Origin of the sequence: Pseudomonas moorei (assembly GCF_008801475.1) — a bacterium.
GTDB lineage: Bacteria > Pseudomonadota > Gammaproteobacteria > Pseudomonadales > Pseudomonadaceae > Aquipseudomonas > Aquipseudomonas moorei.
Map to the genome: position 1 here is coordinate 1 of NZ_VZPP01000014.1, position 55976 is coordinate 55976.

Below are 55976 nucleotides of genomic sequence, written 5' to 3' on the forward strand. Positions count from 1 at the left end.
CGTTGGTTACATCTTTGATTTCTCGCGGAGTAACTTGTGATGCTGATAATCTGTTGACTAGCAGTCTGACTCCACAAGCACCCACACGAATTGCTTGATTCAGTTGTTAAAGAGCGGTTGGTTAAGAGCTTTGTCTCAACCGAGGCGCGCATTCTACAGCAGCCTCATTTGCTGTCAAGTGATTATTTTCAGAAGTTTTCAAGGAATCCTTAACAACTTCAACCACTTGCGCTTTCGATCTCTCGTCAGCGGGAGGCGAATTCTACAGCGTTACTCGCTGCTGTCAACACCTCTTTTTCAACTTCCTTTCGACTTCGATGACCTGAAGCAACCCGCTGCCGAAAACTGCGTAACTCATTGTTTATCAAGGAGTTTTCCGTTTCGACTGCGCCGGAAGTGGGGCGAATTATAGGCCTCCAGAATCTGCCGTCAAGCACTGATTTGGTTTTTCTATCAGATTGGCAAAATCACTGCTTATATATAGACGCGCCTGGAACGATTGCGCAGTATATTGCCCAACACCAGGACCAACAGCCAAGCTCTCTACTTCGGACGATGCCACTCAAATGAATGATCAGCCTCGCAGCCTTGCCTCGACCTTGTTTTCGGTCGGCCTGCTATTAATAGCCATGGCATCGATCCAGTCCGGAGCCTCCCTGGCCAAAAGCATGTTTCCTGTCATTGGCGCACAGGGAACCACCACCCTGCGCCTGACCTTTGCCAGCGTGATCATGCTGCTGTTGCTTCGCCCGTGGAGAGCGAAGCTCACGACAAAATCCCTGCGTACCGTTATCGTCTACGGGATGGCGCTGGGCGGCATGAACTTTCTCTTCTATATGTCGTTACGCACAGTCCCCCTGGGGATCGCCGTTGCGCTGGAGTTCACCGGGCCATTGGCCGTGGCCATCTACGCTTCACGCCGCGCCGTCGACTTCTTATGGATTGCCCTGGCGGCTGTCGGCCTGCTGCTGTTGATACCCACGGGAGCAACGACGGCAAGCATTGATCTGATAGGTGCCGGTTATGCACTGGGTGCTGGCGTCTGCTGGGCGCTGTACATTCTTTTCGGTCAGAAGGCCGGCGCTGACAATGGCGTGCAGACAGCCGCGCTGGGGGTAATGATTGCCGCGCTGTTCGTGGCACCTATCGGTATCATTCATGCGGGCGCCGCACTGCTGACGCCATCGCTGATCCCGATTGCCATTGGCGTTGCCATCCTTTCGACTGCACTTCCCTATACGCTCGAAATGGTCGCCCTCACCCGCATTCCGGCCAGAACATTCGGAACATTGATGAGCATTGAACCCGCCATTGGTGCGCTGTCAGGCTTGCTGTTCCTCAATGAGTACCTGTCCCTGTCACAGTGGATGGCCATTCTGTGCATCATTCTGGCCTCCGTCGGCGCCACCATGACGATGGGCAGTGCTACCAAGCCTGCTGTTGCGGCGGATTGATACAGGATTTGACGTAACTCTGGCATTTACCGCTCAATTAGGCCATGTTTAGCCCCGCAACCCAGTACCAGATATGGACTTTTCAGGATTGGGATATATGAACGCTTCATGCGAAAGCGAATACGGCCAAACCCGGGCACAAGACCCGGGATGCAACAAGGACAGCAATGAAACGAATTTTGATACTGATCGCCGTACTCGCAGTGGCGGGCTGTGCGGCGACATCCCAGACCCAAACTAAACACGGCAAGAAAGGACTGCACATCAACTGTTCAGGGCTATCGTCCTCCTGGGACAAGTGTTACGCCAGCGCAGCGGACTCATGCGCACCCAAGGGCTACAAGGTCATCGCCAAGTCGGGTGATGTCGTGGAGGAGCCAGGGGATTATCCGTTTGGCCTCAACCCTGCGGGATACACCAGCCGCAGCATGATCGTGATCTGCAAATAGCCAAGTGCCGCCGTGTCAGGTTCTCGGACCTGCAATCTGGCGGCCGATCTCATCGTAACTGGACTTCAGCACCATGCGTTGCTTTTCCGGAGTCGCAAGCATCCGTGCCACCAGCAATGCCCCGACGCATTGCGACAGAATCGCCCAGGCCAGGCTGTCACTCTCCAATATCTGCGCCCAACTCTCCTGAAGCTGACAAATCCAGTGTTCCGCCTGCTGCCGCACCATCACGTCGGACCGGGCAATCTCGGCCCCCAGCGCCGGTAACGCACAACCCGTTTCCGGATGGTCGACGTGGGACATGCTCAAGTACTGCTTCAAGCAGCGCTCAAGCTTATCGCGATCCTTCTCTGCCCCCAGCCGCTCCAGGCTCTGGCGTAACTCTCGTTCGACAATCGAAGTGAACAGCTCGTCCTTCGACGAAAAATGGCTGTAGAACGCCCCCCCACTCAAACCGATCGCCTTCATCAAGCCGTCGACACCGACCGTGGAAAACCCGGACTTCTTGGCCGACACCGAACTGCTCTGCAGCAGCTTCTCTCTGGTTTCCAGCTTGTGATTGGCCGAGTAGCGCATTGCCTTCCCCTTGAATTGATCACCTTGACGCTGGTCGAATCGTAGCATAACGTTCGTTCAGTTAACGATCGTTTAGTAAAGGACTCCAGCCATGAATAACAAGAAGGTCGTACTGGTTGTCGGCGCAGGTGATGCCACGGGTGGCGCCATCGCCAAACGTTTTGCGAATGAAGGTTTCATAGCCTGCGTCACCCGGCGCAGCGCGGACAAACTCCAGCCACTGGTCGACGCCATCAAGGGCAATGGGGGTGAGGCCCACGGTTTTGCCTGTGATGCTCGAAAGGAAGACGAGGTAATTGCCCTGGTCGAACAGATCGAAAGCGAGATTGGCCCTATTGAAGCTTTCGTGTTCAACATCGGCGCCAATGTGCCCTGCAGCATCCTCGAAGAAACCGCTCGCAAGTATTTCAAGATCTGGGAAATGGCCTGTTTTTCAGGGTTTCTCAATGCCCGCGAGGTGGCCAAACGCATGGCCAGGCGGCAACGGGGCACGATCCTGTTCACCGGCGCCACCGCCGGCATGCGCGGTGCCGCGGGCTTCGCGGCATTCGCCGGTGCCAAACACGGGATTCGGGCACTGGCGCAGAGCATGGCCCGAGAACTTGGCCCGATGAACATCCATGTCGCGCACATCATTGTCGATGGCGCCATTGATACCGATTTCATCCGTGACAACTTCCCCGAGAAGTACGCGACCAAGGACCAGGACGGCATCCTCAACCCCGAGCACATTGCCGAGAACTATTGGTACCTGCACAGCCAGCCACGCGACGCCTGGACCTTCGAACTGGACCTTCGCCCCTGGAGCGAACGCTGGTAAGCCCTCCCGAATAACAATAAGCAGAGAGCATCAACCATGAGCAAAACCGTGGAGTTCTATTTTGACCTGGGCAGCCCGGCCACTTACCTGGCGTACACGCAGCTGCCAAAGATCTGTGAGCGGACCGGCAGCCAGCTGACCTATATTCCGATCCTGCTCGGCGGCGTGTTCAAGGCAACCGGCAACGCCTCGCCAGCGACCGTCCCGGCCAAGGGCCGATACATGTTTCAGGACCTCGACCGTTATGCCAGACGCTATGGCGTGCCACTGAAATTCAACCCGCATTTCCCGATCAACACCTTGATGCTCATGCGCGCCGTCACCGGCATACAGTTGCGCCACCCCGAGCGCTTTGCCGCATTCATCGATTGCCTGTTCAAGGCGCTCTGGGTCGACGGTCGCAGCCTCGACGAACCGGCAACCGTTGCGGCGGTGCTGACCGAGAACGGCTTTGACCCCAACGAAGTGCTGGCCCTGACCACCGATGAGCAAGTCAAGGCCGCACTCAAGGACAACACTGAAAAAGCGGTGCAACGCGGTGTTTTCGGTGCACCCAGCATGTTTATCGATAATCAGCTGTTCTTCGGTCAGGATCGCCTGGATTTCGTTCTGGAAGCCCTGAGTTAAATCTCGACGACCAACCGCCCTTGCGCCGCTCCCGACCGGAGCAACTTATGGGCGGCCCCGGCAGTTTCCAGGTTGAACCGGCGCGGATCGAGAATCGGTACCACACTGCCCGCTTCAATCAGTCGCGCCGCCTCCTGAAGGATCTGCCCATGGTGCTCACGCCCCTTCCCTGTCAACAACGGTAACAAGGTGAACACGCCGGAATAGGTTGCTCCGCGAAAGGACAGCGGTGCCAGGCTGTGCTGCCCCCAACCGAGGCAACTCACCACATGACCGTAATAGACCCGCGCCGCCTTGAATGACGCATCCAGGGTTTCACCGCCGACCGTGTCATAGACAATGTCAAAACCTTCACCGCCCGTATGCTCAGCCACATAGGCCTCCACCGACGTCTTTCGGTAATCAATGAAGGTCGCGCCCAAGCCTTCAATAGTGGCTTGCTGTCCTGCCGACCCCGTGGCAAACACCTCGGCGCCAAACGCGCGGGCGATTTGCACCGCAACATGACCGACACCTCCCGCTCCACCGTGAATCAGCACTTTCTGGCCTGCATGCACCCGAGCGCGGTCGACCAACCCTTCCCATGCCGTAATCAGTACCAATGGCAATCCCGCCGCTTCGCGCATGCTCAAATTGCCCGGCTTGCGCGCCAGCAGACGCGCATCGACCACCGCGCACTCCGCCAGCGAACCCTGGGCACCGCCGATTCCTGTTGCCATGGCATACACTTCATCGCCGGGCAACCAATCACTGACGCCCTCGCCCGACGCTTCAACGGTTCCCGCCAGATCCATGCCCAGTACTGAGGGCAGTGGCTGGCGCGCATGGGCGGCCTGGCCCGAACGGATTTTCCCGTCCAACGGGTTGACCCCGCTGGCCGCGATCCGAACCAGTACCTGCCCTGCTCCAGGCACTGGTCGCTGAATCGAAACCAGACGCAGGGGTGCATCAGCTGAATCCACGATCAGCGCGCGCATGTGCAGTGAATCAATCATTTCGGCTACTCCTGTCAGAGGTGGTGTAGACCCATCTTCCCGCAACCCATCCATGCCGATAAGACGCCAAATGGCTATAGTGATCATGCCCATTTGGCATCAATGAGACATCCCGTGGACAAACTCAATGCAATGGCGATTTTCGTCCGGGTGGTCGAACGCGGCAGCTTTTCCGCCGTCGCCCGGGAGATGCAGACCAGCCAGCCGACCATTAGCAAAGTCCTGCGCGCACTGGAAACCGAGCTGGGTGGAAAGCTGATCGCACGCAGTACCCGCCAGTTATCCCTGACCGATGAAGGCCTGCGCTACTACAACGAATGCCGACAAATCCTCGCGGCCGTTGATGCGGCCGAGCACAGTTTCCAATCCGGCAGGGAGACGATCGCCGGTCATCTGCGCATCGGCTCCTCGGTCAGCTTCGGGCGCTTGCAGATTGCTCCGCGGCTACCGGCATTCCTTGCGCGATATCCAGACATTCAAATCGACTTGCAACTCAATGATCAGAACCAGGACCTGGTCAGCGAAGGCCTGGATGTGACGTTCAGGATCGGGCCATTGAATGACAGCGGCCTGATCGCTCGTCACATCGGCACCACCCACCGGGTAACCGTCGCAACTCCCGCCTACCTCAAGCAACACGGTCAACCACAAACACCGCAGCAGTTGAGCGAACACAACTGCCTGCTCTTCAACCTGCTGAACAGTCAGAACCTGTGGATTTACGAGCGCGACGGACAACGTCATGAGGTGCGGATCAAGGGCAATGCCCAAAGCAACAACTCCGAGGCGATCCGCGAGATGGTGCTGGGAGGCTTGGGGATTGCGTTGTCGCCGGTATGGCTGTTCAGCGAGGATCTGAAAGCCGGGAGAGTGACCGCGATTCTGCAGAATTACACTGCGCAATCGCTGCCGATACATGCGGTATCCCCGGCGAATCGTCGCCAATCCGCCAGGGTCAAAGCCTTTGTCGACTACATGAGCCAGGCACTGGAAGCAGCGCCCGAACTGCAGGCGGTCAAATAGCTGCGGTACGCGTGTTCAACCACTCCAGGGCCGCACCGTCGAGCAACGGGCTCAAGCGCTCACGGACTTCGGCGTGATAAGCATTGAACCACTGCTTTTCTTCTTCCGTCAGCAGCGACGGCTCCAGGCAACGGGTGTCGATCGGGCACAGGGTCAGGGTTTCGAATTTCAGGAACTCGCCGAATTCGCTGGTGCCTGCTACGCGGTTCATCGCCAGGTTTTCGATCCGCACTCCCCAGCGGCCCGGACGGTAAGTGCCCGGTTCGATTGAGGTGATCATGCCCGGTTGCATCGCGGTTTGCGGTGCTGGCGCGGCCTGATAGGCAATGACTTGCGGACCTTCGTGAACGTTGAGGAAGTAACCAACGCCGTGACCGGTACCATGACCGTAATCGACGCTTTCCGCCCAGATCGGCGCACGGGCAATCGAGTCCAGCAGCGGCGAGAGGATGCCCTTCGGAAATTGCGCACGGGACAAGGCAATCACGCCTTTGAGCACACGGGTGCAATCGCGCTTCTGCTCGGCCGTCGGCGTACCGACCGGCACCATCCGCGTGATGTCCGTGGTGCCTCCCAGGTACTGGCCGCCGGAATCGATCAGCAACAGACCGTCGCCTTCGATCACCGCGTGTTCTTCTTCGGTGGCGTGGTAATGCGGCATGGCGCCGTTGGCGTTGAACGCGGCGATGGTGTTGAAGCTCAGCGACACATAACCCGGACGGCGCTCACGGGCGGCGGTCAGTTTCTCGTCGATGGTCAGCTCGGTGATGCGCTCGCTGCCCGCGAGTGCCGAGTCCAGCCAGGTGAAGAATTCACAAAGCGCCGCGCCATCTTGCTCCATGGCCTGACGGATGTGCTCGGCGTCAGCCAGGCTTTTTTGCGACTTGGCCAGGGTGGTCGGGTTCAAGCCTTCGATCAATTTGACGCCGCTGTCGAGGTTATCCAGCAGTCCCGCCGTGACCCGCGCCGGGTCGACCAGCAAGCTCGCTCCTTTCGGTACGGCGCGCAGCGCGTCGGCCACTTCGCTGTAATCGCGCAGGGTCACGCCATCCTGTTCAAGGACCGCGCGTAATTCAGCATCGACCTTGCTCAGTGCCACGAACAGGGTGGCCTGCTGCTGGTTGATCAAGGCGAAGGAAACAAACACCGGATTGAACGACACATCGCCGCCGCGCAGGTTGAACAGCCAGGCGATGTCATCGAGGGTGGCGATGAAGTGCCAGTCGGCGCCGCGCGCCTGCAGGGTTTCCCGCAATTTGGCGAGTTTTTCGCCACGGCTGACCGTCGCCTGGGGAGGCAAGTGCTGATAGATCGGTGCATTCGGCAGGCTCGGACGGTCGCTCCAGACTTCACTCAACAGATCGATATCAGTGCGCAGGCGAGCGTTGCGTTCTTCCAGCTTGCCGCTCAACGTGCGGGCCGAGGCCACGGCCATCACCGCACCATCGACCGCGACCACACCGCCTTCCGGGGTTTGTTCGGCCAGCCAGTCCAGCGGCCCCGGCTGACCCGGTTGCAGCTTGACCAGTTCGATGCCGCTGCCCTTGAGTTCCTTGGTCGCCTGCTCCCAGTAACGGCTGTCGGCCCAGACGCCGGCAAAATCGGCGGTCACGATCAGGGTGCCGACCGAGCCATGGAAGCCGGACAACCACTGCCGCCCCTGCCAGTAGCCCGGCAGGTATTCGGACAGGTGCGGGTCGGCCGACGGCACCAGCAGGGCGTGAATGCCCTCGCGGCTCATCAGTTCGCGGGTTTGCGCCAGGCGCTGGGGCACCGATCCATTGATCGAAGACTGCGTACTCATCATGACTCCTGCTAACCACTCATCATTATTGTTTAGCGCCGATCGGTGTCGGCGCTTCGAGACACTACTGCCAGAAAGCCGGGGCGCTGGCGCAGGCCGTTTTAATCAGTTGTACCGCTTGATCGATATCCTGCTCGGTGGTGAAACGTCCCAGGCTCAAGCGAATCGTGCGACTCGCCGAGCGAGCGTCATGCCCCAGGGCGAGCAGCACATGGGACGGAGCATTACTCGCGGAACTGCAGGCCGAGGTCGCGGAAAACGCGATCGAGGCGAGCAACGCCGCCGAATTGAACTCGCCTTCACTGAAGGTCAGGCTCAGGGTATGGGGGATGCGCCGGGTCGGGCTGCCATTGAGGCGCACACCGGGAATGTTTAGCAATTGATCGAGCAGGCGTTCGCGCAGACGCACGATCAAGGCTTTTTCTTCATCGAACGCAGCCGCCGCCAGGGCGAAGGCCGCGCCCATGGCGGCAATCTGGTGGGTGGCCAGGGTCCCGGAACGCAGGCCGCCCTCGTGACCGCCACCATGAATCTGCGCCTGCAAACGCTGGTGCGCGCGCGGCCCGACATACAACGCACCAATGCCTTTGGGGCCGTAGAGTTTGTGTGCCGAGAACGACATCAGATCCACCGGCCATTGCGCCAGATCGATCTGCACTTTGCCTGCCCCCTGCGCCGCGTCGACATGAAACAACGCGTCGCGATCACGCACCACTTGGCCGATGGCCGGGATGTCGTTGACCGTGCCCAACTCGTTGTTGACCAGCATCAGCGACACCAGGAAGGTGTCCTCGCGCATGGCTTCGCTGACGGCTTGCGCGGTAATCAGGCCATCGGCGTCCGGCACCAGATAGGTCACCGCCACGCCCGCATCCTGCAATTGTCTTGCGGTATCGAGGATGGCCTTGTGTTCGATCTGGCTGGTGATGATGTGGCCGCCGGCAACGCCGCGAGCCTGGGATACGCCCTTGAGGGCAAGGTTGTTGGATTCGGTCGCGCCGGAGGTCCAGACGATCTGTTCGGGCGTGGCGCCGACCAGTTCGGCCACCTGGCGCCGTGCCTGCTCGACGGTTTGCCGGGCCTGCTGGCCGAATGCGTGAGAACTGGACGCCGGGTTGCCAAAATTGCCGCTGAAACCCAGACACTCGACCATGACCTTGATGACCCGCTCATCCACCGGCGTGGTGGCGGCGTAGTCGAAATACAACGGACGTTTATTCATAAAAGACTCGCAGAGCGTGTTCCGGGATCAGGAAGCTCGTCACTGGAAACATCAAGACGCAGCCTTGTGAGCTGCGCCCGGTTTTCAGAACGTTACCAATACCTGATCGGATGCCGTTAAAGAAGTACCACTTCATTAATAGTGCGTAGGAACGCTCCTGAACAGCGAGCTTAACAGGCATCGTGCGACCGGTTGAAGCAATGCGTCAGCGAAAGCTTTCGAGCAACAGCGGATACAGCGAAGCCACCAGCAACGCGGCCATGCCCCAGTTGAACAGGCGCAACCAGCGACGGTCCTTCAGAACGTTGCGCAATAGAGTGCCGCAGGCGGCCCAGACACCAACGCTCGGCAGGTTGATCAGGGCGAAGACCGCTGCGATCACGATGACGTTGGTGAAGTAACCCTGCATCGGCGTGTAAGTGCTGATGGCACCAATGGCCATGATCCAGGCCTTGGGGTTGACCCACTGGAACGCGGCGGCCCCCAGGTAGCTGATGGGTTTCCCTTCAACCTGTTCACTGTCCGAGACCGGTCCGGAGTGAGCGATTTTCCACGCCAGATACAGCAAATAAGCGGCGCCGACATAGCGCAGTACGGAGTAAAGCAAGGGATAAGTCTGGAACACCGCGCCCAGGCCAAAGCCCACTGCCACGACCAGCACGAAGAATCCGCAAGTAATGCCGAGCATGTGAGGGATGGTGCGGTTGAAGCCGAAGTTCACCCCGGATGCCAGCAACATCGTGTTGTTCGGGCCGGGCGTGATCGAAGTGACGAGAGCAAACAGGGCAAAGCCCAGCAGCAGATCGAGCGAGAGTGTCATGGGTGGCAGTCCATCAGGGTCGGTCAGGTAGTGACCCTATCGCACCCCCCATGGGAAACCCACGGACAGTTGGGTAAAACTTCCAGCAGTACAGTTTTCGCTTAGCTAGGACGACCGTGCAGCTGTACAGCACGTCCGACGTTCATCTCACCCTGTTTGTCGAAACCAAACGATTTTTGTGGCACACCGAGCAATTCGGCTTTTTTCGCCTGGTATTCGTCGAAGGACAGACCCCGGCGATTCAACGCTTCCAGCGCGAGTTCCCTGGTTTCTTCAGCGGTATAGGGCCTCAGTTCCGGGGAAGTCTGGCTGGCACATCCGGCGAGAACGGAGACGGTCAGCAGCAACAAACTGGCGATTAGCGGTTTCATGTTCAGGCGTCCTGGCATCTGGCTTCGGGGCAATGAACACAGGCTACGCCCGCCTTTGCACGGGTAAAAATCATCGCTCTCGATAGTCGCTATCGAGTTTTGTTGATGTTGCCAGCCTGTAGGTGCCTGTTGCTGGCGAAGGGGTCTTAAGCCCTGTGGTGTTCTGGCGGGCGTCATCGCTGGCAAGCCAGCTTCTCCAGGGGGGCTTTATATTTCTTAATGATCTATAAATATCAATCAACGATCTTTTACGGAATAACAAATAGCCTTTATAACAACTGCATCCGCTGACGCACTGTTGCTCAGACAACTGTTCGCCAGCCAACAGTCAATCAACAAACAGCCCTTAAAAATCAACAGCGCGGTCTGATCAACTCGCTGCAAGCCGCGTAAAACGTGGCTTCGAGGGATTGGTACAGCTCTTGCTCAATGGGGAAAAGCCCAGTGATGACTCACTGCTCCCACAGCAACTGTTTAAAAAGGAACTGATCATGTCGCGTCCATTGAAAGTCGTTGCCGTCTCCGGCGGCACCTGGCGTCCCTCCCGCACCCTGGTGCTGACCCAAGCGCTATTGGCGCAGCTGGCCGAGCAACTGCCGATCGAGAGCAAGTTGATCGAACTGGGGGACATCGCCCGGCCCCTGGGCGCGGCGCTGTCCCGTCAGGAACTGAGTGCGGACGTCGAAGCCGAACTGCAAGCGATTGAAAACGCCGATCTGCTGGTTGTCGCCGCGCCGGTTTATCGCGGTTCCTACCCTGGCCTGCTCAAGCATCTGTTCGACCTGATCGATCTGAATGCACTGATCAACACCCCGGTACTGCTGGCCGCCACCGGTGGCAGCGAACGTCATGCGCTGGTGCTCGATCATCAGCTGCGCCCCCTGTTCAGCTTCTTCCAGGCGTTGACCTTGCCGATTGGCGTGTATGCCACCGAAGCCGATTTCTCCAATTACCAGATCACCAGTGAACCGCTCAGGGCCCGCATTCAACTGGCTGCAGAGCGCGCGGCGCCATTGTTCGGCGTACACCCCAACAATCGGCTGAAAATCGCCTAAGGATTTGTTCATGGATGTTTTCTGGTTTCTGCCGACCCACGGCGACGGGCATTACCTGGGCACCACTCAGGGCGCACGCCCGGTCACCCTCAACTACCTGAAACAAGTGGCCCAGGCCGCAGACAGCCTTGGCTACCACGGCGTATTGATTCCCACCGGGCGTTCCTGCGAAGACTCCTGGGTGATCGCCTCGGCACTGGTGCCGCTGACCGAGCGCTTGCGTTATCTGGTGGCGATCCGTCCTGGCATCATCTCGCCCACGGTGTCGGCACGCATGGCGGCGACCCTGGATCGTCTGTCCGGTGGCCGCTTGTTGATCAACGTCGTGACCGGCGGCGATCCCGACGAAAACCGTGGCGACGGCAGCTTCCTCGATCACAGCGAACGCTACGAAGTCACCGACGAATTCCTGAAAATCTGGCGCCGTGTATTGCAAGGCGAATCGGTCGACTTCGAAGGCAAGCACCTGCGGGTACAGAATGCCAAGGCGCTGTATCCCCCCGTGCAGAAATCTTATCCGCCACTGTACTTCGGCGGTTCGTCCGATGCCGCCCACGACCTGGCCGCCGAGCAGGTCGATGTCTACCTGACCTGGGGCGAACCACCGGCCGCCGTGGCGCAGAAACTCGCCGATGTCCGTGAACGCGCCGCCCGTCACGGGCGCACGGTGAAGTTCGGGATTCGCTTGCATGTGATCGTTCGCGAAAGCGCAGAAGACGCGTGGAAAGCCGCTGGCAAACTGATCGAGCACATCAGCGACGAGACCATTGCCGCCGCGCAGAAGTCGTTCTCGCGCTTCGACTCCGAAGGACAGCGACGCATGGCTGCACTGCACGACGGGCGTCGCGACAACCTGGAGATCTCACCCAATCTGTGGGCCGGTGTCGGCCTGGTGCGTGGCGGCGCCGGGACGGCGCTGGTGGGTGACCCGCAGCAGGTCGCCGCGCGCATCAAGGAGTACGCGGATCTGGGGATCGAGAGTTTCATCTTCTCCGGATACCCGCATCTCGAAGAGGCCTATCGCTTCGCCGAACTGGTCTTCCCGCTGCTGCCCGAGCCCTATGCCAGTCTCGCCGGGCGTGGCGTCACCAACCTGACCGGGCCGTTCGGCGAAATGATCGCCAACGATGTGCTGCCGACCAAAACCACGGCCTGACCCACGCAATACCTGTAGGAGCGAGCCTGCTCGCGATGGTCGCCAACGATGACGCTGTCATTCAGACATCCCGCGTAATCGTTGTTCTCCATCGCGAGCGGGCTCGCTCCTACAGGGGATCTGCGTCGAATTCAAAGAGGAACCCCCGCGTGACTGCCAAGCCGCACAGCGCCCTGATCTCCCCATTGCAGACCGCCCGCCAATTGGCCGCCGGGTTTGCCCTGACCGCCGTCGAGCGCGACGAGCGCGGCGGTACGCCCAAGGCCGAGCGTGATGCGCTGCGCCACAGCGGGCTGCTCGCGTTAAGCATTCCCACCCGGTTCGGCGGCCTCGGCGCCAGCTGGAGCGAAACCCTGAACATCGTGCGTGAGTTCGCCAAGGTCGACAGTTCGATTGCTCATGTGTTCGGCTTCCATCACCTGATGCTCGCCACCGTGCGCCTGTTCGCCCGCCCCGAACAATGGCAGCCGTGGTTTGAACAAACCGCGCGCAAGAACTGGTTCTGGGGCAATGCCCTCAACCCGTTGGACACCCGCACCGTGGTGAAAAAACTCGCTGGCTGGCGTGAATTTTCCGGCAAGAAAAGTTTCTGCTCCGGCGCCAGCGATTCGGAGATGCTGATCGCCTCGGCGGTGGATGAGAGCGCCGGTGGCAAGCTGTTGATCGCCGCCATTCCCAGCGGTCGTAGCGGCATCACCTTGCACAATGACTGGAACAACATGGGCCAGCGCCAGACCGACAGCGGCAGTGCCACCTTCGAACGGGTGCGTGTCGAAGAATCGGAGCTGTTGCTCGATCCGGGGCCATTGAGCACGCCGTTTGCCTGCTTGCGCCCACTGATCGCCCAACTGACGTTCACCCACATGTTCCTCGGCATCGCCGAAGGCGCCTTCGAAGAAGCGCGCCAGTACACGCTGACCGAAACCCGGCCGTGGCACAAATCCAGTGCCCGGGAGGTGAACCAGGACCCTTATGTACTCAGCCACTACGGCGAATTCTGGGTGGCCCTCGAAGGGGTGCGGCTGTTAGTGGAGCGCGCGGCTGACTTGCTCGACAAGGCCTGGGCCAAAGGCCCGAACCTCAGTGCCGAGGAACGCGGACACCTGGCCACCGCCATCGCCACCGCTAAGGTCGCCGCCACGCGCAATGGCCTGGAACTGTGCAGCCGCCTGTTCGAAGTCACCGGCGCGCGCTCGACCCACGCCTCGCTGCGACTGGACCGCCACTGGCGCAACCTGCGCACGCAAACCCTGCACGACCCGGTGGATTACAAACTCCATGAACTGGGTGACTGGGCACTGAACCAGGCCCTGCCGATTCCCACTTTCTATTCATAGCTTGCCCAACAAGGAGCGTGCCCCATGCAACTGCTGACCTTACCGCCCTCGCCCGCTCTGGCCACGTCGATCCGCGCCACGGCCCAGGTGTTCGAAGACCCGAAGTCCCAGGCCTTGCTCGCCCACCTGCAACAAGTCGCCCCCAGTGAAGCCAGTGTGCTGATCATCGGCGAAACCGGCACCGGCAAGGAGCTGGTGGCGCGCCATATCCACAACCTCAGCGCCCGGCGCAACCGGCCATTTGTAGCCGTGAACTGCGGCGCGTTCTCCGAATCATTGGTCGAGGCCGAGCTGTTTGGCCATGAAAAAGGCGCTTTCACCGGCGCCCTCAGTTCCAAGGCCGGCTGGTTCGAGGAGGCCGATGGCGGCACTCTGTTCCTCGATGAAATCGGCGACTTGCCGATGGCCATTCAGGTCAAGTTATTGCGGGTGTTGCAGGAACGCGAAGTGGTGCGCCTGGGTTCACGCAAGAGCATCCCCATCGACGTGCGGGTGCTGGCAGCGACCAACGTGCAACTGGAGAAAGCCATCAACGCCGGGCATTTCCGCGAGGACCTGTACTACCGTCTCGACGTGGTCAGCCTGGAGCTGAGCCCGCTGCGCGACCGTCCTGGCGACATCCTGCCCCTGACCCGTCACTTCATCGACGCCTACAGTCAGCGCCTTGGCTACGGCAGCATCACCATCAGCAAGGAAGCCGAACTGAAACTGCGCAGCTACAGTTGGCCGGGCAACATCCGAGAACTGGAAAACGTCATTCACCACACCCTGCTGATTTGCCGTAACGGCATCATCGAACGCGATGACCTGCGCCTGTCCAACATGCGCATCGAACGCCAGGACGATCACCACGCTCAGGTCGACGATTCTGCCGAAGCCCTGCTCGACCGGGCTTTTCAAAAGCTGTTCGAGGAACAGGCCGGCGCCCTGCACGAAAAAGTCGAGGACGCCTTGCTGCGGGCGGCCTATCGCTTCAGCCACTACAACCAGGTGCACACCGCCGCGCTGCTGGGTCTGAGCCGCAACGTGACCCGCACACGCCTGATCAAGATCGGCGAACTGGCGGTGAACAAGCGGCGACCGACGGAAAACGTACAGGGCGAGCGCTTGATGCAATTGTCCATCTAGCCGGCGCTTGGGCCGCGCTGCGAATTACGCTTGCTGATGTACTCGGGGCGCGGCTATTGGCATCCGAGACAGATCTGAAATTGCGGCGCGGCCATCGCGGGCAAGCCCTGCTCCCACAGGTTTTGTGTCGTTTGCACATTTCGTGAACGATCCAGTACCTGTGGGAGCGTGGCTTGCCCGCGATGGCGTCCTCAAGATCAACCGAAGCTTAGAACCCCGGCGCAATCTGCCCCTTGTAGCGCGTCAAAATGAACTGCCGAACTTCATCGGAGTTCAACGCCTTGGCCAGCTTCTGCAGGCCCGGGTCGTTGATGTTGTCCGGCCGCGCCACCAGGAATTCAACGTACAGGCTCTTGCCCTTCTCGACGATCAACGCACTGTTGGTGTCGATCCCCGCTTCCAGCGCGTAGTTGGCGAATACGAACGCCAGGTCTACCTGACTCACCGAACGCGCCAGCAGCGCACCTTCCAGCTCACGGATTTTCAGGTGCTTGGGGTTTTCGGCGATGTCCCGTTGCGTCGCCAGGGTGTTGCTCGGGTCCTTGAGCTTGATCAGCCCTGCTTCGTGCAGCAGCACCAGGGCGCGACCGGTGTTCACCGGATCGTTGGGGATCGACACGGTAGCGCCGTCCTTGAGCTCGGAAATGTTTTTGATCTTGGTCGAATAAGCTCCGAATGGCTCAATATGCACACCGACCACCGGCACCAGGTCGGTGTGACGGGTCTTGTTGTAGTCATCGAGAAACGGCCGGTACTGGTAGTAGTTGGCGTCAAGGTTCTTCAGTGCAAGTTGCTGGTTGGGCTGGATGAAATCGGTGAAGACCTTGATATCCAGGTCCACGCCTTCCTTGGCCAGGGTGGGTTTGACGAATTCGAGGATCTCCGCGTGCGGCACCGGCGTGGCACCGACAGTGAGTTTTTCGTTGGCGTGTACGCTCAGCGAAATCAAGGCAGCCAGAACGGCCAGGGTATTTTTCATGTTGTGCTCCTAGGCAGATTGAGTGGCCGTCGTGGGGCGGACGTGGGGCCGATTTTTTTGGTTTTGAACTGAATGTCTTATCGATGGCTGTAGCGCGCCACCAGTCGGTCGCCGCTCATTTGCAGGGCCTGGACCAGGATCAACAGCAGCACCACGGTGACCACCATCACGTCGGTCTGGAAACGCTGGTAGCCATAGCGGATCGCCAGGTCACCCAGGCCACCACCGCCGATCACCCCGGCCATCGCCGTGTAATCCACCAGCACGATGGCCGTCACCGTCACCGCCGCCAGCAGCCCTCCTCGCGCCTCGGGGAGCAAGGTGAAGCGGATGATTTGCCAGGTGTTGGCGCCCATGGCCTGGGTCGCCTCCACCACCCCGCGATCGACTTCACGCAACGCGGTTTCCACCAGCCGCGCGAAGAACGGCGTGCACCCGACCACCAGTGGCGGAATGGTCCCCGGTACACCCAACGAGGTGCCGACCAGCAAGGTGGTCAGGGGAATCAGCACGATCAGCAAAATGATGAACGGCAGCGAACGCAGCATGTTGACGATCACCGACAACACCCGGTAAACGCCAACGGCTTCATGCAACTGGCGTTTGCCGGTGAGGAACAGCAGCACCCCCAGCGGCAGCCCCAACAACACGGTGAAACCGAGGGCCGCGCCGAGCATGCTCAGGGTGTCGAGGCAGGCTTGGCCAATGTCGGCCCAATAGATGTTCTTGAACAATTCAGCCATGGTCAGGACCAGTCATGACGCGGCGGTTTCACGCCGTTGAGCAGCCAGTTGCCGACCACGTGGTATTTCCAGCGCACCGGATCGTGCAAGGTATGCACCCGCGCATTGCGCCAGTGACGGTCGAAGTTGTGTTTCTTCAGGGTTGAACGAGTGCCGCCCAGTTCAAACAGCTTATTGCTCGCTTCAATGGCGATTTCGGTGGTCAGCACCTTGGCCCTGGCCACGGCCAGGGATGCGTTGGCAACGCTGCCTTCATCCGGTGCCTGGCGCGCTGCATCCAGCGTCCGCCCAGCCCGTTCCAGCAAGGCTTCGGCCGCCTCCAGGCGAATGTCCAGGCCTCCGACCTGAATGATGGTCAATGGATCTTCGCTGGCTCTTTCCACACCCGCATCGATCCATGGCCGGGCGAATTGCCGGACAAAGGCTATGGTGTCGCGCAAGGCGGCGCGGGCAATGCCGGCGTCGATGGCAGCGGTCGTCAATTGGGCGAACGGACCGGCCAGGGTCGGGCTGTCATAGGAGCGCCAGGTCGGGAACAGATTGAACGCCGAAACGTGCAGATCTTCGGCCAGCACCGTGCCGCTGGAAGTGGTGCGCTGGCCGATGCTGTCCCAGTCGTCGATGATCAACAGCCCTTTGGTGCCGCGCGGGACGAACGCCAACTGACCTTTCTGCTCATCATCCAGCGCCAGCACCGCCAGCCAGTGCGCATACAACGACCCCGTGCAATACCCCTTGCGCCCGTTGATCACATGGCCGTCGCCGTAACGGCGGATGGTCGCCTGAATGTCCTGCACATGCTTGCCCCCGGTTTCCGACAAGGCGTTGGCGAACCGATGCCCCTGCAGTGCCAGTTCGAAGAAATGCGCCTGCTGCTCCGGAGTGCCTTGCAGCCGGATGTCTTCCAGCAAACAGTAGTGGTTTTGCGGGATCTGCCCCAGGGACGGGTCGGCCGCCGAGATGATCGCGATGATCTGCACCAGCACCGCGTAGGACACCTGTGCTCCGCCAAATTCCCTGGGCACCGTAATGCCCCAGAGGCCGCTGTTGGAAAACAGATCGACGATATCGGCGGGCACCTGGCGAGTACGGTCACGTTCGGCATCCTGCTCCAACAGAATCGCGGCCACGCGCTCGGCCACGCGCAGGGCCTCGGCTTCGCTGGCGATCCGGTGGGCCGCTGGCGGGTTGATCGGATAAACGGCAGATTCAGACATACAAGACTCTCGATACCAGTGTTTAGCGAAGGTCATTGTAGCTTCTGTGCCTGACTGCGAGAGCCCGTATTTACGGGTGCTTCAACGGGTTTTGACGGGTTCGACAATGCCGTAGCCAAGGCAATCTGTTGCTTCACTGTTGATTGCCAGACAGTCGCGCTGATGCCGAACGAGGTGATTTTTTTTGTGAACTTGGCGAGTGCTGAAGATCAAAAACCAGACAGCGCCTTTTTCGGCAGGACCTACACTGGGAAGTCCTGCTGAAAAGCGGCGAATGAGATGTTCCATCTACAACAAAATCAGGGAGAACGATCATGAGCGTCAAACCCATTCCAGAGGGCTACCACAGCATCACCCCGTACCTGGGGATCAAAAAAGCAGCCGAAGCCATCGAGTTTTACAAGAAGGCCTTCGGCGCGATCGAAGTCATGCGCCTGTCCATGCCCGACGGCGGTATCGGTCACGCCGAACTGCGCATCGGCGACTGCCCGATCATGCTCGGTACACCGTGCGATCAAGGCCCGTTGAGCAATCCGGACCAGTCGCCGTCCGTGGGGCTGCATCTGTACGTCACCGATGTGGACAAGTCCTATGACCAGGCCATCGCAGCCGGCGGTACGGTGGTGTCGCAGGTCAAGGATCAGTTTTATGGCGACCGTTCAGGAACGTTGAAAGACCCCTATGGCCATCTGTGGTTCCTGGCCACGCGCAAGGAGAATCTGACTCAGGAACAGATCGAGCAGCGGGCGAAGGAGATGTTTCAGCAGGGTTAGTCATTTCATGTGTGGCGAGGGGGCAAGCCCGCTCCCACAGGGGCTCGCTTTGTTTGTCAGACCGGTTGCAACGGCATCGTCAGCTCAACCCGCAGCCCGTCCGCTCGACTGTCGAAACGCAGGGTGCAGCCGCAACGCTGGACGATGGCCTGGACAATCGCCAGGCCAAGGCCGCAACCGGTGCTGTGGCCGTTGCGCCAGAAGCGCTGGGTCAAGTGCTGCAGATCGTCTTCAGCGATGCCCGGCCCGTGATCACGCACCACGAACTGCACGCGATTGCCGGTGGTTTGCAGACTCAACTCCACCGGACCTCCATCGGGGGTATGGCGCAGGGCGTTATCCAGAAGGTTGCGCAACGCCGCGATCGACAACACGGCAGGCATTTGCACCGGGGCATGGGAAAACCTGGCCGGCACTTCGAAGCGAATTCGCTCGCGATCACCGCCGGCCGCGTCCTGAATCGCCAGTTTCGCCACTTGCTCGGCGCTGCACTGCACGCCGTCATCGAACGACAGACTGCCTTCGACCCGCGCCAGCAACAGCAATTGCTCCAGGGTCCGGTGCAGGCGATCGGCGCCCTCTTCGGCCCGGGCCAGGGACTGATCCCGCGCGGCGCCGTCGGTCATGCGCGCCACCTGCAGGTGGGTCTTGATCGCGGTCAAGGGGCTGCGCAGCTCGTGGGCCGCATCGCCGGTCAGACGGCGCTCGCGCTCGATGGTCTTGCCGATCCGCTGGAACAACTGATTCTGTGTATCCAGCAAGGGTTGCAGTTCGCTCGGCAACGGCTGGACCTGCAAGGGTTCCAGCGAATCGGCGCTGCGCCGCATCAGGGCATCGCGCATGCGATTGAGCGGCGCGAGCCCCTGGCCGATGCCCAGCCACAACAGGCACAGGCATCCGAGCAGCGCCACGCCCACCGGCACGGAAGCGGCCAGCAGGATCGACATGTTCAACGCCTCGCGCTCGATCTGCCGGTCGGCGGTGGTGATCCGCAGATCGCCACGGGCCAGGGTGAAACTGCGCCACGGCGCGCCATCGATTATCTGATCGTGGAAGCCCATTTTCTCCGCTTCCAAGGGCTGCCCCGGATCACTGTGGCTACGGGCAAGAATTTCCCCGCGCAAGGAACTGACCTGACAGGCCATGCCACCGGGGATATTCAGTTGTTCGGCACTGAAATGGGTGCCCTCGCCCTTGCTTGGCACGGGCGGCAATTGCTCCATCAAGCCGGCCACCATGCGCGCCGAGGCCACCAGCCGCTGGTCGAGGGAAAACATCATCTGATTGCGCAAGTCGCTGAGCATCCAGGCCGCAGCCAGCGCCCAGATCAGCGCAAACGCGGCGCCGAGCGTCAGGCTCAGGCGCAAACGCAAACTCATCACTTCTGTCGTTCTCCGCCATCAGCCGGCCCCAGGCGATAGCCCAGGCCACGCACGGTCTCGACGATGCCATTGCCGAGCTTGCGCCGCAGGTGATGGATATGGACGTTGAGGGCGTTGCTTTCCAGTTCGTCATTGAACCCGTAGACGCTGTCCTTGAGCTGCTCGGTCGACAATACGCGGCCGCGGTTGTGCAAAAGAGCCTGCAACAGCGACTGTTCGCGACGCGACAGGTCCACCGGCTGGCCGGCGAGCAGGGTTTCGCGGGTGCTCGGGTCGTAGGTCAGCGCACCGTGTTCGATCAGGTTGACGCTGCGCCCCGCCACCCGGCGCAACAGGGTGTGCAGGCGTGCGGCCAGTTCGCGCAGGTCGAACGGTTTGAGCAGGTAGTCGTCGGCACCGGCCTGCAGGCCGTCGACGCGGTCGGTGACCGAGTCCCGGGCCGTGAGGATCAACACCGGCAACTCCAGACCGTTGTGACGCAGTTGCTGCAACAACTTCAGGCCGTCCTCGTCGGGCAAGCCGAGATCAAGCACCATCACGTCGAATTCGGCGACCTTGAGCATTGCCCGGGCGGCGGACGCCGTGGCCACATGCTCCACGGTCAAACCCTGGGCGGTCAGGCCGGCGACGATGCCGCTGGCGATCAACTCATCGTCTTCGCAAACCAGTACGTGCATGGAAAGCCTCGCAGAAATAAAGCGGATTAGGCCGCAGACCGATTAAGCGGACATTATGCCGCAAGCACCGCCGCCACAAGGCTGCCGGGGTTAATCATCGGTTAATCGCCACCGCCCATTGTGCAATGCACTTGCACAGAACCAAGGCTTATTCATGCGTCGACTGTTTTTATTTTTTGTTCTCTTGATCTCGGGTCTGGCCCAGGCGGGAACCAATCCGTTTGAGACCAAACCCGACTTTCTTCCGGTCGGCAAAGCTTTCACGTTCACCTCCGAACGTCTGGAGTCCGGTGAAACCCAGCTGTTCTGGCAAATTGCCGATGGCTACTACCTGTACCAAAAGCGCCTGAAATTTGATGGCTTGCCGACTGAACAGCATCCAGCACTGCCTGAAGGCGAAGCTCACAGCGACGAGTTTTTCGGTGAACAGCAGGTCTATCGCCAGGGCCTGGAACTGAAAATCCCTGCCGGTGCCAGCGGCCAGGTCAAGGTGGGCTTCCAGGGCTGTGCCGATGCCGGTCTGTGTTATCCGCCGCAAACGCAAGTTGTCGACCTGGGTGGCAAAGCCGCCAGCTTCGCGACAGACGAAGCCGCGGATCAAGCCTTGGCCAATGGCCTGCAACAGCGGGCACTCGGCTTAAGTCTTCTGGTGTTTTTCGGCCTGGGCCTGCTGCTGGCCTTTACCCCTTGTTCACTGCCGATGCTGCCGATCCTGGCCGGGCTGATCGTCGGCAGCGGCGCTTCGCCCAAGCGCGGTTTTGCCCTGGCCAGCAGTTATGTCGTGAGTATGGCGCTGGTCTATGCCGCAATGGGCGTGCTGGCAGCGCTGCTCGGTGCGAACCTGCAGGCGTTGTTACAGAACCCGTGGCTGCTCGGCAGCTTCGCGGCGATTTTCGTCCTGCTGGCGTTGCCGATGTTCGGTTTCTTTGAACTGCAACTGCCGGTGGCCGTGCGCGACCGCCTGGAGAACGTCTCGCGCAATCAGCGTGGCGGCAGTCTGGTTGGCGCCGGTGTGCTGGGCGCCTTGTCCGGGCTGCTGGTCGGTCCGTGCATGACCGCGCCGCTGGCCGGCGCCCTGCTCTACATCGCACAAAGCGGTAACGCGTTGCACGGCGGCTTGATCCTGTTTGCCATGGGTATCGGCATCGGTGTGCCACTGTTGTTGCTGGTGACCGTCGGTAATCGCTTCCTGCCCAAACCTGGCGCCTGGATGAACCTGCTCAAGGGCATCTTCGGCTTCCTGTTCCTCGCCACCGCGTTGCTGATGCTGCGCCCGGTGCTGGATGAATCGCTGTGGGTCGGCTTGTGCGGGGCGTTGTTGTTGATCGCCGCGTACAGTGCCTGGAAGCAGTCGGAAGGTTTTGGCCGTGTCGCTCATCTGTTCGGCGCCAGTTCGCTGCTGCTCGGGTTGTGGGGCAGTCTGTTGATGATCGGTGCGGCGGGTGGCGCGGATGACCTGTTCAAGCCATTGCAGGTCTACAACACTGCCAATGCGCGCGGGGCCAGCAGTCCGGTCGGCCACAACGTCTTCACCACCATCAAGGACCCCGCCGCGCTGCAACGGGAACTCGACGCGGCGCAGGCTCAGGGCCAGTGGGTCCTGCTGGATTACTATGCGGACTGGTGCGTGTCGTGCAAGGTCATGGAGAAACAGGTGTTCGGCAAAGCGGATGTGCTCGAAGCCCTCAGCGACGTGCGCTTGCTCCGCCTGGACGTCACCGCCGACAATGCCGCCAGCCGCGAATTGCTCGGCCGCTATAAAGTGCCTGGGCCGCCGAGCCTGCTGTGGATCGGTGCCGATGGCAACGAACGTCGCAGCCAGCGCATCACTGGCGAGGTCGATGCCACCACCTTCCTGCAACGCTGGACCACCACCCGAGACGCCCGTTAATGCTGACATTCACCCTCGGCACCTTTGCCATCGCGCTCAACCACCTGCTGCTGATCAGTGCATTGGCGCTGGCGACATTCATCGGCTGGCGGGTGGCCAAGCGCGGAGGCGAGAACCCCGAGTCGGCGCTGTTCAGTCTGTTCCTGGTCGGCATGCTCGCGTCGCGAATCGGTTTCGTCGCCGTTTACTGGATGCATTATCGCAATGACCCCTGGCAGATCATCGACCTGCGCGACGGCGGTTTCCTCGCCTGGCCGGGAGTGATCGCGCTGGTGCTTGCCACGCTGTACCGCGCCTGGCGTCGGCCCGGCCTGCGCCGTCCGTTAGGCTTCGGCGTGGCAAGTGGCCTGGCCTTCTGGTTGCTGGCGACCTTCTCCTTGAGTCTCTACGAACAAGGCACGCGCCTGCCGGAGATCACCCTGCGCAACGCCGCCGGGGAAACCGTGCAACTGGCCGACTACAAGGGCGGCCCGCTGGTCATCAATCTCTGGGCCACCTGGTGCCCGCCGTGTCGCCGGGAAATGCCGGTGCTCGAAAGCGCCCAGCAACAGCGCCCGGACCTGACCTTCCTGTTCGTCAATCAGGCCGAAAGCATGCAAAGCGTCAGCACCTTTCTGGAAACCCAGGGCCTGAGCCTGTCCAACGTACTGTTCGACGGCAGCGGCCGCCTGGGCCAGGCCGTTGGCTCCATGGCGTTGCCGACTACGCTGTTCTATAGCCCAGATGGTCGCCTGCTGGGCAGCCATCTGGGCGAGTTGTCACAAGCCAGCCTGGCTCGCGCACTGGAAAACTTCGATACCGCTCCTGCCACTTCTTCAAGGAAACTGCCATGCCCCGCCTCCGCCACCTGCTGACCCTTAGCCTGGGTGCCGCCCTGCTGCACCTGCCATCGGTGCAGGCCGAAGAGCTGCCCGAGGCGATCAAGAAGATCGAAGCCAAGGGCGCCAAAATCGTCGGCCAGTTCGACGCCCCCGCCGGCCTGCGCGGTTATGCGGCGCAATACCAGAACCGCGGTATGGCGCTGTACCTGACGCCGGATGGCAAGCACGTGTTGCTGGGCAATCTGTACGACGCGGAGGGCAACGACCTGAGCAGCGCGCCGTTGCAGAAACTGGTCTACGGACCAATGTCCAAGGAAGTCTGGGGCAAGTTCGAGGCCAGCAGCTGGATCGGCGACGGCGACAAGAATGCCCCGCGCATCGTCTACCTGTTCAGCGATCCGAACTGCCCTTACTGCAACATGTTCTGGGAACAGGCGCGGCCATGGGTCAAGGCTGGCAAGGTGCAACTGCGCCACATCATGGTCGGTATCATTCGTGAAGACAGTCCGGGCAAGTCCGCTGCCCTGCTCGCCGCCAAGGATCCGCAAAAAGCCCTGGCGGACCACGAAGCCGCCGGCAAGGGCAGTTCGCTCAAGGCGTTGAAGGATGTGTCACCGGCGATTCAGGCCAAACTGGCGGCGAACATGCAGTTGATGGAAGACCTGGAGCTGCAAGCCACCCCGGCGATCTTCTATATGGATGACAAGGGTGAACTGCAACAGCAGCAAGGGGCGCCGTCGCCGGACACACTGGCGAAGATTCTCGGGCCCAAGTGACCTCATCGGACCCATCGCGAGCAGGTAATCGTATTTCCCTGTGCGAGCGAGTCTGCTCGCAATGGGGCCATTGCAGCCTACTGGTGTCTCTCGGCCAAAAACCCAAGCAACGTCTCGGTGACAAACGCCGGATTTTCCAGATTTGAAATATGCCCCGCCTCCGGCACCAACACATGGGGGCAACCGATCAGCTCGGCCATTTCCCGCGCTTCGCTGGGTGGGCGTGGCTTGTCCTGATCGCCACAGATCACCAGCGTCGTCGCTGCGTTCAATTCGCCCAGGCGCGGCAACAGATCCTCGCGGCCAAAGGTAATCCGCCCCATCGGTACGATGCTTTCGCGCAGGCGTTCAGGCGGCAGCGCGGCGAGACTGGCGCGAAAGTCCTGGTACATCGCCGATTGCGGATCGATGCCAGGACGGAAAAAGATCGGCACCACGATGTCGAGCAGTTGCGGCGAAATCACGCCGGTTTCTTCAATCATTTTCAGCAGTGAAAAATAGTACTGGCGGGTGGGTTCCGGCTCGACGCCCAAAAAAGTGTCCATCAGCACCAGACCGTTCAAGCGTTGCGGCACCGACAACGCCAGCCGCGCGCCCCACATGCCCCCCACCGAAAGGCCCACCAGGGTGAAGCGTTCTATTTCCAGATGATCGAGCAACGCCAGTGCCTGAAGGGCGATATCGTCCAGCGAGCCGGTGCCATCCGGAATCCGCCCGGATTCACCATGGCCCCACAGGTCCAGCGCAATCACCCGATACTGTTGCGACAACGCGGCAATCTGCGGCGCCCACATGCTCTGGTCCCACAGGTAACTGCCGGCCAGCAGCACCGCCGGGCCAGTGCCTTGATCGATAAAGTGAAGGGGTTGTCCGTCGATGGTTACGAAGGGCATTGACTGTCTCCGCTGGAAAAATGGAGCCGGAAGGCTGAGCTGCCGAGGACTGGCAGTCAATCGCGAGAATGCACTCGTTTGTACAGTGCATGATCTGCCGCTATTGCTGGCAAGCCAGTTCACAGGGTGATCTCCTGTGAACCCAATGTTTGTGAACACAAAGGATCGATGTGGGAGATACGCCGTATCGGGGCGGGAAATCGAAGTGAGATCAGTCAATTCGCCAGCTGTGGTGTCGGGACCGGCAACACCGCAATTTTGTACGGATCGAAAATCTTCAGCATCTGGCCGTTATCCCGCAGCCCTTGTAGCAACCTGCCGAATGCTTCGCCGCTGATGGGCGCGGTCGGTCGCAGGATCGCGTAATGGTGATAGACCTGATCGACGCGCTCGGACACCAGAAACTGATCGGCCACCTTGTCGTTGCGCAAAAAATAGTCGCTGAGATAAGAACGCGTGACCAGGGCAATGTCGGCCCGCCCGCGCAGCACCATCAGCAAGTTGCTGTCATGGGAATAGGTCAGGGTGGCGTTGTAGTTCTGCGCGAGGAATTTGGGATCGGCATTGAAGCCGGCAAATTCGTAGTGATAGCCGCTGAACAGCGCCAGACGCTTGCCCGTCAGATCGGCGAAGTAGTTTTGCTGGCGCGCTGGCTGACCTTCGCGCTGGCGTTGCGCGACAAAAATCTCGGCGTCTTCCAGGCCCATGTCGACGCTGGTGTGGGGAATGTCCCTCCAGCCCCAGTCGGGGTTTTCGAAGATCGCCATATCGACCCGGCCCTGCTTGAAATCACCAAAACGCCGGGGGATGGAGGTGGGCACCAGAACGAACTGATAGTCGTTTTGCAGGGCGTTGAGTGCCTCGACCAATTGCGGCAGCAAACCGGTGTCGGCTCCGGACTCGGGGCGCACGGTGTAGGGCGGAAAGTGCGCGGCGCCAATGCGCACCAGTTGTGCAGCCTGGGTCGGCAGCACCCATGACGCCAGAAGCGCCGTGAGCAAAAGCCGCGAAGCCGTCCGAATTGGCGAAGACATCAAAACAACCCACTCCCCAAAAATACCGAACCAATGCATTCAAGCTAGGCGGTTTCGCTCAGTTAGCCAGTTTCCTGCCGACCAGCACAATCTAATTATTTTTCCTCCAGCACCAGAGTCAGCGCCTCGTCGGCCAATTGATCAAGGCTCATGCTGCCATCGGCGCGAAACCAGGTGGTGGTCCAGGACAGCGCCCCGGTGAGAAAGCGTCGCGTGACAAACACATCACCGCGAATGAGACCGGCACTCTTGGCTTCGCCCAGTACCTGCAACCAGATATCTTCGTAAATATCGCGCAACGCCAGGACCCTGGCCTGGCCGTCCTCGGACAGCGAGCGCCATTCGTAGACCAGCACCGCCATGGCCTCGCCGCTGCCACCCATGATCGACTGCAATTCGCAACGGATCAGCGCCAGCACCCGCTCACGCACGTTGCCGGCATCGGCAATGGCAGCACGCATCAACGCGGTGTTGTAGACAATGGTCTCCTCCATCACGGCCCGCAGGATCTCGTCCTTGCTTTTGAAGTGATGAAAAATGCTCCCCGACTGAATGCCCACGGCACCGGCCAGATCGCGCACGGTGGTGCGTTCGTAGCCTTTGTTGCGAAACAGGTGAGCCGCCACTTGCAGGAGCTTGCCGCGGGCACTGTCCGGATCGGTCAATTGGCCGTTTTCAACCAATTCGCGCATGACCCTCAGGGCTTTTTGCTCGTCCACCCGTTTTCTCCTACAGTCGAGATCACCGCTAAAACAGCGGGTTTGCGCGGGCAATTTAAGCTGCTGCCCACGACCAAGCAAGCGCTCGGGCAGAAGTTATTTTAGCCGTTTACAAACCAAGCGCTTGCTTGGTAGTCTCGAAACACTTCTGTCGGAGGTGGTTATGGAGTTGACTGCGCCAAAAACGATCCGCATCGGTTGTGCCAGCGCCTTCTGGGGCGACACCTCGACCGCCGCCGCGCAACTGGTGGAAGGCGGGCGCCTGGACTATCTGGTGTTCGACTACCTGGCGGAAATCACCCTGTCGATCATGGCTGGCGCACGGATGAAAGATCCCCAGGCTGGCTATGCCAGCGACTTCATCGAAGTGCTCAGTCCGTTACTCAGCCAACTGTGCGATCAAAAGATCCGTGTCATCAGCAATGCCGGCGGGGTCAACCCGCAGGCCTGCGCCGCCGCGCTGCAAGAGGCGTGCGACAAGGCTGGCGTCGCATTGAAGATCGCTGTCCTGCTGGGCGATGACCTGCAACCGCAATTCAAACAGCTGAGCACTCGTGGCCTCCGCGAGATGTTCAGCGGCGCGCCCCTGCCCCCCCTGTGCGTCTCGACCAACGCCTACCTTGGCGCACCGGGCATTGTCGAAGCCCTGCGCCTGGGGGCGGACATCGTGATCACCGGGCGCGTGGTCGACAGCGCGGTGGTCAGCGCCGCCCTGGTGCATGAGTTCGGCTGGTCGTGGCATGACTACGACAAACTGGCCCAGGCGGCCCTCGCCGGCCACATCATCGAATGCGGCGCCCAGTGCACCGGCGGCAACTTTACCGATTGGCGCGACGTGCCCGATTACGAACACATCGGCTTTCCCATCGTCGAAGTCAGCGCCGACAGCCAGTTCATCGTCAGCAAACCCGAAGGCTCCGGCGGGCTGGTCACCCCGCTGACGGTGGGCGAGCAAATGCTGTATGAAATCGGCGACCCACGGGCCTATCTGCTGCCCGACGTGGTCTGCGATTTCACCCGGGTCAAACTGCTGCAGCAAGGCAAAAACGCCGTGCAGGTGCACGGCGCGAAGGGATTGCCGCCAACCGATCAGTACAAGGTCAGCGCCACTTACCCGGATGGTTTTCGCTGCACCGCCAGCTGCCTGATCGCCGGCATTGATGCAGTCGACAAGGCTCGGCGGGTCAGCGAAGCGATCATCAACAAGACCTCGGAAATCTTCAGCCAGCGCGGCTGGGCGCCCTATAGCGAGGTCAACGTCGAACTGCTCGGCAGCGAAGCCACTTACGGCCCCCACGGCCAGCGCCGCGACAGCCGCGAAGTGGTGATCAAACTCGCCGTGCGCCACCCGAATAAACAGGCATTGATCGTGTTTTCCCGGGAAATAGCCCAGGCCGCCACCGGCATGGCACCGGGGCTGACCGGGATTGTCGGCGGCCGGCCCACCGTGTATCCGCTGATCCGCCTGTTCTCGTTCCTGATCGACAAAACCGCCTGCACGCTGGAAATTGATCTCATGGGCCAGCGCTACCCGTGCGCCCTGCCCGCCATTGATGTGCTCGACAGCGCCGATTTGCCGGAGCCGTTCGAGCCCCCCAAACCCGCAGGCATGGCCGACGCCAGCGTGGCCCTGGTCAAACTGGCGGTGGCCCGTTCCGGCGACAAGGGTAACCACAGCAACATCGGCGTGATGGCCCGCGATCCCGAGTACCTGCCCTGGATCGCCGAAGCCTTGACGCCGGCGGTGCTCGTCGACTGGATGAGCCATGTGCTGGACCCGATCCACGGCCGTGTCGAGCGCTGGTATCTGCCCGCTACCCACAGCCTGAACTTCCTCCTGGAAAACGCCCTCGGGGGCGGCGGTGTCGCCAGCCTGCGGATCGACCCGCAAGGCAAGGCGTTCGCCCAGCAACTGCTGGAAATCCAGATTCCGGTGCCGCAGCGCATCGCCGACCAGGTCAACTAGAGGGCTGCCACCATGGCCTACGATTCGATTTTCAAAGCCGATTTGTTTGCAGGCAAAACCATCATCGTCACCGGTGGTGGCAGTGGCATTGGCCGTTGCACCGCCCACGAACTGGCAGCCCTTGGCGCGCACGTGCTGCTGGTCGGACGCAAGGCTGACAAATTGAAAGCCGTTGCTGCCGAGATTGCCGAAGACGGTGGCAAGGCCGACTGGAGCACCTGCGATATTCGCGAGGAAGATGCGGTGACGCACCTGGTTGGCGAACTGATTCGCAAGCACGGCCCGATCCATGGCCTGGTCAACAATGCCGGTGGGCAATACCCGTCGCCATTGGCGTCGATCAATCAGAGGGGTTTCGAAACGGTGATGCGCACCAATCTGGTCGGCGGTTTCCTGATGGCCCGGGAAGTGTTCAACCAGTCCATGAGCAAGCACGGCGGCGCCATCGTCAACATGCTTGCCGACATGTGGGGCGGCATGCCGGGCATGGGCCACTCGGGCGCGGCACGCTCGGGCATGGATAACCTGACCAAGACCGCTGCGTTCGAATGGGGTTATGCCGGGGTGCGGGTCAACGCCGTGGCGCCGGGCTGGATCGCGTCCAGTGGCATGGACACCTACGAAGGTGCGTTCAAGGCGGTGATCCCGACCTTGCGCGAACACGTGCCGCTCAAGCGGATCGGTACCGAGTCGGAAGTCAGCGCGGCCATCGTTTTCCTGCTCAGCCCGGCGGCGGCGTTCATCAGTGGCAGCACCCTGCGCATCGATGGCGCCGCCAGCCTCGGCGGCCGCGCGTGGCCGATTCACAAGGCGACCAACAGCGAGTCGTACAACGGCTTCCACCGTGCATACCTTCCTGACGTGCTCAAGGATAAGGAATAACCCATGCCGGAGATTCAGTCGCAACTCGATCCCCACCGCGAACAGTTCGCCCGTAATCGCGCGGCCATGCTGGCGGGTATCGAGCAGGTCCGCGAACTCGAACAGAACCTGTTGAACAAGGCAAACGAGGCCAAGCCCAAATTCGACAAGCGCGGACAATTGCTGCCCCGCGAACGCCTCAATCTGCTGTTGGACCCCGGCGCGCCGTTCCTCGAACTGGCGAGCCTGGCCGGTTACAAACTGCACGATGACAAGGACGGCAGCTCGGCCGGTGGCGGCCTGATCGCCGGCATCGGCTACGTGTCGGGCGTGCGCACCCTGGTGGTGGCGAACAACAGTGCGATCAAGGGCGGGACCATTTCCCCCAGTGGTTTGAAAAAATCCCTGCGCCTGCAACAGATCGCCATGGAAAACAAACTGCCGGTCATCACCCTCGCCGAAAGCGGGGGCGCCAACCTCAACTACGCAGCAGAGATTTTCGTCGAAGGCGCGCGCAGCTTTGCCAATCAGGCGCGGATGTCGGCCATGGGTCTGCCACAGATCACCGTGGTGCACGGCTCGGCCACGGCGGGCGGTGCTTATCAACCGGGATTGTCGGATTACGTGGTGGTGGTGCGCGGCAAAGCCAAACTGTTTCTCGCTGGCCCGCCGCTGCTCAAGGCGGCGACCGGTGAAGTGGCGACCGACGAAGCGCTGGGCGGTGCCGAGATGCACGCGCAAGTGGCCGGCACCGCTGAATACCTGGCGGAAAACGATGCCGACGCGGTGCGTCAGGTGCGCGAAATCGTCAGCCTCTTGCCGTGGAACGACCGGTTGCCTGTGCTACCGGAACGTCACTGGGAAGAGCCGCTCTACCCCGTCGACGAACTGCTCGGCCTGATCCCGGATGACCCGAAAAAACCCTACGACGTCCGCGAGATCATCGCGCGCATCGCCGACGGTTCGAACTTCCTCGAGTTCAAGGGCGAGTTCGACCAGCAAACCGTTTGCGGCCAACTGAAAATCCAGGGCCGCGCCTGTGGTTTCATCGGCAACAACGGCCCGATCACGCCCCAGGGTGCGAGCAAGGCGGCGCAGTTCATCCAGCTGTGCGACCAGAGCCAGACGCCACTGCTGTTTTTCCATAACACCACGGGGTTCATGGTCGGCACCGAATCGGAGCAGCAAGGCGTGATCAAGCATGGCGCCAAGATGATTCAAGCGGTGGCCAATGCCCGGGTGCCGAAACTGACGATCGTCGTCGGCGGTTCCTATGGTGCCGGCAACTATGCGATGTGCGGCCGCGGCCTCGACCCACGCTTTATCTTCGCCTGGCCCAACAGCCGCACGGCGGTGATGGGCGGTGCCCAGGCTGGCAAAGTGCTGCGTATCGTTACCGAGGCCAAACAGGCCAAGGACGGCCTGGTGCCCGATCCGAAAATGCTCGACATGCTGGAACAGGTGACCGCGCAGAAACTCGACAGTCAGTCCACGGCGCTCTATGGCAGCGCCAACCTATGGGACGACGGCCTGATCGATCCACGCGACACCCGGACCTTGCTCGGTTACTTGCTGGATATCTGTCACGAGGCCGAGGTACGGCCGCTGCAGTCCAACAGTTTTGGTGTAGCCCGCTTCTAGGGCGATCAGGAGAACAACAAGAATGATCTTCACCCAGGAACACGAAGCCCTGCGCCGTACCGTCCGCCAATTCGTCGACAACGAAATCAATCCCCACGTCGAAGCTTGGGAAAAGGCCGGACGCTTTCCGATCCACGAAATCTTCCGCAAGGCTGGCGACCTTGGCCTGCTGGGGATTTCCAAACCGGAAAAATTCGGCGGCATGGGCCTGGACTACAGCTACTCGATCGTCGCCGCCGAAGAGTTCGGCACCATTCATTGCGGCGGCATTCCGATGTCCATCGGCGTGCAGACCGACATGTGCACTCCGGCCCTGGCGCGTTTCGGCTCCGATGAATTGCGCGACGAATTCCTCCGCCCGGCGATCAGCGGCGAGCAGGTCGGCTGCATCGGTGTCTCGGAAGTCGGCGCCGGTTCCGACGTGGCCGGGTTGAAGACCACTGCGCGCAAAGACGGCGACGATTACGTGATCAACGGCAGCAAGATGTGGATCACCAATTCGCCGTGCGCCGATTTCATCTGTTTGCTGGCCAACACGTCGGACGACAAACCGCACATCAACAAATCGCTGATCATGGTGCCGATGAACACGCCGGGGATCAGTCTCAGCTCGCACCTGGACAAACTCGGCATGCGCAGCTCGGAAACCGCCCAGGTGTTTTTCGACAACGTGCGCGTGCCGCAACGCAACCGCATCGGCCATGAAGGCGCCGGGTTCATGATGCAGATGCTGCAGTTCCAGGAGGAACGCCTGTTCGGCGCGGCGAACATGATCAAGGGGCTGGAGTACTGCGTCGACAGCACGATCGAGTACTGCAAGGAGCGCAAGACCTTCGGCAGTGCATTGATCGACAACCAGGTCATTCACTTTCGTCTGGCCGAACTGCAAACCGAAATCGAATGCCTGCGAGCGTTGGTCTATCAGGCCACCGAGCAATACATCAAGGGGCATGACGTCACTCGCCTGGCGTCCATGGCCAAGCTCAAGGCCGGCCGGCTGGGCCGCGAAGTCAGCGACAGTTGCCTGCAATACTGGGGTGGCATGGGCTTCATGTGGGACAACCCGGTGGCCCGTGCCTATCGCGATGTGCGGCTGGTGTCGATCGGCGGCGGGGCCGACGAAATCATGCTGGGGATCATCTGCAAACTCATGGGCATCCTGCCGGGGAAAAAGAAATGAACACCTTGCCGGTTTGCCAGACCTTGCTGCTGGAGCCGCATAACGGCGTCCTGCACATCACCCTCAATCGCCCGGACAGCCGCAACGCCATGAGTTTGCAGATGGTCACTGAACTGCGCGCGGTGCTGGCGGCGGTGCACGATGACCGGACGACCCGCGCCCTGGTCATTGCCGGCGCCGGCGGGCATTTCTGCGCAGGCGGCGACATCAAGGACATGGCCAATGCCCGCGCCCGGGGTCCCGACGCTCACCGCGACTTGAACCGGTTGTTCGGTGCCCTTCTGCAAGAGGTGCAACAGGCGCCGCAAGTGGTGATCACGGTGCTGCAAGGCGCCGTGCTGGGCGGTGGTTTCGGTCTGGCCTGCGTCAGTGACATCGCCCTGGCCGATCATCAGGCGCAATTCGGCCTGCCGGAAACCAGCCTCGGTCTGCTGCCGGCGCAGATCGCGCCGTTCGTGGTCCAGCGCATCGGTTTGACTCAGGCCCGGCGGCTGGCCCTGACGGCGGCGCGATTCGATGGGACCCAGGCACGGCGGATGGGGCTGGTGCATTTTGTCGAGCACGATCCGCAGGCGCTCGCCGAACGCCTCGATGAGGTGTTGGCCCATGTGCTGTGTTGTGCGCCGGGGGCGAATGCGGCGACCAAAAAGCTGTTGCTGGCAAGTGCTGCACAGCCCTCGGATGAGCTGCTGAACGAAGCCGCACAGTGGTTCAGCGAGGCGGTGACAGGGGCCGAAGGTATCGAGGGAACGATGGCCTTTGTGCAAAAGCGTAAACCGGGGTGGGCTTCTTGAAAGCATCGCTGGCAAGCCAGCTCCCACAGGTACTGTGAGGGTCATGAATTTGTGATCGACGCTAAACCTGGAGCAAGGCTTGCCCGCGATGAGGCCATCACATTCATCGCAAAAACAGGAAAACACCCCATGCCCGGACTCAAGAAAATCCTCATCGCCAATCGCGGTGAAATCGCCTGCCGCATCCAGCGTACTGCCCAGGCTCTGGGCTACCGCACCGTCGCCGTGTTCAGCGATGCCGACGCCGATGCGCTGCACGTGCGGATGGCCGACGAAGCGGTGAACATCGGCCCGGCTGCGGTGCAACAGTCTTATCTGAACATTCCGGCAATCATTGAGGCCGCCCGGCGCACCGGCGCGGATGCGATCCATCCCGGCTACGGTTTTCTCTCGGAAAACGCCGGCTTCGCCCTCGCCTGCCAGCACGCCGGGATTACCTTCATCGGCCCCAGCCCCGAGGCGATTGAGTTGATGGGCAGCAAACGCCTGTCGAAGCTCGCCATGCTCGAGGCCGGTGTGCCGTGCATCAAAGGCTATCAAGGTGCCGAACAGGACGACGCAAGCCTGAGCCGCGAAGCCGAACGCATCGGCTATCCGCTGATGATCAAGGCCAGTGCGGGCGGTGGCGGACGCGGCATGCGCCTGGTACATAGCGCCAGCGACCTGCTGGAATCGATTCGCACCGCACGCTCCGAAGCGCTGCACGGTTTTGGCAGCGACGAACTGATCCTCGAACAGGCCCTGATCGAACCACGGCATGTCGAGGTTCAACTGTTCGGCGACCAGCACGGCAACCTGATCTACCTGGGCGAACGGGATTGTTCGATCCAGCGCCGCCATCAGAAGGTCATCGAGGAAGCCCCCTGCCCGGTCATGACCGCCGAGCTGCGTCAGGCCATGGGCGAAGCGGCGCTCAAGGCGGGGCGCGCGGTGAACTACGTCGGTGCCGGCACCGTGGAGTTTCTGCTGGATGCGCGTGGGCAGTTTTACTTTCTGGAAATGAACACGCGGCTGCAGGTGGAGCATCCGGTGACGGAGCTGATTACCGGGCTCGATCTGGTGGCCTGGCAACTGACTGTCGCCGAGGGGCAGCCATTGCCACTGCGTCAGGAGCAGGTGCAACTCAACGGCCATGCGATGGAAGTACGACTGTATGCCGAAGATCCGGCCCAGGGATTTCTGCCGCAAACCGGACACGTCGAGGCTTGGGAACCTGCAGTTCAACATGCCGTGCGGATCGACCACGGCCTGCTCGAAGGCCAACAGATCAGCCCTTTCTATGACCCGATGCTGGGCAAGATCATCGCCCATGGCAGCACCCGCGAAGAAGCCCGGCGCAAATTGCTGCGGGCGGTGCAGGACACGGTGCTACTGGGGGTGCAGAGCAATCAGCGCTTGCTCGCCAGCCTGCTGGACCATCAGCAATTCATCAGCGGCGAATTCAGCACCGGCTTCATCGCTCAGTATTTCGCTGACCACGCGAGCCTGCACCCTCATGAGCCCAGCGCCGAAGAACTGGCAATTGCCGCGGCGCTGTTCTATCAGGCTTCGGCACAGTCTCATCGCCCCCCGCTGGCCGGTTGGCGCAACAACGCCAGTGTGCCGCTGCACTATCGAATCGGGCTGGATGATCAGGCGTGGTCGGTGGAGCTCAACGCGTTGCCGGGCGAAGCCTATCGAATCCAGATCGAGACCCGACATCTCGAACTGAAGATCATCGAGTGCGATGGGCGCTGGGCCACGCTGGAAATCGACGGTATTCGCAAACGCCATGCCTACCGTCTGGAGGCCCGGCAACTGTGCCTGTTCACCCGTCCAGGCAGTCTGAGCCTGACAGACCGGACCCAGGCGTTGGTCAGCAGCCAGGCCAGCGTCAGTTCCGGCACCCTCAAGGCCCCGATGGATGGCGCGATTGTCGATGTCCTGGTCAGTGAGGGCAGCCTGGTGAGCAAAGGCCAATTGCTGGTGGTGCTGGAGGCCATGAAGATGGAGCATCCGCTCAAGTCGGGCATCGACGGCGTGCTCAAGCGCTTGCAGGTGCAAGTCGGCGATCAGGTGAAAAACCGGCAGATTCTGTTGGAGGTCGAATAAGCCGCTAGGCGGATCCGCCGGGTTTGGCTACGCTCAAGCCCTATCAGGACGCGGATACCAGGAACCCTTCGATGCCTCACTGGCTGGTCATTGATCTGGAAGCCACCACCGATGAGGGTGGCTGGCCCATCACGGAAATGGAAATCATCGAAATCGGTGCCACCCTGGTGGACCGCAAGGGCCGGGAAGTGGATCACTTCCAGCGCTTCGTCAAGCCGACACGACGTCCATTACTGACGCCGTTTTGCCGGGAGCTGACCCACATAACTCAGGCCAACATCGATGCCGCGCAACCTCTGGGCGAGGTCTGGGCATTCTTCGAGCGTTGGCTGGGTCAGCATCACACACACCTTGAAGGCTGGGTCAGTTGGGGCGATTACGATCGCAAACAGCTGCTTCAGGAATGGCAGCGCCTGCAACTCGACAGCGTGTTGGCCAAGGTGCAACACATGAACCTCAAGCAGCGCTTTGCCAAGGCCCGGCGCCTGGAACGCCCGCTGGGGCTCAATGGCGCCCTGCAACTGGCGGGCTTGCAGTTCACCGGCCAGCAACACCGGGCGCTGGAAGATGCGCGCAATACCGCACGGCTCCTGCCACTGGTTCTTCCGCTTTAGAGAGGTGACTAGGCCTTGGGCCTTGTGCATACTGGCCGGCCCTTTTTAGCCCTTTTCGAGGAATCGCCCATGTTTAAAGTCAACGAGTACTTCGACGGCAGCGTCAAGTCGATCGCCTTTGAAGCCGCTGAAGGTCAGGCGACCATCGGTGTGATGGCTCCGGGCAACTACGACTTCGGCACCAGCCAGCGCGAAATCATGCACGTGATCTCCGGCGCATTGACCATTCAGCTGCCGGACAGCACCGAATGGGAAACCTTCAACGCCGGCGACCAGTTCAACGTTCCGGCCAACAGCAAGTTCAAGGTGAAAGTGGCCGTCGAGACCGCTTACCTGTGCGAATACCGCGGCTAACCCCACGGTTGCACAGCGACAAAAAATGCCCGTGCGTAAAAACACGGGCATTTTTCGTTAGGGTTTTACTCGAGGATGGTCACGGGCATGCCGACTTCCAAACGGCCATTGCCGTCATTGACCAGATTCTGGCCGAACATCGCGCCATCGGCTTCGGACCGGTACTTCTGCAGGGTGGCCAAGGGTTCGCGATCGGCGCTGCGCTCCCCGGTTTGCGGATCGATGGTGGTCAAAATGCAGCGTGAGCACGACTTGACCACCCGGAACTCGACATCGCCGATGCGAATGCGCTTCCAGCCATCCTCGGCATACGCCTCGCTCCCTTCGATCACCAGATTCGGCCGAAAACGCAACATTTCAAGGGTACGCCCGACCTTTTGCGACAGGTCTTCCAGCGATGCCTGGCCGATCAGCAGCAGCGGATACCCATCGGCGAACGCCACCTGATCGTCGTCCTTGCCGTAGCCGGCCTCGGTCATGCGCGCGCGCTCCAGTGGCACTTGCACCAAGCGGGTCGGCTTGCCAATGAATTGGCTGACCCACGCACCCGCCTCGTCGCCGGCATCGGGCACACGCAGGGTGTCGCGCCAGATGGTGACGCCACGCAGTTCGGCGTCGCTTGCGGGCAAGGCGATATCGATCGTTGTGTGGCCGGGGGCGCTGAGGGTCAGGCCGCCTTCAGCATTCCACAACGCAGACAATTGGCTCATCTGCGCCACCGCACGTTGGGTCAGGAAGCGCCCGCTGGCCTCATCCACCAGCATCCAGCGTCGATCTCCATCCAGTCCCAGCTTGTCCAGGCTGACCTGCTGCAGCTTCTCACCCTTGGCGGATTTCAACGGATAACGATAAAGCGCGCTCAGACGCAGCATGACCAGCTCCCTGGGAGGCAAAAACGCCACCCTATACGAGCTTGATTGCTGAATCAAAGGCTGATGAAAGGAGTGCGCGCCCCTTGAGCACGCAACGACTCAACCTGCAGGAACCGGCTGGCCGGCGCCTGCAGGGTGTTTTCCGGGCATGGTCAGGCCGGCACGGCGTCGAGCATCAGGCGCTCACGCACCACGTCGACGAGTTTGTCCGGCTGGAACTTGGAAAGGAAGTTGTCGCAGCCGACCTTCTTGACCATCGAGTCGTTGAAACTGCCGGACAGGGAGGTGTGCAGCACCACATACAGTCCACGCAGGCGAGGATCGCTGCGGATTTCGGTGGTCAGGCGATAACCGTCCATTTCCGGCATTTCTGCGTCGGTGAAGACCATCAGCAGCTTGTCGGTCATGTTGACGCCGGTATCGGCCCAGGCCTTGAGCATGTTCAAGGCCTTCAAGCCATCGCTGGCAATGTGCATTTTCACGCCCAACTGACCCAGGGTGTCGCGCAATTGCGCCAGGGCGACGTTCGAATCATCGACCAACAGCACTTCTCGGCCCCGGGCACGTTCCAGCACTGGATCGTTGAGTTTTTCCCGAGACACCTTGGCGCTGTAAGGGACGATTTCCGCCAGGACTTTTTCAACATCGATGATTTCTACCAACTGGTCGTCGACCTTGCTGATGGCGGTCAGGTAATGCTGACGCCCGGCGCTGGTCGGTGGCGGCAGAATGGCTTCCCAGTTCATGTTGACGATCCGGTCCACTCCCCCTACCAGGAACGCCTGTACCGAACGGTTGTATTCGGTGACGATAATCGTACTGTTCGGGCCGGGCACCAGCGGGCGCATGCCGATCGCCTGGGACAGGTCAATCACCGGCAGGGTCTGGCCACGCAGGTTGACCACACCGCAAACGAACGGGTGACGCTGAGGCATCAGGGTCAGCTTCGGCAGTTGCAGGACTTCCTGCACTTTAAAGACGTTGATGGCAAACAATTGCCGTCCGGCCAGCCGAAACATGAGAATTTCCAGCCGATTCTCACCCACCAGTTGCGTACGTTGGTCTACCGTATCGAGAATGCCGGCCATTCAAAGACTCCTGGTCTTGTTCTGATGAATTCACTAGTAGAGGGTTATCGGCTGTTTCTGCCGGAGCTTGACCCTTGCAAAATGCCACGCTCGGGCATTGATGTCACATTAACATCATGCTTTACTGGCGTTGTCATTTCATTTGCTACACTCCGCGACGCGACAACAGCTTGCGCGTTCGGTTCCGTTGCCTAAGGGATTCCCCGAGCAACAATCAGGTACAACCTGATATTCGCGATATCCAATAGCCATTAATGTGACGCCATTCTCATTGCATGAATGGAGTCAGGCTTTTGTGTGCGATCGCAGGTAAGTGGCCAGCCACCCTTTCGACTTCTACTGCCCGCACCCAAGCCGGCCGTAGCGCGATCCCACGACCAAACGGTTACGTCGGGACACTGACCGTCTTCGTCGACACACGCGACATCCCCTCATTAGTCATGACGTTGTGGAGATAAGCATGCCGAACAATCGCAATGAATGGGCAAAGCGGATCCCTGAGTTTCTCGCCGAAGCTGAAACACTTCTGGCCAAAACCGAGGAATGCCTGAGTCATTTGCAACTGATCAGCAATGACAAGGACGCGATCGACTGCATGCTCAGTACCCTTCTCAAGCTGGCCAACAAGGCCGACGCCCTGGCACTGGCCGCTGTTTCGGAATTTTCGCTGCACATTCACGGCTTGCTGAACCATGCGCAGAATCACATGGATCTGCATGACGAGGCCCTGAATGCGCTGAAAGACTGCCTGACGCTGATTGCCTGGCAACTCGAACTCATCGACCAGAAAACCGGCCAGCTCAGCCTTGATGAAAGTGAACAGACCACCCTGATTGAAGCGTTCGCCTTTCAGGTCGGACAAAGTCAGTTCCGGCCACCGGTTAATACCAAACCATTTACCGTCATTACCTATGCGGAACGACAGGCTTAAACTACAGAACATCCCGTATTTCGTGTTTTATTGCCCATGACTGTTCATTAACTTGAGCAAAGACACGTCGCAATTGGCTGATTCATATCTATTAGCGACAACCCCAAAATAAATAACCCATCCTCTCGACAGCCGATAGCCTGTCCTGCCTAGGGTTTTGCCTGACATTAAATGACAAAAACCTACAGACAAACGGCCTCCTTGCGCCACCAAAAAAGCATACTTTTTGCTGTATGCAACGATCGCCCGGCTCCTTGTTTCCTGACTCCCTGGACATATATCGCGGACGCGACCAACGGTATCTTAAGTGGTATTATGCCGCCCAATAGTTGGCGTCAAATAATGGCAACGTGATTGCAAACGGCGGTAGCCCGATCAAGTTCCAGACTGGATTTTCTGTTCAGAACACGCCCTGTTGAAGTCGATGCCTGAAACTACAAAACATAGGCCTGTCAGCCAGCCTGACCGGTCTGCCCGCAGCGAACATCCATTGGCTCCATCCGCTATGTACGCCAGCCTCAAGTCAATCGCCAAGTGGCCACCCTCCAGAGAAAATGCGAGTCGGTTCACTCTTGTTCTGTGCACCTGCTCGACGTTCGGCAGCCTGTTGATCTACAGCCTGTCCTCTCATCTGCCACTGAGTTTGCTGGTGCTCAACATCGCCGCCCTGAGCTGCGTCTGGGCGCAATATTGCCTGTCGCGCAAATCGATCAAATTTCAACCCCAGGAGTTGGCCGACCGTTTGTTGCAAGTTCAGGAAAACGAGCGTCATCGACTGAGCCGGGAACTGCATGACGACATCGGTCAGCTGCTGACGGCGGCAAAACTCCAGGCTGACTGGCTCAAACGCCGTATGCCGGAGGAGCTGCAGGAACAGTGTTCCCTGCTTTGCGACACGCTGGACGAAACCCTCGCCAAGGTTCGCGACGTATCAGCCATCCTCAATCCCCGGCAGTTGACCAGCCTGGGACTGGAAGCCAGCCTGCGTGCGCATTTACTCAAGACGCTGTGCAATACTTCCGTGCACTGGAGCCTCGAATGCCATCAACGCCTGACTGGCATTCCCGAAGAAATGGCGGTGGCGGCCTTTCGGATTACCCAGGAAGCCGTCACCAATATATTGCGCCATGCCGAAGCCAAGAATCTGCTGGTCTGCCTCCAACGCTTGCCGCAAGGCCTGAAACTGCTGATCAGTGACGATGGCCTTGGTTTCGCGCCGGCGACCGATCCTGGTCGAGAAGGACAGCGCGGAATGGCCGGGATGTCAGAACGGATCGCTCAACTGGGCGGCACACTGACGGTGACCAGCCAGCCAGGCAAAGGCACTCAAATCGAAGCACTCTTCCCCTGGGCACCTCGTGCGCTCGAGCGGGCCAGTACGAATAAGGTTATGCATTGACTTGTAACTTACTTCTGGTGGATGACCACTCGCTGATCAGGGCTGGCGTGCGCGCCCTGGTGCTGGACCTTCCTGGCTACGCGGTCATTGGCGAGGCCAATGACGGTGCGCAACTGCTCGCGATGGTTGAGCATTTGTCCCCCGATATCGTGCTGCTGGATATTTCCATGAAGCAGACCGGCGGACTGGAAGCCTTGCAGCAGCTCAAGCGGGTGCGCCCGCAAAGCAAGGTGCTGATCCTGTCGATGCACACCGACCCTGAACTGATCATGCAGGCGCTGGAGTCCGGTGCCCATGGCTATCTGCTCAAGGACACCACGGCCACTGAGCTGGAACATGCGCTGGAAGCATTGCGCAACAACGAACGCTACTTGAGCCCGGCCATTGCCCATACCGTCATCAACCAGGCGCTGACCCGAACCCAGAAAGGCCAGACGGAAGCCGACTCGCACAACCTGACAGCCCGACAGCTGGAAATCCTCCGCCTGATCGTTCGTGGAAAATCCACTCGGGAAATCGCCAACGGCCTGGGTCTGAGCGTCAAGACAGTCGAAACCCATCGCTCGCAGATCATGAAGCGCCTGCAGATCTACGATGTGGCGGGCCTGGTGTTGTTTGCCGTGCGTGAACAAATCATCAGCCTGGACGATTGACGGTCGCGCCCAGCAGCGGCGATTGTTCAGGCAGATGCACCCGTAACGCTGCGGGCCGCGCTGAAAAGCGCAGGCTGTCACCTTCCAGCGGCTCACCATCGAGGTTGATGCATAGACCTTCCGAAGCCTTGATCTCGACCCATGGCAGGCGAGCCCTGACGAACATGTTGTCGATGCCGAAGCCATCGGCCAGCAGATTTTTCAAGGTACCGACCAATTCCTGTGGTGCCGGCAAAATGCTGATATCAAGCAAACCGTCATCGACCAGCGCCTGCGGACATAACACATGGCCTCCGCCCGCCTGCCTGCCGTTACCGATACCCAAGGCCAACAATTCACCACGCCAATGAAAACCCGGCCCGTGCAACTCACCATAAGCCGCGTGCAACTCGCTGAAGCGTGACAGACCGGTAAATAGATAGGCCGCGCCGCCGAGAACTTTTTTCAGGTCCTCGGAAGTGTTGGCGGTGACCTGACTGCCAAAACCGCCCGTGGCCATGTTCAAGAAAATCTGCCCGTCGACCTCACCCAGATCGATGGCGCAGGGTACCGTCTCCAGAAGATCCAGCGCCTGTCCCGGCTCAAGTGGAATACCGGCAGCCCGTGCAAAATCATTGGCGGTTCCCAGAGGCATCAGCACCAGACTGGCCCGGGTCGAATGCGCAGCCATGGCCTCGGCAATATCACGCAAGGTGCCGTCACCACCGCCAGCAATAATCTGCCGAAAACCGGCCTCCAGCGCCTCATCCACCAGCCGTTGCGCATCACCGGCCTCCCAGGTGACCCGAACAGCCAGCTCCCACCCTTGTTCCCGCTTGCTTTCAACGGCCGCCCGAACCTCCTCGTTGAGTGCCTGCTTGCCATGCAAAATCAGCAGTGCCTTGCGTTCGCTCATTGGTTTCACTCCCTGGATTGAATGGCCTGTGAGAGATGTTGACCGCGACACAACCGATAAAAGTCTCGGGAAACAGAATTATTTCCAGTCCTGTGCTGGTGAGCCCTAAAAGGCGGGATTTTTCTTACAAAACGTGAGGAATCGGCTCAATTGACCAAAAAGTGTGATTAGTACACTTTGATGTCCAGTTTTTTCAGTGATCAGCAGGACAAACACAAGGACGTGCCATGCAATGCCATCACCTCAAACCGGTACTTCCGGTTGCACCCCTCGCAGAGAAACGGGCCAACCACCAGGCGGACCTCAAAGACAACAAAAAATCCAATGGAGAAGTTGATATGGAACCTCGCGTCATTGAGCTGGAAACCCGCCTCAAGTACCTGCGAAGGGACATGGAAGAAATGCGTACCGACGTCAAATCCATCAAGCAACGACTTGCCTATTCGGCTGGCGGGACCGCCATCGTTCTTGGACTGCTTGGCTGGATCGCCAATAGCCGTTTCGACCAGCTCGTGACACTGTTTCTGGCTCATTAAACAGTCATCAACGCAAACCCGGTTTATCAACCGGGCTTGCGTGATGAGACGCCTCGCCGGGTCAGCTCAGGACTTCGCTAAACGGTATGAAATACACACTGTCACCGGCGACCAGCGTACGGTCCTCCAGCACCTCAACCAGTCCGTCGGCCCAAGCGGCACTGCGCAGTACACCTGAACTCTGATTTTTGTAGATGATGGCCCGGCCAAGCTCCAGGCGACCACGCAAATACTCACGTCGATTGCCGGCTTTCGGCCAGTCAAATCCTGCCTGTACCTGCACCTTGAGGGGTTCAACCTCTTTAACGCCCTGGCAACGCAGGAGATAGGGTCTGGTCAGCAGGGCGAAGGTCACCAGGGTCGATGCCGGATTACCGGGCAAGCCGATCACCGGCACGCCGCGAAAGTGTCCGAACGTCAGCGGCTTGCCTGGTTTGATGGCCAGCTTCCACAGGGTCAGCTCGCCTTCTTCACGCAGGGCGATGCCTAAAAAGTCCGCCTCCCCCACCGAGACACCACCGGTTGAAAGAATCAGATCGACATCCTTCAGCTCGCCAAGGCGTGCGCGCGTGGTGGCCAGGTCATCCGGCAAAATACCGGCATCGATCACTTCGCAGCCTAACCGCTGCAACCAACTGCAGAGCAGAACACGGTTACTGTTGTAGATCTGCCCTGGCCCCAACGCTTGCCCTGGTTCGATCAATTCGTCTCCGGTGGACAGCACGGCAACGCGAACCTTGCGAATCACCTCAAGCTCGGCGCACCCCAGTGAGGCAGCCAAGCCCTGTTCGATCGGCCCCATTCGCGTGCCCGCTGGCAAAATCAGTTCACCTACGGTGGTTTCCTGGCCTTGCGGACGGATGTTCTGTCCAAGGGACATGCTTTCGGTGAAGCGTACACGCTGATCCGCCTGGACCTCGGCGTTCTCCTGCATCTCGACGCAATCAGCTCCCGCAGGAACAGGCGCACCGGTGAAGATCCGTGCACAGGTGCCCGGTTGCAGCGGTTCTGGAGCCTGCCCGGCAAAAATCTTCTGGCTGACCATCAAGGGCTCGCCGGTCCAGTCGGCCATGCGCAAGGCATAGCCGTCCATGGCGCTGTTGGGCCACGGAGGCAGATCAAGCGTCGACACCAAATCGTCGGCCAGCACACGACCTTGAACCTGCGCCAACGGCAAGCGCTCACGCGCCTGAATCCTGGAGGCGTCAGCCATTTCCAGCAGGCGTGCCAGCGCCACTTCGACCGGCATCAGACTGCCGGTCTTGCCCGGCTTACCCGCGGGATTCACAGGGTGCCGCCTGTTTCAGATGAGTCACGAAATTGCACGGGCGGTGGCGCGAATCCAGTTGCTCAGAAAGAATGCCGTCCCAACCGGTGCGCACCGCATTGGTCGAACCCGGCAGGCAGCAGACCAGGGTGCCGTTGGCCAGACCCGCCAGTGCACGGGACTGAACCGTGGAGGTGCCGATATCCGCTACCGAAATTTGCCGGAACAGCTCACCGAAACCATCGACTTGTTTGTCGAGCAGGCAGCTCACCGCTTCGGGGGTGCTGTCGCGGCCGGTAAAACCGGTGCCGCCAGTGATCAGCACCACCTGCACCACATCGTCGGCAATCCAGTTGGCGACTTGCGCACGGATTTTGTAGAGATCATCTTTAAGCAACACCCGGGACGCCAGGTTATGGCCGGCAGCCGTCAAGCGGTCAACGAAGACCTGGCCGGAGGTATCGGTTTCCAGGGTACGGGTATCACTGACTGTCAGCACCGCAATATTCAGCGGCGCGAAAGGTACATCAGCCTTGGCTTTCATAGGCTCGTCCGGTTGTGGAAGAAACAGCCCGGTGTTATATCACAGCGCCTCATTTTTTCGCCGCCCCGCTCTGTCAGCTGGAGACCCGCCATGACTTCGAATCAGTCGCCACCCTGCTCCATTCTGCTCCTGGCAGGGGGGCGCGGCCAACGCATGGGCGGGCGGGATAAAGGTTTGCTGGACTGGCACGGTGAGCCGCTGATTGCACATCTGCACCGTAAGGTACGGCCACTGAGCGATGACCTGATCATCTCCTGCAACCGGAACCTGGAAAAGTACGCGCCCTATGCGGACCAACTGGTGCATGACGACGAAGGCGACTTCCCCGGGCCGTTGGCCGGCATTCTTGCGGGACTGAAAGCCGCACGCCATACGCATCTGCTGGTCCTGCCCTGTGATGTACCACGCATTGATGCAGCGCTGCTCAACAGCATGCGTGAAACCGCCAATCAATTTCCCGACAGACCCTTGATGTTGCGCCATGACGAACACTGGGAGCCTTTGCTGTGCGTGATTCCCGTGGCGCTTCTTGCTGAATTCGAGAACGCCTGGAAGGATGGCGAGCGCAGCCCGGGTCGCCTCATGCGCCAGCTGGGCGCTACCGCACTGCAGTGTCCCGATAATGATCCGCGACTGGCCAATCTCAACACACCAGAACTGTTAAGCACGCACAACACTGTGCCAGACTGAACCGACCAAGGAACTTGCACGTTCTGCATACGTCTCAAGCTCAGTAACCAAAAGAATTCATTCTCGGAGACACACTCATGACTCAACGGATCCTGGCCTCTTTCATGCTTGCACTGGGCCTTGCCACTCTCGCCGGTTGCGCATCGCCTTCAGTGATCACCTTGAATGACGGTCGCGAAATCCAGGCCGTCGACACGCCACACTTTGACAAGGATTCGGGCTTCTACGAATTCGAACAACTGGATGGCAAACGGACTCGCATCAACAAGGACCAGGTTCGTACCGTTAAAGAGCTGTAATCTGCAGAACGACTACCGGATACACAAAAATGCCCCGATTGATCGGGGCATTTTCGTATCCGAATCAGAATGCCAGGGTTGCGTGATTAGAGTCGTTGAAAGCCACGATCGCGAGGCCTTATCGACTGAATGTAGAGCGACGCTTTAATTCGATACTTTTTCCAAGCATCACCATTGCAGGGTGATGGCGCTCTCGAATTCTCGTTCCTGCCCCGTAACCGGATCGACAAATTTCAGCCCTTGGGCCAACAGTTTCAACGGATTGGCGTAGTCATCCTCGACGTCCTTGAGCACCCGGGGATAAAACGGGTCGTTACAAATGCTCGCACCCAACGCCATCATGTGCACCCGCAGCTGATGCTTCTTGCCCGTCACCGGGTAAAGTCCGTAACGCCAGAGTTCAGCATTCTTTTCCCTGACCTCGACAGCCGTCTCGGTGTTACTGACACCCCGCCCTTCCTGCATGCGAAAAAATGGCTCGCCATCAACGAGTCTGCTCTTGTGAACCAAGGGAAATGAGCGTTCAGGCAATGCCGGGGCAATGGCCTCATAGCGCTTTTCAATCTGCCGTGTCGGGAACAACGACTGATACGCCGAACGACTCTGAGGATTGGCTGAAAACAACACCAGCCCCGCCGTATGCCGGTCAATTCGGTGTAACGGCACCAGATGCGGATTATCCAGACGACGGATCAGCCGTCTCAGCAAGGTCTGCTCCACATATTCCCCCGCCGGTGTCACGGGTAGAAAATGCGGCTTGTCGGCCACCACCAGATGCTCATCCGCGTACAGAATCGACTCAACCACCGGGATGGCTTTTTCGTCCGGCACTTCACGAAAATAGTGAATTCGCAGACCTTCCCTGTAAGGCAGATCAACGGTGATGGGGGCCCCTTGCCCATCGAGCACGCGACCGCGGGCAATTCGGTCCAGCCATTGATCGCGGCCTATGGCGCTGAAGTGTTCGCACAGGCAATCGAGCACGGTCTGCCACCGGCCCGGCGGCAAATACAGCGTGCTGGCCTGGCTATGTGCAGCCGAAAAAGATGAAGTGGACATACGAAAGTTCTGACCCTCAATGCAGACGGGCATTATCCGACAGAGGCGGGAACGAGCCTAGAAGAGATTCCTCACGCGGTGACTTGCAAACGCGCTGCGGCCTCGGTGTACTCCTTTAGCCAGCGCAATACATCGACGGCTTCCCAGCGCGCCGGGTCGTAGAGCGCATACAACAGGCCCTGATAGCCCACAACGTCCAGTTGCCGGTGAAAGCCTGCGCGCTGAAACAAGGCTTCGATTTCTGCGAAGCAGGTGTTGAAATGCAGTTTGTTGAAGGGTGTTTTGCCTTCCGTCACCAGACCATCCAGACGCAGTTCGAGGACAGCCTCGCGTACCACGTCCACCGACATCCGGTTCACGCTGCTTTTCAATTGTTCGACATTGACCATGATGCATCCCTCTCACGCCCGGACTCGTTGCTCAAACCCTGACTCCAGTGGAAACAGGTCGGCAATCCGGATAACTGTATACGCATACAGTATCCGAATCGCATCGGTTAAGCCAAGGGGATCCATCGCAAAGTTCGACAGGCGGGACACGGCCACTCTGAAAAATCGTCTAACGCAAGAACGCCACGACTTCGTCGGCACTGAAGGGCCAACCCAGTTCCGCACCGGTATCGACCCGTCGCAATACCGGTATACGCAGGCTGTAGGCTTCATACCAGGTTTCGTCGTCAGCGATGTCCACCAGTTCAATCAGCAGACCGTTCTCGACAAAAGGCATCAGCATGGCTTCGGCCACTTCACAGAGGTGGCACCCAAGGGTGCCGAACAGCTGACATTCAGGAAGCATGGGCGATCAACCGAAAAAATTAAGTGGTTATTCTAGGCCTGCCCCCAAAAGCCGTCGAGCCGCTGAATCCTCTGTGCCGGAACGAGAATCACGAAAGCCTCAATCCTGGCTGACGGCGCCGATCTTGTGTACCGACAAATCCGCCCCGTAGTACTCCTCTTCCTGGCTCAAACGCAAACCATGAAGTGCCTTGATCAGGCCATAGACCCCGAAGCCGCCCGCCAGAGCCACGACGACACCCAACGCGGTGCCGATCAACTGGCTGACCAGGCTCACCCCACCGAGCCCACCCAATGCACTCTGGCCGAAGATCCCGCAGGCGATTCCGCCCCAGACGCCACACAAGCCATGCAAGGGCCAGACCCCCAGGACATCGTCGATGTGCCATTTGCCTTGGGCGGCGGTAAAAGCCCAGACAAACAGTGCCCCGGCGATGGCACCGGTCACCAGCGCGCCCACGGGGTGCATCAAATCGGAGCCAGCACAGATCGCCACCAGGCCGGCCAACGGACCATTGTGCAGAAAGCCCGGGTCATTGCGCCCGACGATCAATGCCGCCATGGTCCCGCCGACCATGGCCATCAGCGAGTTCACCGCTACCAGCCCGCTGACGCCCTGTAGGGTTTGCGCACTCATCACGTTGAAGCCGAACCAGCCGACAATCAGGATCCATGAGCCCAACGCCAGGAAGGGGATGCTCGACGGCGCGAAGGCCACCAGGCGCCCTTCGCGGTAACGGCCATTGCGCGGCCCCAACAACAGCACCGCCGCCAGCGCCAGCCAACCACCCATGGCATGCACGACCACCGAACCGGCAAAGTCATGGAAACCTGCGCCAAAGCGCTCCAGCAACCAGGCTTGAACGCCAAAGTTGCCGTTCCAGATCATGCCCTCGAAAAAGGGATAAACGAATGCCACGATCAGTGCGGTTGCGCACAACTGCGGAACGAACCGGGCGCGTTCGGCAATCCCCCCGGAAATGATCGCCGGGATCGCCGCGGCAAAGGTCAACAGAAAGAAAAACTTCACCAGGCCGTAGCCGTGATCGACATTGATCACCGCTGCCGGTTGCATGAAAGTGACGCCGTATGAAATCCAATAGCCTATAAAGAAGTAAGCCAGGGTCGAAACGGCGAAGTCGCTAAGGATCTTCGATAACGCGTTGACCTGGTTTTTTTGCCGAACCGTTCCGACTTCCAGAAAGGCGAAACCGGCGTGCATGGCCAGAACCATGACTGCGCCGATCAGAATGAACAACGTGTTGGAGCTATGGACCAGGCTGTCCACAGCGCTTTGCAGATTTTCCATGGATTTGGCAGACCTTAAGGCTGAAAAAAAGCACCAAAGCAGTTCGCGCGGGCAATCCATGCACCAAGTTGTGACCTGTCGAACCCCAACAAGTCACTCCCGATGAACCGCTTTGGCGCATGGGAGTTCGTCAAGGTCAATCTCGACCGGGACAATTGCGCGGGTTTTGATTGTTTGAGTTAAGGTTTTACTGGAATCATGCCCGGCAACAGCGCAATGGCGCTGGCCGGCGCACCACGACACAGCAAAAGTTGTACCAGTCATTTGTACTGAACCTTCCCGCAAGGCTCATACTCGAACGTTTCAGAAGCCACTTATGGAGATCACCAATGGCCAGCATCAAGGCAAAGACTGCTCAAGAAATCCTGATGAGCGATTTTCAGACACTGGTCAGCGACACCGAACGGTTGCTCGAGCACACCGCTTCCCTGGCCGGTGATCAGGCTGACGAGTTGCGCGACCAGATCCACGACAGTCTGCTGCGAGCACGGGAGACCCTGAGGCTGACCGAAGACTCCCTGCGCGATCGCGGCAAGGCAGCCGTCACCGCCACCGAGGACTATGTCCAGGCCAACCCATGGCAATCGGTCGGGATCGCGGCCGGCGTGGGCTTTCTGATTGGTCTGCTGGCGACCCGGCGCTGATATGGCAATCGGTGAATCCGACTCGTCCGAAACAGGACAAAGCTCCTCGCCGCGGCGCCTGGGTGCTGCATTTCTTGGCTTGCTGCATAGTCATGTCGAACTGTTTGGCATCGAACTGCAGGAACAAAAGGCCCGCACCGTAAGCCTGCTGCTGTTTGCAGGCCTGGCGCTGGTGTTCGCCCTGCTGTTATTGGTGGGACTGTCGACGTTGGTGCTCATTCTGTTTTGGGACACCTATCGTCTCGCGGCCATCATTGGGCTCTGCGTCTTTTACGCGCTGGCAGCCGTCTTCTGTGGCTTGCGCCTGAAAGCGGCGATCTTCGATGAATCCTCCCCCTTCCACGGCACTCTGGAAGAACTGGCCAATGATCGGGAGCGCCTGCTGCCATGAGCCTGCCTGAACTGCCTCCAAACAGCTCGCGCACAGAAATGCGCAAGGCACTGATTCGCCTGCGCATGGAAATGCATCGCCAGGAAATCCGCCACGAATCCGCGCAACTGCTGCAACCCCTGCAGCGTGTTCGTGGCATGACACAAAACCTGCAGGACGGCTTCGGCATCAAACACGCACCGCTTTGGGGCGTAGCGGCCGTGACCTTGATCGGTTTCCTGACCGGCAAGGGCGCCAAAAACGGCGGCGGACTGGACAGCCTGACCCGGTTGGTTCGGCTTGGCACTACTTTGGGTCCCCTGATCAAGTTGGTCCTGCAGGGCTCATCGCGTAAACACTGAGCAGTCGCTATCTGGCTGCATTCTTGCAACGCCCGTGGGATGAACCTCTTTATCGAGGGGTTCAACCCTGCATGCCTATCCGGTAGCCAGGTTTAATCCAAAAACAAGATCTACTAAGGAGGCTTTGTGATCGACGGGCAACCGCTCGCCTGCTTTCAGCCGTTCATCGATACCGCTACCGGCCGTATCGCGGGTGTAGAGGCACTGGGTCGACTGCGTCAGGCCGACGGTCAATTGGCTTCGGTTGGCCCCCTGTTCGCCGATCCGCGAACAAATGCCATCGCCCTGCGCCGCCTGGATCGCCAAATACGTGATAACGCCTTGGGTCGTCTGCACGAGGCGCCCTCCGAATGGTTTCTGAGCCTGAACATTTCCCCGCGCTGGATCAGCCGCCTGCGCGCGGACCAGCCGCTGCCAAGCCTGAAACAACTGAACAGGCACGGGATCGATCCGCAACGAATCGTTTTCGAGATCACCGAGCTCGGCGGCGATATCCAGCGCCTGGCGCAAGTGGTGGCGCGTTACCGGCAGGCTGGCGCGCGTATCGCGATCGACGACTTCGGTGCGGGCTACTCTCAACTTGATCGCGTCCTCGCCCTGCGACCGGACATTCTCAAGCTCGACATGCGTCTGTTTCAGGCGGCAGCACTGGGCGGCCCAAGCACCGACGTGGTCAAGGCGCTGGCATTGATGGCCGAGAAAACCGGTTGCTGGATTATCGCCGAAGGAGTGGAAACCGAAGCCCAGCTGAATTTTGCCCTGGAATGCGGTTCCCGCTACGTGCAGGGTTTTCTGTTTGCCAGGGCGCAGGAGGATTTTTTTGACACCGAAGCCTTTGTCGAACGCTTCGCACAACTGCGTCAACGCTATGTTCAGCAGAAGCTCGCCGAACGCGGTCGCCTGATGATCATGCGCCAGCAACTCAACGAACTGATGTCAATCCTGCAAGCCTGGGCGCAAACCCGCGCCCCGCTGAGCGCCTTGCCGCAATTGAATGCTTTCCCCTGGCTTTTACGCTTCTATCAATGTGACCGGCATGGCACACAACTGACACCCAACCTTGAATGGCGCAATAACGGCTGGTTTGCCGACAATCGCTATCTGGGCCATAACTGGTCATGGCGCCCCTACTTCTATCATCTGTTGGCCGAAGGCTGGGAGGAGCGGCGGCTTACCCTTTCCAATACTTACCGTGACGCCACGAGCAACCAGTATTGCCTTACCGCCGGGCAATTCTTCGACAATGGGGAACGCTTGCTGCTCATCGATATCGATGCCGTCGGGCTCTAGTGATCTCCTTTGTTATCTCCGGCACGCCACGCAAACTCATTGAAAACGCCCTCCGGTTCCACTTGCAGGTCCCGATGCGAACCGGGAAGCTTAAGCAAACAGTGACCTGACGGAGAGCCCCGCCTTGGATTGGCACACCCTGCTTACCCGCGAACGCCTTGGAAAACCGCTGCACAGTCCGGAAGAACTCGGCCGCAGCCCTTTTCACAAGGACCATGACCGCATTATTTTTTCGGGAGCGTTTCGCCGCCTCGGGCGCAAGACCCAGGTTCACCCGGTCTCCAGCAACGATCATATCCACACACGGCTGACTCACTCCCTGGAAGTCAGTTGTGTCGGCCGTTCGCTGGGCATGCGTGTCGGCGAAACCATCCGCGGCGCCCTGCCCGACTGGTGTGAACCGAGTGACCTGGGAATGGTGGTGCAATCGGCCTGCCTGGCCCACGACATCGGCAATCCACCGTTCGGGCACTCCGGCGAAGATGCAATTCGCCACTGGTTCCAGCAAGCCGCCGACCGTGGCTGGCTGGACGCAATGAGCGAAGCGCAACGTAACGACTTCCTCAATTTCGAGGGCAACGCCCAGGGCTTTCGGGTACTGACGCAGCTTGAGTACCACCAGTTCGACGGCGGCACGCGGCTGACCTACGCCACCCTGGGCACTTATCTGAAGTACCCGTGGACGGCCAGGCACGCTGACTCGCTGGGATACAAAAAACACAAATTCGGTTGCTATCAAAGCGAACTGCCGCTGCTGGAGCAAATCGCTCATAAACTCGGCTTGCCGCAACTTGAGGAGCAACGCTGGGCGCGACATCCGCTGGTGTATCTGATGGAGGCGGCCGATGACATTTGCTATGCGCTGATCGATCTCGAAGACGGCCTGGAAATGGAGTTGCTGGAATACGCCGAAGTCGAGTCTCTGTTGCTGGACCTGGTGGGCGATGACCTGCCGGAAACCTATCGTCAACTCGGCCCGCAGGATTCGCGTCGGCGCAAACTGGCGATCCTGCGAGGCAAAGCCATCGAACATTTGACCAATGCCGCGGCCCGGGCCTTTGTCGAACAACAGGACGCGCTGCTGGCCGGCACCCTGCACGGCGACCTGGTAGAGCACATGCATGGCCCGGCGAAACGCTGCGTGCTGAACGCCAAGGACATGGCACGCAAGAAAATCTTCCAGGACAAACGCAAGACCCTGCACGAAATCGGCGCCTACACCACGCTGGAAATTCTGCTCAACGCTTTCTGCGGAGCAGCACTGGAGCAGCACAATGGGCGAACACCGTCCTTCAAGAGCCGTCGGGTTCTGGATCTGCTGGGCAATAGTGCACCCGATCCGCAGGGTTCCTTACACACATCGTTCCTGCGCATGATCGACTTCATCGCCGGCATGACCGATAGCTACGCCAGCGACATGGCCCTGGAAATGACCGGCCGCTCCAGTCACTGACAAGACCCGGTTGATCAGCCATTACGCCATCCGTAATGGCCGATTCACCCCGACAATCTCAACAGCGTTCAATGCCCGCTGAATTCCCCTACAGCTAATGTCGAGTGAGCTGATCGTTTTATCCGGCTTTCCCACGAAACAATCACATCCACTTTGTTCGATAAAAATAAGCGTGAATATTATGATCAAAGATAATCTGCGCATCTTGCTGGTGGAGGATCATCCCTTTCAGCTAAGAGCAACTCAATGCCTGCTTGAAAGTTACGGCGTCATCTTTCATTAAAAATGAAACCGAAATCATTAAAAATAAAAATGAAACCTTTCATCCGGGCCACGATTTCCTCACCAACCGAGACGATCAGGTAGAGGCTATCGGCAACTGAAAATATCACCTCGACCATTGTGCTAATAACACCCCTGCTTTCTCGGTGAGGGTAGTTTTCGGTCGGTCACCACGGGCGGAAAACGGCCAGGAGCCGCGGTCAAGATTGATCTCGGCTGGGTTGGTGACGGTGTTATCGTCACGAGCGAAAATAGGGGCCAGTCAGGCGCCGCCCTCCGTGACCTGATGCGACAGCTTGTTGATTTTTCTCAAAGTTAGAGGCTCCAGATATCGTTTAATATCTGAAACGAACCAGAGAGTGGTGGCTGTAATGCTAGAAGTGGGCCCGTGTACGCTGACGTGTCCAAATTGCGGCGCTGATCTTCAGCCTGCCGTGCATCGGTTCACCTCGTTTAAAGATTTACTTAGATTGAAGTGTTTCGAATGCGGACTAGTGTCCTGAGCGGTTAATTCAATAACTTATTTTTTATCGCTCCCAGCTTTGCTTTGTTTACAGAGCTAATGATGGATTCAGCCGTCTTGTTCCACTTGAAGGGCTTAGCCGAAAGGTCATTGTGGGCCTCGATAAATTGACGAATAGCCGCTTTCAGTTCGGCCACGCTGGTGAAGACACCCCGATGTTGGCGCCGACGCCGAATTGACCTACGTGCCGACGCAAGACTGACCCAACTCCAATCGGCAGAAATCCAGCATAGGAAATGGTTCGCGAGAAATCAGACTGGGTCAGTGGCATCTCGGTAACTGGGTCAATTCAGCGTCGACACCAACACCAATGCACAACCGGAAGAGATTCAACGCTGCAAACAAGCGGGGATGGATGACTGCCTGTTCAAACCGCTGACCCTGACCGCCTTGAGCCGTTGGGTTGAAGGCATGGAGCCTGCGGACCACGGCCCGGCCTTCAGTCTGGAAGGGTTTGAACTGATGACAGGAGGCAATCCGATATTGAACCGACGCCTGTTGAGCGAGCTGTTGAACAGCAACCGTCTGGACCGACAAGGTTTGCTGGGGCTGTCGAACTCCTCGGACCCGCAGGCATTTCTCGACATTGCGCACAAAATCAAAGGCGCCGCCCGAATCGTTCAGGCCTCTCGATTGATCGACACCTGTGAGGTGCTCGAAACCGCTTGCCGAGACAATTTCCATCCAGAAAAAATAGCCGAATGCTGCAAAGCCATCGAACGCGCACTACTCGAATTGGACCGGGCATTGCTGCAACAACTTGGACAAAACGACGAAAGCAGAATGACAGAGCCTTAACTATGCTTGGGCGCTGAGCAGTGTGTTAACCCTCATGGAGTGAACTGCATGCCCAGCCCACTGCGCCCGGATCAACGGCGGTTTCCCCTGCATGTCCATATCAGTGTGATGTTCACGCTGCTATTGCTGCTGACCGGAGTGGTGCTGGGTATTTTCAACTATCGGCAAACCACGCAGATCATTCTTTCCAGCAGTGAAAAGCTGTTCAACCGTATCGAGCAGGATGTCCGCCAGGATCTACGGGCTACTTACGAGCCGATTCGTCACCTGTTGAGCCTGCTGGTGGACAACCCGGCGGCACAGGGCGTGAACCTGGAGCAGCGCCTGGTCCTGCTCAAACCCTTCAGTCAGTCGCTCAAGGACAACTCCGATCTGGCATCGCTTTACCTGGGTTATGACACCGGTGACTTCTTCATGGTGCGCCCGCTGCGCACCCCTCAGTTGAAAGCGCTGCTCAAAGCCCCGGAAACAGCGGCCTATCAGGTATGGAGCATCGAACATGACCGCCAGGGCCTGACCCATTCCCAATCGCTGTTTTTCGATCAGACCCTGACCCTCATCAGTCGTCATGACTATCCGGCCGACACCTACGATCCACGAAGCCGTGCCTGGTTTTCCAGCGCCAGCCGCGACAGCGACCAGATCACCACCGAGCCCTACGTCTTTTTCTCTACCCACAACGTCGGCACCACCCTGGCCCGTCGCAGCGGCGAGCATGCCGTGATGGGTGCCGACCTGACCCTGGAAGAACTCAGCGCCACGCTGGCCAAACACGTGGTGACGCCAGCCACCGAAATCGTGCTATTCGATGCCGCGGGCAATGCTGTCGCGTATCCCGACAGCGGCCGACTGATCGTCGATGATCAAACCGCCCGCCTGATCAAGGCCGCCGACCTGAGCCCCAGTCTTGGTGAACTGCTCAATCGCCCGCCGGAAGGCAACCGCCTGAGTGCCAGCGGTCGCCAATGGATCGTGGCCCGCAGCAGCATGCAGGAGGGCGGCCCGCAAGGGCTGCAACTGGCGCTACTGGTCCCCGAAGATGAACTGCTCGCCGATGCCTATCGAATGCGCTGGCAAGGGGCGCTGATTACCCTCGCGACGCTGCTGTTGTGCATTCCACTCGGCTGGCTGACGTCGAGGGTCCTGGTCAAACCCTTGCGTGCGCTGGTAAAGGAGGCGGATGCAATTCGCAGTTTCAATTTCAACTTTCCCGTTACCCGCCGTTCTCCGGTGCTGGAAGTCGACCAACTGAGCGTATCGATGGCGCGCATGAAAGAGACCCTGGCGAGTTTCTTCCAGATCACCGACAGCCTGAGCGCCGAAACCCGTTTCGCCCCCCTGCTGGAACAGGTGCTGTTTGAAACTCTGAAGATCGGCCAGGCCCAGGCCGGCCTGATTTACCTTCGCGAAGGCGATGGTGATTGCATGGAGCCCATGGGGCTGGTCATCAATGACACCTCTGAAACGCCATCATCCTTCGATATCCGCGGGCATGAACTTCAAGATCCACAGAGCCCAGCCTGGCTAAAGCAGCTGTCGAATGCCGACAACGTTGTCACCCATCTTGGCTTCGAGGAGGCTGGGGATTTGCAGAAGGTGTTGCTCGCTCTGAACTGCCCTCGCGTTCATTTGATCGGCATCCGCTTGCACAATCGGCATAACGAAACCGTGGGCT

Annotated in this window: 56 protein-coding genes and 3 pseudogenes (1 of these 59 running past the window's edge); 35 read left to right on the forward strand and 24 right to left on the reverse strand. The window is 59.6% G+C overall.

Annotated features, from left to right (window positions below):
- Positions 1 to 566: 566 nt before the first annotated feature.
- Together rhtA and F7R06_RS24245 are read left to right on the forward strand one after the other, a co-directional pair.
- Positions 567 to 1454 (forward strand): threonine/homoserine exporter RhtA, encoded by an 888-nt coding sequence (gene rhtA / locus F7R06_RS24240; RefSeq protein WP_090318296.1) that lies wholly within the window; start codon positions 567 to 569, stop codon positions 1452 to 1454.
- A gap of 167 nt (positions 1455 to 1621) precedes the next feature.
- Positions 1622 to 1903, forward strand: coding sequence for a hypothetical protein (locus F7R06_RS24245; protein ID WP_090318293.1), 282 nt, complete (start codon positions 1622 to 1624; stop codon positions 1901 to 1903).
- 15 nt (positions 1904 to 1918) lie between these two features.
- On the opposite strand, the gene F7R06_RS24250 is transcribed toward F7R06_RS24245, so the two are convergent.
- A complete protein-coding gene (locus F7R06_RS24250) occupies positions 1919 to 2479 on the reverse strand; it encodes a TetR/AcrR family transcriptional regulator (RefSeq protein ID WP_151149704.1) in 561 nt (186 codons plus the stop codon).
- Between the two features lie 91 nt (positions 2480 to 2570).
- Here F7R06_RS24250 and F7R06_RS24255 point away from each other — a divergent pair, with 91 nt between their 5' ends.
- Both F7R06_RS24255 and F7R06_RS24260 read left to right on the forward strand, forming a co-directional pair.
- Positions 2571 to 3299, forward strand: a complete 729-nt coding sequence (locus tag F7R06_RS24255) for an SDR family oxidoreductase (RefSeq protein ID WP_090318290.1) — start codon at positions 2571 to 2573, stop codon at positions 3297 to 3299.
- Positions 3300 to 3335: 36 nt separating this feature from the next.
- A complete protein-coding gene (locus F7R06_RS24260; protein WP_090318287.1) occupies positions 3336 to 3926 on the forward strand; it encodes a 2-hydroxychromene-2-carboxylate isomerase in 591 nt (196 codons plus the stop codon).
- Here the strand turns inward: F7R06_RS24260 and F7R06_RS24265 are convergent.
- Positions 3923 to 4921: a zinc-dependent alcohol dehydrogenase family protein gene (locus F7R06_RS24265; RefSeq protein ID WP_090318284.1), complete on the reverse strand. Its 999-nt coding sequence runs from the start codon at positions 4919 to 4921 to the stop codon at positions 3923 to 3925. The genes F7R06_RS24260 and F7R06_RS24265 overlap by 4 nt on opposite strands.
- A 102-nt stretch (positions 4922 to 5023) precedes the next feature.
- Here F7R06_RS24265 and F7R06_RS24270 point away from each other — a divergent pair, with 102 nt between their 5' ends.
- A complete protein-coding gene (locus tag F7R06_RS24270) occupies positions 5024 to 5944 on the forward strand; it encodes a LysR family transcriptional regulator (protein ID WP_174552469.1) in 921 nt (306 codons plus the stop codon).
- Here F7R06_RS24270 and F7R06_RS24275 read toward each other — a convergent pair.
- The 4 genes from F7R06_RS24275 to F7R06_RS24290 all read right to left on the reverse strand — a co-directional run bounded on the left by F7R06_RS24275 (position 5937) and on the right by F7R06_RS24290 (position 10161).
- Positions 5937 to 7748, reverse strand: a complete 1812-nt coding sequence (locus F7R06_RS24275; RefSeq protein WP_090318278.1) for an aminopeptidase P family protein — start codon at positions 7746 to 7748, stop codon at positions 5937 to 5939. The two genes, F7R06_RS24270 and F7R06_RS24275, sit on opposite strands and share 8 nt — an antisense overlap.
- Before the next feature lie 64 nt (positions 7749 to 7812).
- On the reverse strand, positions 7813 to 8970 hold the full coding sequence (locus F7R06_RS24280) for a cysteine desulfurase family protein (protein WP_090318275.1): 1158 nt from the start codon (positions 8968 to 8970) through the stop codon (positions 7813 to 7815).
- Positions 8971 to 9175: 205 nt separating this feature from the next.
- Positions 9176 to 9790 carry a LysE family translocator gene (locus F7R06_RS24285; RefSeq protein ID WP_090318272.1) on the reverse strand — a complete coding sequence of 205 codons (615 nt, stop codon included), beginning with the start codon at positions 9788 to 9790 and terminating at the stop codon, positions 9176 to 9178.
- A gap of 101 nt (positions 9791 to 9891) precedes the next feature.
- Positions 9892 to 10161: a hypothetical protein gene (locus tag F7R06_RS24290; protein WP_090318269.1), complete on the reverse strand. Its 270-nt coding sequence runs from the start codon at positions 10159 to 10161 to the stop codon at positions 9892 to 9894.
- Positions 10162 to 10652: 491 nt separating this feature from the next.
- Here F7R06_RS24290 and msuE point away from each other — a divergent pair, with 491 nt between their 5' ends.
- The 4 genes from msuE to F7R06_RS24310 all read left to right on the forward strand — a co-directional run bounded on the left by msuE (position 10653) and on the right by F7R06_RS24310 (position 14837).
- Entirely contained in the window at positions 10653 to 11216 is a 564-nt protein-coding gene (msuE, locus tag F7R06_RS24295) for an FMN reductase (RefSeq protein WP_090318266.1), read from the forward strand.
- A 10-nt stretch (positions 11217 to 11226) separates the two neighbouring features.
- Entirely contained in the window at positions 11227 to 12372 is a 1146-nt protein-coding gene (gene ssuD / locus F7R06_RS24300; RefSeq protein WP_090318263.1) for an FMNH2-dependent alkanesulfonate monooxygenase, read from the forward strand.
- A gap of 149 nt (positions 12373 to 12521) precedes the next feature.
- On the forward strand, positions 12522 to 13709 hold the full coding sequence (locus tag F7R06_RS24305) for an acyl-CoA dehydrogenase family protein (RefSeq protein ID WP_090318261.1): 1188 nt from the start codon (positions 12522 to 12524) through the stop codon (positions 13707 to 13709).
- 24 nt (positions 13710 to 13733) lie between these two features.
- The gene (locus F7R06_RS24310) at positions 13734 to 14837 is read left to right on the forward strand and encodes a sigma-54 interaction domain-containing protein (protein WP_090318257.1); all 1104 of its coding nucleotides are present in this window, start codon (positions 13734 to 13736) and stop codon (positions 14835 to 14837) included.
- Between the two features lie 208 nt (positions 14838 to 15045).
- Here F7R06_RS24310 and F7R06_RS24315 read toward each other — a convergent pair whose 3' ends face one another.
- The 3 genes from F7R06_RS24315 to F7R06_RS24325 form a co-directional block, all read right to left on the reverse strand.
- The gene (locus F7R06_RS24315) at positions 15046 to 15816 is read right to left on the reverse strand and encodes a MetQ/NlpA family ABC transporter substrate-binding protein (protein ID WP_090318253.1); all 771 of its coding nucleotides are present in this window, start codon (positions 15814 to 15816) and stop codon (positions 15046 to 15048) included.
- Positions 15817 to 15893: 77 nt separating this feature from the next.
- Positions 15894 to 16559, reverse strand: coding sequence for a methionine ABC transporter permease (locus F7R06_RS24320; RefSeq protein ID WP_047527298.1), 666 nt, complete (start codon positions 16557 to 16559; stop codon positions 15894 to 15896).
- A 2-nt stretch (positions 16560 to 16561) separates the two neighbouring features.
- Positions 16562 to 17776: an SfnB family sulfur acquisition oxidoreductase gene (locus F7R06_RS24325; protein WP_090318250.1), complete on the reverse strand. Its 1215-nt coding sequence runs from the start codon at positions 17774 to 17776 to the stop codon at positions 16562 to 16564.
- 314 nt (positions 17777 to 18090) lie between these two features.
- Here F7R06_RS24325 and F7R06_RS24330 point away from each other — a divergent pair, with 314 nt between their 5' ends.
- Positions 18091 to 18549, forward strand: a complete 459-nt coding sequence (locus F7R06_RS24330; RefSeq protein WP_090318246.1) for a VOC family protein — start codon at positions 18091 to 18093, stop codon at positions 18547 to 18549.
- A 56-nt stretch (positions 18550 to 18605) separates the two neighbouring features.
- Here F7R06_RS24330 and F7R06_RS24335 read toward each other — a convergent pair whose 3' ends face one another.
- A complete protein-coding gene (locus tag F7R06_RS24335; RefSeq protein ID WP_090318243.1) occupies positions 18606 to 19931 on the reverse strand; it encodes an ATP-binding protein in 1326 nt (441 codons plus the stop codon).
- On the reverse strand, positions 19928 to 20608 hold the full coding sequence (locus tag F7R06_RS24340; protein ID WP_090318240.1) for a response regulator: 681 nt from the start codon (positions 20606 to 20608) through the stop codon (positions 19928 to 19930). The genes F7R06_RS24335 and F7R06_RS24340 overlap by 4 nt, the downstream gene beginning before the upstream one ends.
- 154 nt (positions 20609 to 20762) lie before the next feature.
- Between F7R06_RS24340 and dsbD the strand changes: the two genes are divergently transcribed.
- Genes dsbD through dsbG form a run of 3 tightly spaced genes read left to right on the forward strand, consistent with a single transcriptional unit; the run spans position 20763 to position 24096 of the window.
- A complete protein-coding gene (gene dsbD / locus F7R06_RS24345) occupies positions 20763 to 22499 on the forward strand; it encodes a protein-disulfide reductase DsbD (protein ID WP_090318237.1) in 1737 nt (578 codons plus the stop codon).
- Positions 22499 to 23353: a TlpA disulfide reductase family protein gene (locus F7R06_RS24350; protein ID WP_090318234.1), complete on the forward strand. Its 855-nt coding sequence runs from the start codon at positions 22499 to 22501 to the stop codon at positions 23351 to 23353. The genes dsbD and F7R06_RS24350 overlap by 1 nt, the downstream gene beginning before the upstream one ends.
- A complete protein-coding gene (gene dsbG, locus F7R06_RS24355; RefSeq protein ID WP_090318231.1) occupies positions 23329 to 24096 on the forward strand; it encodes a thiol:disulfide interchange protein DsbG in 768 nt (255 codons plus the stop codon). The genes F7R06_RS24350 and dsbG overlap by 25 nt, the downstream gene beginning before the upstream one ends.
- 77 nt (positions 24097 to 24173) lie before the next feature.
- Here the strand turns inward: dsbG and F7R06_RS24360 are convergent, their stop codons facing one another.
- The 3 genes from F7R06_RS24360 to F7R06_RS24370 all read right to left on the reverse strand — a co-directional run bounded on the left by F7R06_RS24360 (position 24174) and on the right by F7R06_RS24370 (position 26742).
- Positions 24174 to 24989, reverse strand: a complete 816-nt coding sequence (locus tag F7R06_RS24360) for an alpha/beta fold hydrolase (protein WP_090318228.1) — start codon at positions 24987 to 24989, stop codon at positions 24174 to 24176.
- A gap of 215 nt (positions 24990 to 25204) precedes the next feature.
- On the reverse strand, positions 25205 to 26023 hold the full coding sequence (locus F7R06_RS24365; RefSeq protein WP_090318388.1) for a substrate-binding periplasmic protein: 819 nt from the start codon (positions 26021 to 26023) through the stop codon (positions 25205 to 25207).
- 95 nt (positions 26024 to 26118) lie between these two features.
- Entirely contained in the window at positions 26119 to 26742 is a 624-nt protein-coding gene (locus F7R06_RS24370) for a TetR/AcrR family transcriptional regulator (RefSeq protein WP_090318225.1), read from the reverse strand.
- 163 nt (positions 26743 to 26905) lie between these two features.
- Between F7R06_RS24370 and F7R06_RS24375 the strand changes: the two genes are divergently transcribed.
- From F7R06_RS24375 to ppnP, 8 genes are all read left to right on the forward strand, one after another.
- Positions 26906 to 28708: an acyclic terpene utilization AtuA family protein gene (locus F7R06_RS24375; RefSeq protein ID WP_090318222.1), complete on the forward strand. Its 1803-nt coding sequence runs from the start codon at positions 26906 to 26908 to the stop codon at positions 28706 to 28708.
- Between the two features lie 12 nt (positions 28709 to 28720).
- Entirely contained in the window at positions 28721 to 29590 is an 870-nt protein-coding gene (locus F7R06_RS24380; RefSeq protein ID WP_090318218.1) for an SDR family oxidoreductase, read from the forward strand.
- Between the two features lie 3 nt (positions 29591 to 29593).
- The gene (gene atuC, locus F7R06_RS24385; protein WP_090318215.1) at positions 29594 to 31210 is read left to right on the forward strand and encodes a geranyl-CoA carboxylase subunit beta; all 1617 of its coding nucleotides are present in this window, start codon (positions 29594 to 29596) and stop codon (positions 31208 to 31210) included.
- 22 nt (positions 31211 to 31232) lie between these two features.
- Positions 31233 to 32390 carry a citronellyl-CoA dehydrogenase gene (atuD, locus tag F7R06_RS24390; RefSeq protein ID WP_090318212.1) on the forward strand — a complete coding sequence of 386 codons (1158 nt, stop codon included), beginning with the start codon at positions 31233 to 31235 and terminating at the stop codon, positions 32388 to 32390.
- Positions 32387 to 33184 carry an enoyl-CoA hydratase/isomerase family protein gene (locus F7R06_RS24395; RefSeq protein WP_090318209.1) on the forward strand — a complete coding sequence of 266 codons (798 nt, stop codon included), beginning with the start codon at positions 32387 to 32389 and terminating at the stop codon, positions 33182 to 33184. The genes atuD and F7R06_RS24395 overlap by 4 nt, the downstream gene beginning before the upstream one ends.
- Before the next feature lie 129 nt (positions 33185 to 33313).
- Positions 33314 to 35275 (forward strand): acetyl/propionyl/methylcrotonyl-CoA carboxylase subunit alpha, encoded by a 1962-nt coding sequence (locus F7R06_RS24400; RefSeq protein ID WP_090318207.1) that lies wholly within the window; start codon positions 33314 to 33316, stop codon positions 35273 to 35275.
- A gap of 71 nt (positions 35276 to 35346) precedes the next feature.
- Complete coding sequence (locus tag F7R06_RS24405; protein ID WP_090318204.1) at positions 35347 to 35889, forward strand: 3'-5' exonuclease; 543 nt, start codon at positions 35347 to 35349, stop codon at positions 35887 to 35889.
- Between the two features lie 69 nt (positions 35890 to 35958).
- Entirely contained in the window at positions 35959 to 36243 is a 285-nt protein-coding gene (gene ppnP, locus F7R06_RS24410; RefSeq protein WP_090318201.1) for a pyrimidine/purine nucleoside phosphorylase, read from the forward strand.
- Between the two features lie 65 nt (positions 36244 to 36308).
- Here ppnP and F7R06_RS24415 read toward each other — a convergent pair whose 3' ends face one another.
- Together F7R06_RS24415 and F7R06_RS24420 are read right to left on the reverse strand one after the other, a co-directional pair.
- A complete protein-coding gene (locus F7R06_RS24415; RefSeq protein WP_090318196.1) occupies positions 36309 to 37115 on the reverse strand; it encodes an MOSC domain-containing protein in 807 nt (268 codons plus the stop codon).
- Between the two features lie 152 nt (positions 37116 to 37267).
- Positions 37268 to 38203, reverse strand: a complete 936-nt coding sequence (locus tag F7R06_RS24420) for a chemotaxis protein CheV (RefSeq protein WP_090318193.1) — start codon at positions 38201 to 38203, stop codon at positions 37268 to 37270.
- Positions 38204 to 38663: 460 nt separating this feature from the next.
- Here F7R06_RS24420 and F7R06_RS24425 point away from each other — a divergent pair, with 460 nt between their 5' ends.
- The 3 genes from F7R06_RS24425 (at position 38664) to F7R06_RS24435 (ending at position 41186) form a co-directional block, all read left to right on the forward strand.
- Entirely contained in the window at positions 38664 to 39134 is a 471-nt protein-coding gene (locus tag F7R06_RS24425; protein WP_090318189.1) for a hypothetical protein, read from the forward strand.
- 505 nt (positions 39135 to 39639) lie between these two features.
- Positions 39640 to 40533, forward strand: a complete 894-nt coding sequence (locus F7R06_RS24430) for a sensor histidine kinase (RefSeq protein WP_090318186.1) — start codon at positions 39640 to 39642, stop codon at positions 40531 to 40533.
- Positions 40530 to 41186, forward strand: coding sequence for a response regulator (locus F7R06_RS24435; protein ID WP_090318183.1), 657 nt, complete (start codon positions 40530 to 40532; stop codon positions 41184 to 41186). The genes F7R06_RS24430 and F7R06_RS24435 overlap by 4 nt, the downstream gene beginning before the upstream one ends.
- Here F7R06_RS24435 and yegS read toward each other — a convergent pair.
- Positions 41170 to 42081 (reverse strand): lipid kinase YegS, encoded by a 912-nt coding sequence (gene yegS / locus F7R06_RS24440; protein WP_090318180.1) that lies wholly within the window; start codon positions 42079 to 42081, stop codon positions 41170 to 41172. The genes F7R06_RS24435 and yegS overlap by 17 nt on opposite strands.
- A 227-nt stretch (positions 42082 to 42308) precedes the next feature.
- Here yegS and F7R06_RS24445 point away from each other — a divergent pair, with 227 nt between their 5' ends.
- On the forward strand, positions 42309 to 42617 hold the full coding sequence (locus F7R06_RS24445) for a hypothetical protein (RefSeq protein ID WP_090318178.1): 309 nt from the start codon (positions 42309 to 42311) through the stop codon (positions 42615 to 42617).
- A gap of 61 nt (positions 42618 to 42678) precedes the next feature.
- Here the strand turns inward: F7R06_RS24445 and F7R06_RS24450 are convergent, their stop codons facing one another.
- On the reverse strand, positions 42679 to 43905 hold the full coding sequence (locus F7R06_RS24450; RefSeq protein ID WP_090318174.1) for a molybdopterin molybdotransferase MoeA: 1227 nt from the start codon (positions 43903 to 43905) through the stop codon (positions 42679 to 42681).
- Positions 43889 to 44428: a molybdenum cofactor biosynthesis protein B gene (moaB, locus tag F7R06_RS24455; RefSeq protein WP_090318170.1), complete on the reverse strand. Its 540-nt coding sequence runs from the start codon at positions 44426 to 44428 to the stop codon at positions 43889 to 43891. The genes F7R06_RS24450 and moaB overlap by 17 nt, the downstream gene beginning before the upstream one ends.
- A 90-nt stretch (positions 44429 to 44518) precedes the next feature.
- Here moaB and mobA point away from each other — a divergent pair, with 90 nt between their 5' ends.
- Together mobA and F7R06_RS24465 are read left to right on the forward strand one after the other, a co-directional pair.
- Positions 44519 to 45118 (forward strand): molybdenum cofactor guanylyltransferase MobA, encoded by a 600-nt coding sequence (gene mobA / locus F7R06_RS24460; protein ID WP_090318167.1) that lies wholly within the window; start codon positions 44519 to 44521, stop codon positions 45116 to 45118.
- Between the two features lie 77 nt (positions 45119 to 45195).
- Positions 45196 to 45417 carry a YgdI/YgdR family lipoprotein gene (locus F7R06_RS24465; RefSeq protein WP_090318164.1) on the forward strand — a complete coding sequence of 74 codons (222 nt, stop codon included), beginning with the start codon at positions 45196 to 45198 and terminating at the stop codon, positions 45415 to 45417.
- Between the two features lie 168 nt (positions 45418 to 45585).
- Here F7R06_RS24465 and F7R06_RS24470 read toward each other — a convergent pair whose 3' ends face one another.
- The 4 genes from F7R06_RS24470 to F7R06_RS24485 all read right to left on the reverse strand — a co-directional run bounded on the left by F7R06_RS24470 (position 45586) and on the right by F7R06_RS24485 (position 48579).
- Positions 45586 to 46476: a pseudouridine synthase gene (locus F7R06_RS24470; RefSeq protein WP_090318161.1), complete on the reverse strand. Its 891-nt coding sequence runs from the start codon at positions 46474 to 46476 to the stop codon at positions 45586 to 45588.
- A gap of 71 nt (positions 46477 to 46547) precedes the next feature.
- Positions 46548 to 46865 carry a transcriptional regulator gene (locus F7R06_RS24475; protein ID WP_090318158.1) on the reverse strand — a complete coding sequence of 106 codons (318 nt, stop codon included), beginning with the start codon at positions 46863 to 46865 and terminating at the stop codon, positions 46548 to 46550.
- A 169-nt stretch (positions 46866 to 47034) separates the two neighbouring features.
- Entirely contained in the window at positions 47035 to 47271 is a 237-nt protein-coding gene (locus F7R06_RS24480) for a glutaredoxin family protein (RefSeq protein ID WP_090318152.1), read from the reverse strand.
- 99 nt (positions 47272 to 47370) lie between these two features.
- Positions 47371 to 48579, reverse strand: a complete 1209-nt coding sequence (locus F7R06_RS24485) for an ammonium transporter (RefSeq protein ID WP_090318149.1) — start codon at positions 48577 to 48579, stop codon at positions 47371 to 47373.
- Between the two features lie 329 nt (positions 48580 to 48908).
- On the opposite strand from F7R06_RS24485, the gene F7R06_RS24490 reads away from it, so the two are divergent.
- The 6 genes and pseudogenes from F7R06_RS24490 to F7R06_RS31150 all read left to right on the forward strand — a co-directional run.
- Entirely contained in the window at positions 48909 to 49223 is a 315-nt protein-coding gene (locus tag F7R06_RS24490; protein ID WP_090318146.1) for an ElaB/YgaM/YqjD family protein, read from the forward strand.
- Position 49224: 1 nt separating this feature from the next.
- The gene (locus tag F7R06_RS24495) at positions 49225 to 49614 is read left to right on the forward strand and encodes a phage holin family protein (RefSeq protein ID WP_090318143.1); all 390 of its coding nucleotides are present in this window, start codon (positions 49225 to 49227) and stop codon (positions 49612 to 49614) included.
- A complete protein-coding gene (locus tag F7R06_RS24500; RefSeq protein ID WP_090318137.1) occupies positions 49611 to 49955 on the forward strand; it encodes a hypothetical protein in 345 nt (114 codons plus the stop codon). Before F7R06_RS24495 ends, F7R06_RS24500 begins: the two co-directional genes overlap by 4 nt.
- Positions 49956 to 50081: 126 nt before the next feature.
- Positions 50082 to 51245, forward strand: coding sequence for an EAL domain-containing protein (locus F7R06_RS24505; RefSeq protein ID WP_090318134.1), 1164 nt, complete (start codon positions 50082 to 50084; stop codon positions 51243 to 51245).
- 124 nt (positions 51246 to 51369) lie between these two features.
- Complete coding sequence (locus F7R06_RS24510; RefSeq protein WP_090318131.1) at positions 51370 to 52698, forward strand: deoxyguanosinetriphosphate triphosphohydrolase; 1329 nt, start codon at positions 51370 to 51372, stop codon at positions 52696 to 52698.
- 181 nt (positions 52699 to 52879) lie between these two features.
- Positions 52880 to 52966, forward strand: a pseudogene (locus F7R06_RS31150) (response regulator); the annotation flags it as partial.
- A 521-nt stretch (positions 52967 to 53487) separates the two neighbouring features.
- Here the strand turns inward: F7R06_RS31150 and F7R06_RS24520 are convergent.
- Positions 53488 to 53652 (reverse strand): annotated as a pseudogene (locus F7R06_RS24520) (IS630 family transposase); the annotation flags it as partial.
- A gap of 160 nt (positions 53653 to 53812) precedes the next feature.
- On the opposite strand from F7R06_RS24520, the pseudogene F7R06_RS24525 reads away from it, so the two are divergent.
- Together F7R06_RS24525 and F7R06_RS24530 are read left to right on the forward strand one after the other, a co-directional pair.
- A pseudogene (locus tag F7R06_RS24525) lies at positions 53813 to 54301 on the forward strand (Hpt domain-containing protein); the annotation flags it as partial.
- Positions 54302 to 54349: 48 nt separating this feature from the next.
- On the forward strand, positions 54350 to 55976 hold the 5' portion of the coding sequence (locus F7R06_RS24530; RefSeq protein ID WP_090318125.1) for an HD domain-containing phosphohydrolase. 1319 nt of this gene lie beyond the right edge of the window; 1627 of the gene's 2946 nt are visible here — the first part of the coding sequence; it begins with the start codon at positions 54350 to 54352; its stop codon lies off the right edge, out of view.

Coding starts and splice junctions, on each gene's coding strand:
- rhtA (WP_090318296.1), top strand. CDS start 567: ATGAATGATCAGCCTCGCAGCCTTGCCTCGACCTTGTTTTCGGTCGGC.
- F7R06_RS24245 (WP_090318293.1), top strand. CDS start 1,622: ATGAAACGAATTTTGATACTGATCGCCGTACTCGCAGTGGCGGGCTGT.
- F7R06_RS24250 (WP_151149704.1), bottom strand. CDS start 2,479: ATGCGCTACTCGGCCAATCACAAGCTGGAAACCAGAGAGAAGCTGCTG.
- F7R06_RS24255 (WP_090318290.1), top strand. CDS start 2,571: ATGAATAACAAGAAGGTCGTACTGGTTGTCGGCGCAGGTGATGCCACG.
- F7R06_RS24260 (WP_090318287.1), top strand. CDS start 3,336: ATGAGCAAAACCGTGGAGTTCTATTTTGACCTGGGCAGCCCGGCCACT.
- F7R06_RS24265 (WP_090318284.1), bottom strand. CDS start 4,921: ATGATTGATTCACTGCACATGCGCGCGCTGATCGTGGATTCAGCTGAT.
- F7R06_RS24270 (WP_174552469.1), top strand. CDS start 5,024: ATGAGACATCCCGTGGACAAACTCAATGCAATGGCGATTTTCGTCCGG.
- F7R06_RS24275 (WP_090318278.1), bottom strand. CDS start 7,748: ATGAGTACGCAGTCTTCGATCAATGGATCGGTGCCCCAGCGCCTGGCG.
- F7R06_RS24280 (WP_090318275.1), bottom strand. CDS start 8,970: ATGAATAAACGTCCGTTGTATTTCGACTACGCCGCCACCACGCCGGTG.
- F7R06_RS24285 (WP_090318272.1), bottom strand. CDS start 9,790: ATGACACTCTCGCTCGATCTGCTGCTGGGCTTTGCCCTGTTTGCTCTC.
- F7R06_RS24290 (WP_090318269.1), bottom strand. CDS start 10,161: ATGAAACCGCTAATCGCCAGTTTGTTGCTGCTGACCGTCTCCGTTCTC.
- msuE (WP_090318266.1), top strand. CDS start 10,653: ATGTCGCGTCCATTGAAAGTCGTTGCCGTCTCCGGCGGCACCTGGCGT.
- ssuD (WP_090318263.1), top strand. CDS start 11,227: ATGGATGTTTTCTGGTTTCTGCCGACCCACGGCGACGGGCATTACCTG.
- F7R06_RS24310 (WP_090318257.1), top strand. CDS start 13,734: ATGCAACTGCTGACCTTACCGCCCTCGCCCGCTCTGGCCACGTCGATC.
- F7R06_RS24315 (WP_090318253.1), bottom strand. CDS start 15,816: ATGAAAAATACCCTGGCCGTTCTGGCTGCCTTGATTTCGCTGAGCGTA.
- F7R06_RS24320 (WP_047527298.1), bottom strand. CDS start 16,559: ATGGCTGAATTGTTCAAGAACATCTATTGGGCCGACATTGGCCAAGCC.
- F7R06_RS24325 (WP_090318250.1), bottom strand. CDS start 17,776: ATGTCTGAATCTGCCGTTTATCCGATCAACCCGCCAGCGGCCCACCGG.
- F7R06_RS24330 (WP_090318246.1), top strand. CDS start 18,091: ATGAGCGTCAAACCCATTCCAGAGGGCTACCACAGCATCACCCCGTAC.
- F7R06_RS24340 (WP_090318240.1), bottom strand. CDS start 20,608: ATGCACGTACTGGTTTGCGAAGACGATGAGTTGATCGCCAGCGGCATC.
- dsbD (WP_090318237.1), top strand. CDS start 20,763: ATGCGTCGACTGTTTTTATTTTTTGTTCTCTTGATCTCGGGTCTGGCC.
- F7R06_RS24350 (WP_090318234.1), top strand. CDS start 22,499: ATGCTGACATTCACCCTCGGCACCTTTGCCATCGCGCTCAACCACCTG.
- dsbG (WP_090318231.1), top strand. CDS start 23,329: ATGCCCCGCCTCCGCCACCTGCTGACCCTTAGCCTGGGTGCCGCCCTG.
- F7R06_RS24360 (WP_090318228.1), bottom strand. CDS start 24,989: ATGCCCTTCGTAACCATCGACGGACAACCCCTTCACTTTATCGATCAA.
- F7R06_RS24365 (WP_090318388.1), bottom strand. CDS start 26,023: ATGTCTTCGCCAATTCGGACGGCTTCGCGGCTTTTGCTCACGGCGCTT.
- F7R06_RS24375 (WP_090318222.1), top strand. CDS start 26,906: ATGGAGTTGACTGCGCCAAAAACGATCCGCATCGGTTGTGCCAGCGCC.
- F7R06_RS24380 (WP_090318218.1), top strand. CDS start 28,721: ATGGCCTACGATTCGATTTTCAAAGCCGATTTGTTTGCAGGCAAAACC.
- atuC (WP_090318215.1), top strand. CDS start 29,594: ATGCCGGAGATTCAGTCGCAACTCGATCCCCACCGCGAACAGTTCGCC.
- atuD (WP_090318212.1), top strand. CDS start 31,233: ATGATCTTCACCCAGGAACACGAAGCCCTGCGCCGTACCGTCCGCCAA.
- F7R06_RS24395 (WP_090318209.1), top strand. CDS start 32,387: ATGAACACCTTGCCGGTTTGCCAGACCTTGCTGCTGGAGCCGCATAAC.
- F7R06_RS24400 (WP_090318207.1), top strand. CDS start 33,314: ATGCCCGGACTCAAGAAAATCCTCATCGCCAATCGCGGTGAAATCGCC.
- F7R06_RS24405 (WP_090318204.1), top strand. CDS start 35,347: ATGCCTCACTGGCTGGTCATTGATCTGGAAGCCACCACCGATGAGGGT.
- ppnP (WP_090318201.1), top strand. CDS start 35,959: ATGTTTAAAGTCAACGAGTACTTCGACGGCAGCGTCAAGTCGATCGCC.
- F7R06_RS24415 (WP_090318196.1), bottom strand. CDS start 37,115: ATGCTGCGTCTGAGCGCGCTTTATCGTTATCCGTTGAAATCCGCCAAG.
- F7R06_RS24420 (WP_090318193.1), bottom strand. CDS start 38,203: ATGGCCGGCATTCTCGATACGGTAGACCAACGTACGCAACTGGTGGGT.
- F7R06_RS24425 (WP_090318189.1), top strand. CDS start 38,664: ATGCCGAACAATCGCAATGAATGGGCAAAGCGGATCCCTGAGTTTCTC.
- F7R06_RS24430 (WP_090318186.1), top strand. CDS start 39,640: ATGTACGCCAGCCTCAAGTCAATCGCCAAGTGGCCACCCTCCAGAGAA.
- yegS (WP_090318180.1), bottom strand. CDS start 42,081: ATGAGCGAACGCAAGGCACTGCTGATTTTGCATGGCAAGCAGGCACTC.
- F7R06_RS24445 (WP_090318178.1), top strand. CDS start 42,309: ATGCAATGCCATCACCTCAAACCGGTACTTCCGGTTGCACCCCTCGCA.
- moaB (WP_090318170.1), bottom strand. CDS start 44,428: ATGAAAGCCAAGGCTGATGTACCTTTCGCGCCGCTGAATATTGCGGTG.
- mobA (WP_090318167.1), top strand. CDS start 44,519: ATGACTTCGAATCAGTCGCCACCCTGCTCCATTCTGCTCCTGGCAGGG.
- F7R06_RS24465 (WP_090318164.1), top strand. CDS start 45,196: ATGACTCAACGGATCCTGGCCTCTTTCATGCTTGCACTGGGCCTTGCC.
- F7R06_RS24470 (WP_090318161.1), bottom strand. CDS start 46,476: ATGTCCACTTCATCTTTTTCGGCTGCACATAGCCAGGCCAGCACGCTG.
- F7R06_RS24475 (WP_090318158.1), bottom strand. CDS start 46,865: ATGGTCAATGTCGAACAATTGAAAAGCAGCGTGAACCGGATGTCGGTG.
- F7R06_RS24480 (WP_090318152.1), bottom strand. CDS start 47,271: ATGCTTCCTGAATGTCAGCTGTTCGGCACCCTTGGGTGCCACCTCTGT.
- F7R06_RS24485 (WP_090318149.1), bottom strand. CDS start 48,579: ATGGAAAATCTGCAAAGCGCTGTGGACAGCCTGGTCCATAGCTCCAAC.
- F7R06_RS24490 (WP_090318146.1), top strand. CDS start 48,909: ATGGCCAGCATCAAGGCAAAGACTGCTCAAGAAATCCTGATGAGCGAT.
- F7R06_RS24495 (WP_090318143.1), top strand. CDS start 49,225: ATGGCAATCGGTGAATCCGACTCGTCCGAAACAGGACAAAGCTCCTCG.
- F7R06_RS24500 (WP_090318137.1), top strand. CDS start 49,611: ATGAGCCTGCCTGAACTGCCTCCAAACAGCTCGCGCACAGAAATGCGC.